The following is a 57,671-nucleotide window of genomic DNA, read 5'->3' on the forward strand; positions in this document are numbered from 1 at the left end:
CCGAAACAATGTCTTCGACCTACGCCGATATGGGATCCTGCTGAACCTGGAGGTCATCCAGCGTCGTGAGGGCGAGCTGGCCAAGGCCGCGTAACTTCAGGTGGAATTGAACCGTTTGTTGCTCTAGTGGAAGTCTCCTACGATGATGCGAAGATGCTTAGGGCACTCAAGGAAGCGGAGACAATGAACTTCGTCTTTCTCCGCCTCAAGAACCACGACGGCGTAAGCAAACAATGCGTCGTGACAATACGCGGCACGAACGTGACACCAAAACCGTACATGTTCTTTGTGGCAAACCAGGGTCGTATCACGGACGGTACGTTCCGCGCGACCACCGTGGATGTTGCCACGGATGGGACGCCAACGGTCTCCGAGCCTGAGACGTTTGTGGTCGTTGGCCAGCTCCGAGAATCTTACGCCACAAAGCTACTGCAAGAGACCGGGCATCATCTCTCTCGTGTGGGGGTTGAGTTCGTGAGGCTTCGATAAGCAGCAGGGACCGGGGTCCAGCAGCGCTTTCAACGTCAGCGCCAGCGCCTCACCCAGCTTCACCGGCACGGCATTGCCTACCTGGAGCGACTGCGACTCGATACCTCCGCAAAAAATCCAATCCGGAGGAAACGTTTGAAGCAACGCTGCTTCGCGGACGGTGAGCCCACGGTGCTGCTTTGGATGAATGAAACGTCCTTTGGAGGGGTTGGTGCAGCCTCCAGTGATGGTAGGTGCGATGCTATCGCCCTTGATACGCCCGTAGACATCGTAGTGTCCATTGTGATCTTTATGGCACTTCAGGACTCGGGCTGCATCGCGCCAGGCGCCGCCTTCTGGGATTGTGGCGAGGTATTCGACGGTCTTCGGTCGATGACTCCGGGCACGGTGCATTGGGTCGCTTTCGCCAACCTCGCCCGCCTTTAGTGGGCAGAGATGACCAATGGTCTCCATCACCGTACGCGGCGTTTCGGTCCCGATGGGAAAGGCCAACGGCCCCAGTGACTGCTTTGTGCCTACGACAAATAGGCGGTTTCGTCGTTGGGGAACGCCGAATCGCTCTGCACGAAGAATATCGTGACAGATGTAATAGCCAAGCTTTTGGGCCTCGTTGACCACGAACTTCCAGTATTTTCCTCTCATCGCAGTCAGCATTCCCGGAACATTTTCAAACAAGAATGCCTGAGGATCGAGCAGCCTTAAGATGCGAAAATACTCAAGAACCAAATTGGCGCGATGCCCTTCTCGTTTGGTGCGCTCCGTCGCTGGCGAGAAGTCCTGACACGGCGGTCCTCCGATGACGACATCGATTGTGGCGCCTTTCGCGCGCAGTGCCAGCGCCTTGGTCACCTGAGGACTACTGACGTCATGGTTGAGCAGCTTGGTCTCGGGTGAGTAGGTGTCAACGAACGATTTTTGGTACGAGGCTGCGGCGTCAGCATTCCTCTCAACGGCCGCCGCGATATGGAAACCGGCACGGTGAAAAGCGTAAGAGAGCCCCCCGGCACCGCAGAACAGATCAACCGCAACCAGTTTAGACACCGCTGGCGGCTTTCTGGACGGGGCCGAGAGCAAGGCGGGGGGCTGCCTGAGGGGTGCACGATCCATGACTGGGCTCGGCCCGGTAGGGTGCCACATTTCGTCGCGGCAGCGAAAAGTTTAGACGGTCGGCGCGCATCTGCCGGGATCAGGCGCTGGGCGAGTTGTCGCTGGAGCCTGGGTCGATCGAGGCCGCTCGTTCCAGGGCAAACTCGCCCCCCGGAGGCCGCGCTCGCTCCAGATCCCGAACTCGCGATACCCCGCCCGGCTCTGCCCAGGAGATGGGGCCGAGAACCTTCATGCTAACCAGGCAGTCTGGAACCCGGGCGCGGCCTCCCCTTTCACGCCCTGCGACGCGTGGGCCCCCCGCGCAGCACCGCGCACACGCCCTTCAGCCTCCCATGGAGGCCACTCTTCGACACACACGCCGAGCCCCTCCGCGAGCGTCTCGCCGCCGAGCATGTGCCGCACCAGCAGCTCGCGCTCGTGGCTGGCTGGTGCAGACGGCCCGGAGGCTCGCGGCGAACCGTCGGTATCGCCATCGGCCGACCCCCTTCGCGTGGTGGCGCGTGCTCCAGCCGCCCCCGAGGACCGGCTTGCGCGGGTTCACGTGCACTGCGCGCTCCGCCGCATCACGGGTGAGGAGCGCGGTGAAGCACGTCCTGGCGGAGATTCTCGACCTCGGGACCGCTCACGCCGAACCGTCGGAGTGCGGCTTCCACGAGGGCGATCGAAACCTACCGCGCCCGCAGCGCGGCGTCGGTCAGGTTCAGCGCTGTGTAGTGGAACTCCTGGAACACGCTCCCGGCCTCCTCGTCGCTCAGCGCGTACCCACGGAACACCTTGCGCCCCTCCGCGTTGATCGCACCCTCCTCGACGTACACGCGCCCATCGCTCCCGAGCGCGAGCGTCTGGAGACACCCCCACCGGAGCAAGCCACGCGTCCCGTACTGCGCCCGTTCCTCAGCAGTCAACGCGTACCCAACGAACACGCGCCGCCCCGGAGGCGGCTCGCCCTCGATGTAGACGTAGATCGTGCCATCACTCGCGAACACGAACTCGGTCGGCAGAGTCGCCATGGTGCTCGACCTCCCCTTGCAGTCACAACGAAATCCGAAGCAGCACCCGCTCAGGTCGCGGAGCCACTTCCAGGCTCGTCGACAGCAGCAAAATGATGATGCCGCTTCGTTGCAGCCGAAGCAGCGCCGGCAGGAGCGCTCCTGAATACGAAAGCTCGGGGAGCCGATCCCGCAGGCGTGCGACAGAGACGAACCCATCCGCATCCACGCGCATCCTCGACAGCGCGAAGTGTACGAGCCCCTCGACCCGCGCATCCTCCCCGAGCCTCCGGAGCTCCGCCGCGTAGTGCGCCACGTAGATCGCCGCCTCCTGGTAGGCAGCATCCGCGCGCATGAGCTCAAGCAGAAGCAGCTCCCCGCGCTCATCATGACCGACTGCGCCGGCCGAGATGCGGGTCACTCGCGCGGATCGCGGAGGCGGAAGCGGTGGGAGACGATCCGACAGCCGAGCCTTGCGGAATCGCTCACGCACGCGGAGGAACACGGCGCCCACGAACGCTCGGGCCCGGCTCCAAGGGGAAGGTGGATCCACGATTGTATCGCGCGGCAGCTCGGAATGCGCCGCGCTCATCCGCGTCCCGCTCTGCGGCGGAACCGCCGAGCGGTCCATCACGGTCGTTGCTGCGTCGTCATCGACGTCGCGGAGTGCATGCATGGTTCCTCCATGGGCGTCGCCTGAGATCGGCGACAAACGACCCCCAGGAGAGGGCGATGGAACGCTGTGCCCAGAAAAACCATCCCATCGCCCCCTTCTGCGGGTCGCTTGTCGGCTACGTGCGTTGCCTTCAGGCGCGCGCACATAGATAAAATTGGGTTGGTCGCCCCGGAGGGACACCAAAAAGTGATCAGGGAGCGCGGTGCGGTCGCTCGGCCCTCACGAGCTCGCCGAGGACGAACGCTCTCACCTTGGGCAGCGGGTTCGACGGGAACCGCCGATCGTACCGCTCAAACGCCGCCCGTGCGTCCGCAAGGTCGCCTTGCTCAAGCGCCCCCACCGCCCGATTCAGCAAGGCCCGCGCTTCGGCCGCCGGATCCGCAGGACGCGGCATCGAGCTCGGCGGCGGCGCAGGCGGCGGCGGCGCAGGTGGCGGCACCGCTGTCACAGGAAATGCGGCAACAGCCGGGGGAATGCGCTCGTCGAGATGGCTCCTCGTGGCCTCGGGCATGACCGCCACGGGACGCGTGAGGAGATAAACGACGACCGCTCCGACAATCCCGCCCGTGATGTTTCCTCCGAGAAACGAGGCCGCGTCCGACCCGGCCTGCCCGGTGCCTGGAGCATCGCCGTCGGGCGCGGTCGCGGGCGCTTCCGGTTGCGCCGCTCCGGGTCCCTGCTCGACGATGGCGCGCAGCCGCTCGCGCAGCTCCTCCGGAACGTCCTCCGTGCGGGCGCGAAGGAACGCGAACAGCCCGTCCGCCGCGAAGGGCAGGACGACCATGCCGTTGTCGCGCATCTTCCTCTTGATCCGCCGCGTGAAATCCTCCCTCGCGCGTTCGAGTCGGTCCTTGACGGTGCGCTTCGAGACGCCGACCAACTGCGCCGTCTCCTCGTGGCTCAGCTCCCCGAGCTCGACGGCCGTCAGCACTTCGCGAAGGTCCGCGTCCATCTCGCCGATGGTCTCGTGCACGAGTCGCACGTACTGCGCTGTCGCCATGGCCTCCTCGGGGTTCCGCGCGCCGCTCGGCGCCGCAATCACATCTTCATAAACGGAAAATCCTCCGCGATACTGCTCGCGCACCTGCCAATCGCGCGCCTTGCGCTGCGTGATCGCATACAGCCAGACGGCCATCGACCCCTTCGCCGGATCGTACCGCGGCAAACCCGCGACGGCTACCGTCAGGACCTCCTGCCCGAGGTCCTCCACCTCGGTGAGCGGAACGGGCCCCCAGGGCGGAGGAAGCCGGGCCAGCCATCCCGGCACGCGGAGCGCAAGCTGCGCGAGTTGCTCGTGAGGACCATCTGGTGTGTCGAATCGTCGGGTCACGTTCTATGGATTGGGTTGAGCGCCCGAGAGGGACACCCAAATCGTCACTTGGCCTTCGGACGGCAGCAGATCGTCGAGGGACGGAGCGCCTCCACCTGTCCGATGGGTTCACCGCCTGTCGGCTGACACGTGCCCGCGTGGTACTGAACGTTCGAGATCGACTTGCTTCCAAGAGCCGAGCCCGGGACGGTCACATCGAAGCATGCTTCCTTGAGGGACGAAATCGAGTACCCGAGGAACAGAGGATCGACGCACGCGTCGTCCTTGTAGATCGAGGCCGTCGCCGTGCACATGCTGCCCTCGACCTCGGGCATGCACTCGCACGTGGTGCATCCGCGTTTGTCCTCGAACCCGCTGTAAATAACGAGCCGGTCGGTGTAGTCCTCGCCCTCGCAGGGGAGGTCCCCCGCCTGATACACGCAGACCAGAAACTCGGGCGGCGGCGTGGGCGCGGGGGCGCACTTCTCGCCGAATCCGCACCCGCCCTCGCCGCCTTCCGGGTATCCCTCGCAAACAACGACCGTGAGCCCCCACGTTGGCTCGTCCGAAGTCCCAGTCAGGATCGGCTTGTAGTCGACCTCGCAGACTTCGTCCACGGCCTGCATGGGCCCGATGGTGAGCGACTCGACGCACGGCTTGCCGCCGCACTGTTTTCCCGCGGCAATGCCGTTGGCGTTCGAGCAGCTCCCGTCCCAGTCGGCCGGGGGGTCGAAGGACGTGGGGTCCGCGCCAGCAATGTTGCAGGCCGCGTTGCTTGCGGTCGTGGTTGTCGGCAGCGTGCACGAGCCCGTCGAAGGCTTGCAGGCGCAGCCGCAAGCGAGCGGTCCCGCCGTGAGATGGGCGTACTTGGTGAAGTGGTGGTGGGGGGCATCGGGCGGACACTCGATGATGAGGGGTCCTGGTGACTTCGCCACGAGGACCGGCTCGCTCCATCCTCCGAGGGGCCGGAAAGGGACGCACTGGCCTGTGCAGGCTTTGGCCTCGATGCCGCCGTCGCCGGCATCGGTATCGGCGTCTGCCCCGGCATCCTCGGCGTCCAGTCCTGCGTCGAGCTTGGGGACGATGACAAACTCGCTATTCCCACATGCCGCGGCCATGCCGGCGACGGCGATCAGCAGGACTCTGCCCATAGTGATTACGGATTCCATATCACACCAATTCCTATAGACGGCAATGCACCGGGCGGCGTCCAGAGCACGCGCTCCGATCCCGGCGGCATGAATTTCAAAGTGGTTCCGTGCAGCTTGTAAAGGACCTCGGCATATCCTCGCAGCCTGACATTCTTGGAGAGCGGTACGTCGTACGAGCCTCGCAGCCCCACGCCACCGAAGGGCTGGTCTGCGTGGGTTTGCGGTTCCACCGTGTCCCCCATGACGAATTGATAGTACCCGCCCGCCAGCGGGGTGCAGACACGGGCCCGCTCACCGATCCGCAGGCATGGCAGCACACCCCCCGTCGCGAGCCATGTCCGCACGGGCACATCGTCCACGTCCCCCCGGTGATCTACGACGCCGCGCAACTCGACGCCGAGCGAGAACCACGGCCATCGCAAGGCGACCTGAAGACCTCCGCCCAAGGCGAGGCCAGGCGTGTCGAGAGGAGCCACGACGAACGCCGCAGACAGCTCGGTCCGAAACGGCGGAGCGTCAGGCGTCGAGGGCGGTGGGGGCAGTCGTAGGGGCTCCTCGGGAGCCCGCCGATGCGGTAGAGGCGCCACGGTTGGCGGCGGGGGTGTTGGCGGAGCCGACGGCGAGACCAGGAGCGTCCACGCCTCCGGTGTCTCGCCCTTGATCGTCATGAACCGCGCGTAGATCATGAGCGCCACGTCCTCGACGAGCTCGTCGCACCTCCACCGCGGGGTCGCCGTTTCCTCCCACTGGACCGCCCCCTGTTCGTCTCGCGCGACGAGCAGCGCGTCCAGGCGTCCACCGGCACGCCGCACCGTCACGGACAGCGATGCGCGCGCTGTGTCCGGGAAGGCATCGTAGCGGTACTTCGCGCTCGTCAGCTCCGCCAGGGCGGACTTTGCAGGGCAGTTCGCCCCAGGGGGAGCGAGGTAGTCGAGCCGAAAGGCGACGCGTTTCGCCGTCGGCGCGTCGTCCGCCATCGCGGGCGGCGCGAGCATCACCAGGGCAATCGTCAGCAGGTCAGCGTGGGCGCGGCGCATCGATCCTCGGACGAACCCCAGGCTACCAGGAAGTGCGGAAAATGTGCAAGACATTCCTTCCTGGTGCAGCGCGACGACAAACCGTTGCCCTTTCCAGCAAAGGAGCCCAACTGTCGGCCCGTCCTGCTCATGCTATCTAAAGTCTGTAGATTCGCCGCTCTCGTCGGGTAGGCTACTTTTCCCGACGTCGTGGACGAGACCCTCCTACAGCGCAAATTAGGCCACATCATCCGAGATCGACGGCTGGCGCTTGGGCTGAGCCAGGAAGAACTCGCGGATCGGTGCGCGCTGCATCGGACGTACGTGGGGTCCGTCGAACGGGGCGAACGCAACATCTCGATCCAGAACATCGTGCGGATCGCGAACGCGCTCGACACCCGCCTTTGGGAGCTGATCCGGGCTGCCGAGGAGGGGGCTGGCGTCCCCTGATCACGTTGCGGCATTGGACGACTTTGCGTAGCATCATGATCAAATGTCCGTCAATCAGGAACCCGTGTGCAGGGCGTAGCCGCGCACGTCTGCGACGTAGACACCAGGATCTCGCCTACCTGGAGTCGCCGAAATCCCGCACTGCCCTCGTTCACACAGCGGGGTACTGCTCGATGCGTCGTGATGAGGAGCATCGCGACCGGAGGAACGTCGATGCAGTCCCCCACGATTCTCATGCTCGCGATGTCCCTTGGCCTCACGGCGTGCAGCGGCCCCACGCCGAATACGGTCATCCATGCGGCTACCGGCGACGCGGCGCTCATGCCCGTGACGTGGGGGACAAACGCTTCCCCGTCCACCCCGCCGGCATCTTCCGCGCCGTCCGTAACCCAGACGCAAACCGTGAACGTCGTGGTTGGGCCGACCAGCAGGGTCGAACCGGCAGTCCCTCACAAGGCCGAAGGCGTCGACGAGACGAAGATTGCCATTGTGACGAATGGCTCGGGAATCGAGCTTGGAAGCGGCAAAAGGATTCTGTACTCTGGGCCAGCGACGTTCTTCCTGCTCGACGCGGAAAAGGGGGTGCGAGGCATGCTCCTCGTCGACGTGCGCGAGCCTGGCAGCGGCTACATTTCCGACGTCTGGATGTTCGACGGCGCGGATTGGCGCCACGGCACGATGGTGGAGAGCGTTCCACTCAGCGAGCGCATCAGCATGCCGATATCATCGCCTCCGCCTCCCCGCACATTCGGTAGATTCGACGTGGGGCTCACGTGGCTCGTTTCGAATGGCGCTGTGGTGCCTGGTCCGAGCTTTCGCCAAGCGCTGCTCGCCCTTGGAAGGCCGAGCGACCTCGCTGGTGAACCCCGCGCGAGTGCAGGACGCCGCAACATGCTCCGATTCGCCCTCGCACTGGAGCATTTCCGGCGCGAGGAGATGAAGCCGTGTGAGCACATCAAGCCCCTGTCTGAGACGCTGCTCTCGGGATTCGCGCGGATGAACCATCCGAGCATCGCAGAGTGACGACGCGGCGCGGCTACCTCCGCGACATGGTCGCCCCAAGGACGGCAAGCGCGAGAATGCCGAACATCGTCCGACCGAGCCCCGGGCTCTCCCCGCTCCCGAGTTCGTGAAACTCGATGTCCTCCCCGTAGAAGAAGCGCAGGATCGTCCTGTGGTCGTACCCCTGCGCAGCCAGCCAGTTCGCGCAGTGTTGCCCCAGACAGCCACGGTTTCCAGGGTGTGACCGCAGCGAAAGGCCCGTGGGTACGACGTCGAGACCGCGCCGCCCGACATTATACGTGACCCATCGCTCGGTATTCGTCGAGTCGGGACCAGGCGACCCGTCACGCCTCCACTGGGCCCCGGCAACGTGGTTCGCGAGGATCATCCGCCCCTGGTAGCGCAGAACGATCCCGCGCGTCATGGACGCGGCGATCGCGCATTCTTCAGTCGCCCCGCGTGCGAACACCTGGAAGCTTTCTCCGTTCGGGATCGGCGTGGTTCGTCCGAGCGTTGGCCGATCCCTCATTGCACGCAGCACGTACGTCCGCGCCGCGATGGCAAGCGTGGCCTTTGCCTCGGGATGCGCGTGGAAATGCTCGCCTGCCACGACACGTGGCACGTATTCGCGTTCGAGCGAGAGCCACCCCGCGGTCGTGAGAACGCGCTCCGGTGCCTCGTTGGGCTCCTCGCCGAGCACCATCCTCACCCCTTCTTCAACCCGTGCTCAACCACGAAGATTCCGCACTCCGTCACGGGCGACGTCCCCGGATGCAGCCAAACCCGCGCTGTCGCCCGCCCCGCGTCGCTCTCGAACCGGAACGACCATCGCTCGACCCGAGCGGGATATTTGGCCATCGCGACCACCTGCCGCTTGTGAATCAACGGCCCCACGACGACCGTAGGCAAATCAGCTTGCACTGGGTTCTTGCCGAGAACATTGTCGCGAAGCGTGAGCGTGGCGGAGACCCGCCACTGCGGCGGTGGCTGGTCCGCGACCAATGGCGGCTGCTCCATGATCACGATGCAATGTGTCGACGCGCCGAACAGCGGATCCGTCTCGACGATGTTCTGCCTCGCTTCGCTGTCGATCTCCGCCACGCTCATGGTATCCCCCTATCAGACCGTCACGTTCGAGCCCTTGTGGTGCTCGAATGCGATCCCGTTGAGCGAGAGTTGCACGTACAGCCCCACCTCGATCGGCCGGATCGGCGCGCCGCCCCCGAGATCGATGGGCTTGATCGGGAAGACGATGTCCTCCGGGATGTGGATGATCGCCGAGAAGGCGCCATGCTCGCTCCGCTCAGGGTTGTCGGTGAACACGTAGCCATCCGGTACCGGCAAGACGGCCGCGCCTCCGGAGGTCCGGGAGAGCGTCCGCACCTTCGTATCCGGCACGTTTCGCAAGTGATCGATCAGCACCTTGCGCGACGTGGCATTGCCGCCCGTCCGGGCCTTGTCCCAGTTGAAGTAAACGACGGCGGAGCGGCGAAGCGTCCGGTACAGGAGGTTCTCCCCGCTGAAATCGTGGAAGATTTCCTTCGGCAAGAACGTGCCCGCATCGTCCCACAACCACGCCTGCCCCGTGAGGACGCCTTTCGCTTCGCCGAGGCCCGCGATCTTGTCGATCTCAGCGCCATCGTACCGGACGCGGAGCCCGGCCTCCTGCATCGTGATCGACTGGATCAGGAACTCCTGGTCGCTGTACGTGTTCTTCGAGGGGCGCTGGAGGTTCGTCCAGTTCGTCGTCACCGTCGCGTTGTTGCCGAGGAACGTCATCGACTCGCCGACGGCCACGTTGAAGAGCATGTATTCGCCCTTCGCGATGTGCAGCCATGCGAGCTTCTCGGTCCCCTGGCACTTGCACGGGATCTCGACGACGGAGTAGTAATGCCCGTCCTGGCGCATGACGAATTTGGCATCACGCGCCGTCCACTTGTTGAAAATCTCGCGCGCGCCGCTGTTCGGCGGGACGAAATTGGGCGGCAACTTCGGACGCGTCTTCGGCTTCTGCGCCTGCACCTTCTTCGCTCCGACGCGCTGGCCACGCGCGCGGGAGCGCCTCTGGATCTGGCGCAATTCGTCGAGGGAGATCTGCTTCTTCCCGCGCTTGCGCAGCGCGCGAATGTCGCCCGTGTCTTCCTCCTCGGCCTCGAGCTCGAGCGCGGCCGTGTCGTTGTCGTCCTCTTCGCCGGGACCGGCGGTGTCGGACTCGTCCTGCTCGTCGAAGGGCGAAGCGGTCTCGCCCTCCTGGTCGGATTCTCGCAAGATGTCGAGCGCCGTTCTGGGGTCGTTCATGGGTCAGTCCTTTCTGTCTCACATTGCGGCTTGCGCCCGGTTGATGGGCATGCGCCGCGAGATGTTCGGCAATCGAATGAAGCGACCATCGGACGTCTGGAGCCAGAAGCCCGTTTGCGGCCCGGGCGGCAGCATGCCGCCGGGGGCCGCGGTGTCGCCTCCTCTGAAAACGGCCTGTTGACCGGCGGGAGCCTGTGCAGCCGTGGCCTTTTGCTGTGCCAAATACGCGAGCGCAAACATGGCCCCGCCCACCGCGATGACCGCCCCCGCATGCGCATGCTTTCGCTTGCGTAGCATGTAACCAATCGCGACCAACGCCACCGGCATCAGCCACCAATGGTCTTTCACCTCTTTGCTGTTCCGGATATCATCCAGATTTGCCAGAAGAGCGACCACTCCACCCGCGAGCGCCGTGTAGAGGAATCCTTTCCCCACGTCGCGCGCCATGTGTCCATTTCCCCGGCGCCGGAACCGGGCACGCGGAACCGCCACGAGGGAACGGTCGACGCGGACTCGTTGTTCTTCTGCCATGCCTTTACGATCTCCTTTCGTTCTGCTGCCTGAGAAGGAAGAAAGCTGCGAATGCGATCAGTGCAACGGGAAGGAAGTTCGTTGTCGCCTTGACGAGCTCCGTCGCGCCCTGGAATGGTGAAGGGAGCGGCCTTTGGCGAAGCGTCGCGAGGCGTCGCTGGATGTCTTCCAGGGCGAGGAGCATCGACTTCTCGGTCTCATCGAAGGGCAGTTCGCGCCCCGCGATCCGCTCGCGCTCCACGTGGAGCGAGAGGATCTCCATCGCGCGGGCCTGCGCGGCGAGGAGTCGCTTGGTCACCTCGTCGTCGAAGTTCACGGCGTGAATGGCCTGCGCGACCATGCTGCCGAGGTACGCCGCGGCGATGGCCACGGCGGTCACGAGCAAAATGGTCACGACGTGAATGACGCCCGTCTCGATCGTGCCCCGCGGCGGCTCGGCCTCCTCTGTCGTGATGTCGGAGCCGGGGCGGATGTTCTCGGGCGCGAGCAGGACGAGCGTTCGTGCAATGGCGGAACCCGCGGCATTTCGTTCCGGCGTGCTGTAGAGGTGCGGTCCGAGCTGCCCGAGCGGAACGGGTCGCCAGGACAGCGGCGCGATGCGCAGGGACATCACGACGAATGCGCGGAACTGCCGCGTGCGCGTCTTCTTGTCGAGCGCGAGCCATGCCCCGCGCTTGGCCGTATCGAGCGCGTCCGCGCCCACGCGACTCAGGTCCCGATCCTGGTGAAACCAGCGAAAGAGGCCAGAGGATTTGGGGTTGGGGGCCGGCGCCGGGACGGGAGATGGAGCGGGGGTCCCTTTCTCCCGCTGCCACCAGTTCCACCACCAGAAAGGCAAATGCGTAGGCATGACGCCGCCCCCTATTCGATCACGAGAACGCGAGACCGACGCCGATGACGGCGATCACCGGCATCAGGCTGCTGTTGCTGCTGGACGTGGTTGCAGGTGCGTCCACAGGGCCGTACTGCCAGCCACCAGAGCCGCCGGAGCCACTCCAGTCTTCCGGGCCCAGCTCACCCTGCGCAGCGAGCTCCCGTAGAGCGTCTGCGCGCGCCCGCAAGGCTTTCGCCGCGAGGGGATGTCCTTGGGATTCGTAGGTGCTCGCCAACTGTTCGAGCAGATTTGCGTCGTAGACGCTTTCGAGGACGAGGATGATTTCGTTCTTCTCGGACGCAGACAGATCGTTGTCGAGCAGGGGTGCAGTTCCACCGGAGCCGGTTGGCTGACCCGGTGAGGTCTGCTGTGCAGTTCCACCCGACCCCGAAGGTTGCTGGCTCGTCGTCGTAGAGGTGGGCGTCGTCGCGGACGTGCCAAGATTTGGCAATGGGAACGTTCCGACGCCCGGGATCGTGATGACGGGCGTTCCCTGGTTCGTCTGCTGCTGCGGTCCAGGCTGCTGTTGTTGGGTCTGCGTCGGCGTCTGGCTCGTCGTCGTGGAGGTCGAGGGCGTGCCGAGGTTCGGCAATGCGAACGTGCCGACGCCCGGGATCGTGATGACGGGCGTCCCATGGTCGGTTTGTTGCTGCTGCGGCGCAGGCTGCTGTTGGGTCGGCGTCGTCGTCGTGGAAGTAGTCGAGGGCGTGCCGAGGTTCGGCAATGGGAACGTGCCGACGCCCGGGATCGTGATGACGGGCGTCCCATGGTCGGTCTGCTGCGGCGCAGGCTGCTGTTGGGTCTGCGTAGGCGTCTGGCTTGTCGTCGTGGAGGTCGAGGGCGTGCCGAGATTCGGCAATGGGAACGTACCGATGCCCGGGATCGTGATGGCGGGCGTCCCATTCTCGGTTTGTTGTTGCTGCGGCGCAGGCAGTTGCTGGCTCTGCGTCGATGTCTGCTGAGGACCAGTTTGCTGCGGCGAGGTGAACTGTGCATTGTTCTCCTCGATCAGCGCATTGTACGTCGTCTGATCGAGCTCCCCCGTCGTCGACAGTGGTCTTGTCGGCTGCCTCTTGTTCCACCAGGTCTGGAATGACGCGAGCGCTTGCGTTGTTCGCGGCGTGAAACCGCTGACGAGGTCCATTGGATTCCGGCCGAAGTCCGAGGGATTGCAGTCGTTTGAATTGCGCAGCGCCCAGTTCGCGAGGAGAGCTTGCGTGTGCGGAACAACGGCAGGATCGAGCGTAGTCGTCTTGCCCGGAGTGGGCACGCCCGGGGTGGACGGCTGCGCCGGGTTGCCATTGACCGTGACCGCGAGCGCGTGTTCCGGCCATTCGTTCGGGATTCCAATCTCCTCACCCGGGTAGAGATATTTCCAGTTCCCGTTCTCCGTGGCCTTGTGCGGGTTTGCGGCCCGGAGCTCGGACCACCATTTCGCGCGAGTCGGGAAGGCGCCCAGCTTCGTGGCGATCTTCTGCGGCCAGTCATCCTTGATGACGACGTACTTGCGCGCCGTGTTGAGGACCGCTCCAGTATCGCCCGAGTAATGTAGCCATCCGGGCGGGATATTCCACGCAGGTTCCGATGCAGGTTTGCCCGGATTCGCCGCCAGGAGCTCCTGCGTGCGCTCGGTCTGCCCCGTGAGCTTTTTCGTGATGCCGTGGGGCGTCTCGCCGGGCACCGCGTGGTATGTGCCGGTGGTCGGATCGACGCCCGAGACGTCGCGCGCGCCGCCGCCACCCGTGAGCGTGCGCAAGAGCCGCGGATCGTGCATCCGCAGCAGGGGCACGGCGCGGATCATCGCTTCGAGCTGCGCCGCGCTCATCGGGGAGGCCGACACGTGCTGCAACGGGCGCGGTCTCGCGTCGGGCGACGCGGTATCGTTGTACGTCACCTCAGGCTCGTCCAGTTGGGGCGAGGCCATCAATGCCCCGAAGTTGAGGCGGGGACGCTGCGGCTGCGGCGGCTCCGGCAATGCTTCCGTCTCCGGATCGGTTGCCATGATCTGCGACAAGAGTTGCCCCGCGTCGCGCTTGCGCTTGTACTCCGCCGGCCGATACACGCGGAGACGCGCCTCATGCACGTACATGGGATCTCCGGTACGCTTCGTCATTTGCTCGCCGTCCGCGAGGATCTTCCTCTCGCGCTTCGTGAGCTGGCGCTGCGGCTTGCCGGGGCGCGATTTCTTTGGAGGCTTCTTTTTCCCCACCTGCGTGCGGACGAGGCTCTCCACCGCGCCGCCAGCCATCTTCCCGATATTCGCGCCGATCGACGCACCGGCCCCGCCCGCGAGCGTTCCGAGCCCCGCGCCGGCGATCGCGCCGATACTTTCGCCGATGCCCCCGCCGCCCCCGCCGGGCTTGGCGCCGCCGCCACCCCCCAGGATCGACGAAAGCAACTGCCCCCCGCCGCTGACGAGGCTGTCGAAGAAGCCCCCCGTATCGTCGTCGAACGGCGTCGCGGTTTCTTCTTCGGGCGCGCCGCTCGTCTCCTCGTCGGTCTCGTAAGACAAAGTGATAGCGTTAGGCATACCGAAATGCCTCCTCTCCCTGCTTCGGTTGTGGTTCGTGCGATGGCTCTACGAGGCCATCGGACGCTCGATCGTGCGCGGGCAAAGGCTCCAGCGGCACTTGGTTACTTCAATGTTTTTCGGCCGGACGATGGCCGTAGCGTCCACGTCGTATTCGTTCCCCATGGGGCCGGCGAACTGGCCCGCCTTGTTGAAATGCGAGACGACGAGCACCGTCGGGTGCATCGTCGCGACGGTTTCGAGGAGCGTGGTCTGCTCGGCGTAGCTGCGCGCCCAGCGTTGGAGTGAGTCCACGACGATCACGGCGGCATCGGGCGGCACGGCCTGGAGAGCGTCGCGCCAGCCAACCTTGCTGCCGCTCTCGCTCCGCCTGCTCACGAGCCGAATGTGTCGCGAGGACGAACCCGTGCGCGGGAAAAGCTCCTGCACGAGGTTCCGGTTCTGCTCTGCATCGAGCCAATACCCGAGGCCGTCCAGCTTCGCGACGATCTGCGCGGCGAGCTCGGCGCAGAGGGTCGACTTCCCGGCCCCGGGAACGCCGCCCACGAGCACCTTCAAGCCGAGCACGACGCCCCCGAGCGCGCGGGAAAGAAGCGCGGGGAAATGCGTGGGACGCAAGGGCGTGCTACGCTCCTCAAGCGATTCCACGACGATGCCCGGCGGGACCTCGTGCGGGATGAGTTCCCACACGGTCGCGCCGCATTCGCAGTATCCACCGCAAAGCAAGGGCCGTCGCCGCAGACAGACGGCGCATCGAAGGGGCGGTTTGTGGCTCATGGCATCACCAATAGTTCGTTTTCGCGAGCCAGGCGGGCGGGATACGCCCGATCGTCGAGTTCAGGATGGTTGGGTCCGCGGGTTGCCATCGCCCATTCACGAAGACCTCCGCGAGGATGTGCGGAAAGTCCTGCTCGGGGCGGACGGGCTTCTCGCGGGCCGGAATGCCGCATGCGCGGCAGAGCGCGACGAAGACTCGCGTTTTCGCGTCGCAGTCGCCGAAGCCGCGGCAGAGCGTCACGGCGGAGTCTTCGAGGACTTCGCGCTTGGGATCGCGCACGTAGTCGATCGCGTACTGGCAGAACTTCAGGATGGCAGCAGCCCGCTCCCCGATCGGCAATCGCCGGAATACCGCGGCCCAGCGCTGCACCTCGGGAAGCAGAAGGTCGCGCTTGCTGCCCTCGGCCATGAACCGCGCTTTCGCGAGGTTCGAAGGGAAGTGGACGATACGCGGCCGGATCATTTGGCACCGCCCTTTTCCGCCACGGCGAGTACCTCGCCGAAGACTCCGGGCGAGAGGGTCGCGGCGAACTCCTGAAGCTTTGCGTAGATATCTGGATTGGTGCCGAGGAGCTGGAGACCCTGCGTCAAGGCACCGCCGAGCGGGTTGGCAGGAAGCGATTCCGGCGGAGCGGGAACGAAGCCCGCGGCCGTGAGGTGCGGCGCGAGATTGGGCGATTTGTGCGTTCGAGATTCGGGTCGCGCATTCGCTGGCGGCGGCGGCGGCGGAGGAGCGGGCGGCGGGAGCGGCGCGCTCACGAAAGGAGGCTCCGGCGGCGGCGGGGGCGGCGGCGGGGGTCGCGGCGCGGGGGCGACATTCTGCGGGCCGTCCGTGCACTGCACGGGCGCCGCGGGCTGCACGCGCACGGGTGCCACGAGCTCAAGCTGCGGGAGCTCGACGGACGCGGAAGCTGGCGCGGGTTGCGTGGGCGCCACGGGCTCGGACTGTGCGGGTTGTGCGGGCGCGGGTGCAGGCTGCGCGGGCGCAGCGGCCTGCCGCAAGATCATCCCCATTGGGGTCTGGATCATCTCCCAGCCATCCCAAGACACAGGCGCCGTAGGCCACGGATTCGCCTGCGGAGGTGGCGGAGGCGGGGGAGGGGGTGGCGGCGGAGGGGTCGCAGACTTCACGAGTGTGAGCAGTTTGGCGATCTCGCCGAATTCGTCGCCACCGCCGTTTCCGCCCCCGAGTGCCTTCGCCAGTTCAATCCCGCGCTCCATCCCTCGCTCATAGCCGACCCCGCCGCTCGGCTTCCCGGCGTCGTTTCCGCGGAGCAGCGGCACGATCTCGCGCACGACTTCGAGCGTCGAGTTGGATTGCGGCGGTTGCTGGAGGAGCGGAACGATCTCACGTACGACTTCGAGAGCCTGGTTTCCCTGTGGCTGCCTGTTGACCTCGAGCATCGAGCGCATCGTTTCGAGAACGACCTTGAGCAGGCTCACGAACTCCACCCCCATCGTGGGCACGGCCGCGGGTGCAGGCGCGGGCGCGGGCGCAGGTGGGGCATAATAGGGAGGCACCGCAGCCGGGTTGATGGCAGGCGCCGCCGGTGCGGGTCGGGGTGCCTGCGGCTCCTGGACGAAGGGCTTTCGTGCAGGACCGGCGAAGTAGAGCATCTCGGACTTGGCCGAATATCGATGCGTCTTTCCGCACATCGCATTGAGCTGATAACAGCACTCACCACCGTACAGGTCGATGATCTGCTGCCAGCTTCGCAGCTCGGACCCCTTCCACGCCGTCGGGCAGACCTCCCGCGTCTTGTCCGGAAGGATGCGGACGATTTGAATGAGGTCGAATCTTCGCGGATCCGGGCCTACCTCGGTCTCCGGCCGAGGAAACAGCGGATGACCGCCGAGATCGGCGGGCTCGTCCGAGGGCGCGCTGGGTTCGGCCTGGATCATGGCTTGGACCTCCTTTTCCCAAAGGGCTCTCGCGCCGGACCGAGATCCGGCTCGACGGCAGACGACTGCCCATCGAGCCCAGTGGGCTCTGGGTGGTGCATGGTGCTGGGTCGATAATGGGACGAGTCCCTCAGGCATTGCAACACAAAAGTTGTTGCTTGGGCCACGCGTTTTTGGGGAAGCGCCTGAATAATCGTTTGAGAACAAAATAACGATCGCGAGCAAGTGTGCGCCTTCCGAGAAAGTGCCGAGGATTTTGCATGATGAGGGGCGGCTGATGGGGGTGTCTCCCAGGGGGCGATTGGGGGCTGCTCCGTGATCCTCGAGAGGCCACTCGCATGCAAGCGGCGTGAAAACGGGACGTGCCGCGAAACGCTGCCCCCCCTTTACGGGAGCATCGAACGCAAGTGACCGTCCGGACGAGGTCGATCCGTACGGGAAGCGTAGCGGTCGAGGTTTGCCTATCGCCCGAGTCGTTGTTTGCGTAGACGTACCGGCGCGATGCGGCAGCGTGAAACAAGGCAAGCCACGCATGCAACCAGGCAGAACACCCGCGAAGAGTTCTTTGTGGCACCACGTGCGCGCCTCGTGCGCGCTGCTTTCGGCAGTGAACAGCGCTGTTCAGTGTTCGGCCATTGAAACAGCGAAGGCTTGCCATGGCTGAACTGCATGCGGCGAGACGAACCCCTGCCTGAGTCGCATCCGGCATCCCGTGTACCGAAGATTGGGGCGATCGCCGTAGAGGGAACGTTTGGAGTGGAATTGGCACGATGGTGCGTACATGCGGAACGGAAGGGGACGCTGCTCGATGATCGAGTGCCTGCCGGGCGAAAGCCGCGATTTTCCGAGCGTTCACCGAGATTGAGCCCGGCCGCGCCGTGGCGTTTCCCTGGGAAGGGTCGGGAATCTGCGCGTCGGGACCCGATCACGACGACGAGCTCGCGCCCGACGTTGTGGGATACGCGCTGTTGGATGGGGTCGTCAGGTGCGAACTCGTACAATGGCAGGCGGTCGAGTGCGCTCCGGTGCCCCGGCGCGCATGCGAAAGGCGGTTCGATTTCTCGGCGGTCCTCGGATCGCCATGCGGTGAAACAAGAGGGGGCCTTCAGGATCCCCGATCAAAGCTCGGGATTTTGATCTGTTTCGGCAAGTTGCTGATTTTGCTAACGAAATGGCTTGAAGGTCGGCGACGAATTGCCGTACATTCCGGGGACCGACACGTGGGAGGGGTCGCTCGCCGAGAGCTCGAGCCCCCTCGCCCGGTCGTCGATTGACGTGGCGCCGCGGAGAGCCCTCGCGCGCGCCAGGGGGAGGTGGACATGGGCGGCAAGGAAGGGAGGTCCCGGCATGTCGGCAAAGCAGGTAGAAGCCCATCAAGCGGTCGGGAGCTGGGTGCCCATCGACCGCGCAGCGGCGCACCTCGGCATGAATGTGGGTGCGCTGCGAAAGACGCTGGAGCGCCGTGCCGTCCGTGCGGCGGACGGAGTGACGGAGGCGAGCGTCGACGGCGTGCGGGCGCGCAAGTTCGGCCGGATCTGGCGGGTTCGATTCTCCGAAGCTTGGGGGGTCCCGTGAGGACGGACCACGTGCTACAGTCCCAGCCTCGCAAAGGTGGCTGGGATGGTCGGAAAGGAATCTGACCATGGCAGTCCGCAAGGTAGAGCGATACGGGGAAACCCGGCTGTTGATTGACATTCAATACAAGAAGCGGGACGGCACGCGGGCCCGCTTCCGCAAGGACGCCGAGGTCCAAACGTGGACCGCGGCCCGTGCGGAGGAGAAGCGGTACCTGCTCAACATCGCCAATCATGGCGAGCCGTACGAGCCGGGGACTGCGCCAACGGCGGCCGATTCGGTCGATTCGTCCGGAGCGAATGCGGCGCCGAAGCCGAGGAAGACCTTTGCCGAGGTGGTCACCGAGTTCCGGGAGACCTTCATGGTCGCGGAGCTCAAGGTTACCAGTCGAAAAGGGTACGAATCGGTCCTTCGGGCCTCGTTGCTTCCGAAGTTCGGCAAGCTGACCGTGGACAAGGTCGACGGGAAGGCCGCGGCGGATCTCGATCTCGCGCTCACGAAGCGCAAGTTGAGCCGCTCGACGCGGAACAATACGCAGGTCGTGCTTCGATCGGTTCTGCGGTTTGCCAAGAGCCGCGGATACATCGAGGACCGGCCGGCGAATCTGCCGCGGTTGAAGCAGGTCGGGCAGCGCATCCTGGAGATTCCGAGCGACGATCAAGTCGAGCAGATCCTCGGGGTCGCCTACGATACGCACCGCCTGGGCTTCACCCTCATGTCGGACGCCGGGCTTCGTCCCAACGAAGTGCGCGCGCTCCGAGGCAAGGACGTGCAGCTCCGGTGGGAGAACGGCGAGGCGGTCGGCGGGTTCCTCACTGTGCGCGAGGGCCGGTCACACGGCGAGACCCACACGCCGAAGACCGGGCAGCGCGAGATCCCCATCTCGCGGGAGCTCGCGCGGGTCCTCGTTCCGGTTGTCAAGAGCGCAACGCGCGAGGCGTACGTGGCGCTCAACGACGCCGGGGAGCCGTGGGGCCAGTCTGGGCTCAAACAGGCGTTCGCGCGCACGAGCAAGCGGGCCGGCGTCGAAGGGTGGTCGGTGTACTGCTTGCGCCACTACGCGATTACGGCGTGGCTTCGCGCGGGCATCCCGGTCCATGTCGTGCAGCGGATGGCAGGTCACACGAACCTGTCGACCACGCAGCGTTACGTGCACTTCCTCAAGGAAGACCTGGAGGAGGCTGCTCGTCGGTTGCCTGTCCGCCGCCGTGGCGACGGGGAGAAGAACTGACGCCCGGTGACGGGGCTCTCGGTGCAACGCCGGGGGCAAGGGTCGACCAGAGTCAAGGTGGGCGAGACCACCGCACCGCCGCCCGCATCCCAGGAAACGTCTCCAGACAGTCGAGCAGGGCCCGGAGAGGACACGTCCTCCGCTGGGCTCGACCGGCGTTCTCGGTTGAGGCCACAGTGAGGCCACAGCTTTGGGCGACGGGGAGGGAGCGAGGGGATCTGCCTCGCAACCCCGCGAAATCATTGGCACCCCCGGCAGGAATCGGACCTGCGACCTTCGGTTTAGGAAACCGCTGCTCTATCCACTGAGCTACGGGGGCACGGCTGTCCTTCTCGGGACGAAGGACCGCGGGATCGTACGTGGCGGGTGGAGCGAGTCAAGGGGCAAGTGTGGTTCTCGAGGGCAGAGCCTACGATCCCCGTTTGGTACAGCCTTGCCATCGACCTGGCGCTGTGGGCTTGCGGGGTGGGCGGGTTCGTTTGCGGGGGGTTGTGGTAGCCTCGTGGGCGGCATGCCGTATCGTTCCGAGCGCAAGCGTGGGGGGGCGGAGAGGCCTGAGGCGGGGCCGGTGGCCGAGATGGTTCGGCAGTTTGCCGATCCGTATGCGTTCGTCCGGGAGTTCGTGCAGAACAGCATCGATGCGGGGGCGACTGCGATCGTCGTGCGTGTCGAGCGGTCGGGGGCGAGCGTCACGACCTCCGTGCAGGATGACGGCGCGGGCATGGATCGGGCCGTCATCGAGGGGCCTTTGCTCACCCTGTTCAATTCCTCCAAGGAGGGGGATTCGTCCAAGATCGGCAAGTATGGGGTCGGGTTCGTCAGCGTGTTTGCCGTCGATCCCGAGGTCGTCGAGATTGATACCTGGCGGGATGGGACGTGCCATCGCGTGCGGTTGTTTCGGGACCATCGGTATGAGCTCGAACGGCTCGCGCCGCGAGATGGGCACGGGACGATCGTTTCGCTGCATCAGACCATGGAGGCGGCTCGGTTCGAGGAGCATCAGGCTCGGATCGAGGGGGCTCTCTTGCGGTGGTGCAGGTACGCGACCGTGCCCATGGAATTGCACGTGTCCGATCCGGATCGACCCGAGGGGAGTGGGGCGCGGCGGATCGATGGGGCACTCGGGGTGCCGGCGCCGATTTTCGTGGAGACGCATCGGGGCGGCGAGCATTTCGTCGTCGGGCCTTCGGCAGGGTCGGAGCGGTTTTGCGCGACGCCGCCTGCGCCCGAGGACCCTGCGTGGGGCAAGCCTACGTTTGCCGGGTTTTACAATCGCGGGCTCACGCTGTTCGAGACCACCGAGCCGCTCCTTCCGGGGCTCGAGCACGTGCGGTTTCGCGTCGATAGTCCTCATTTGCGGCATACGTTGAGCCGCGACAACGTCCTCAGGGACCGGGCGTTTCATCGCGTCGTTTCGCAGGTGCGCGACCTCGTGACGGGATCGCTCCGGCGGGAGCTCGGCTCACGGCTCGCGCGGGCCGCGCGTGATCTCGCGAAGGCGAGGCCACCTTATGACGAGGAGGTCGTCCTCTCGTATGTCGCATTGCTGGAGGCGGCTTGTGCGCCGCCGCTCGTTTTGCCAAAGGACGAGGTCGTGCTCCCGCTCGTCGCGGCCTGGGAGGGGAAACACGTCGCTCCCGAGGGCAAGCTTTTCAAGCGCAAGGAGATGTTCGTCGCCCCGCTCGCGAATGAGCTCGGCCGCGCGCTCGCGCAGGTCGGCGAGCCGGTCGTGCTCGTGCCGCATCCGGCCATTGTCTCTTCGCTCGCGGCGCGGGGGCCTTTGCCGGGGCCGCTCGCGGTCGAGAAGCATTGGGTGCTTTTGCACGAGCTTCCGGATGCCGAGGTCACGAAGGCCGACGGAGAGCTTTGCCTCGGCGTGCAGAAGGCCCTGCGCGGGGCGGGGATTCGTGTCGATCGGGTGGCGCTCGCGCGGCCGAGCACGGGGATTGCCGCTCCTTGTGTCCTCGTCCAGGGGGACGTGCGGTGTGTCGGGGTCGGGGTTTGGCTTTGCCGAATGGGTTTTGTCGAGCGGGGGTGGGCCGAGGAGCGGGCCCGGGGTGGGCTCCTCCTCGACGCGGCGAACGAGGTCGTCGTGGCCGCGCGGGAGCGGGCGCGTGAGGATTCGTTTGTCGCGGCGCACCTGCTCGCGCGGATCCTCTTGCTTTCGCGCGAGGATCCATCCGGCAAGGTATCCGATTCGCTGTTCGAGGCTTCGGCGAAGGTGATTGCATGACGGGAATGGCGGAGGAAGGGCGCGAGATCCTCGCCCGGGGGCGCATTCGTGTCGACGCGCGGCGCGCGCTCGCCAAGCTGCGCGAGCATCTGCTCGTCGATCTGCACCTGTATGCTGCGGAGATCGCGCGGGCCGCGGTCGCTTCGGGGGCCACGTTCCTCGACGTGCAGTACGACGCCGACGACGTCGTGCTCGTGTTCGATGGGGAGCCGGTGGCCGAGACGGAATTGCCGCGGCTGCTCGATCATGTGCTCGGGGATTCCGGGGGCTCGGGGCGCGTTTTGCGGGGACTCGCGCTCGGCGTCAATGCGGCGCTCGGGCTCGGGCCTTCGTTTGTCGACATTCATGTGCGTGCGGCGGGGGATACGAACACCGCGCGGGTGCGGTTCGTTCCGTCGGTCCTCGCGGGCGAGGACGCGCCGCTCCCGGAGGTCGTTCGGGTCGCGTTGCCCAAGGGAATGCCGGAGCGGGGCACGCGTGTGCACGTGCGCCGGCGTATGGGTTTCGAGACCTTGAAGCGCGCGGCGCGGCGGGAGTTGCCGCGCGAGATTGGGCTCCTCGCCGAGGCGATGCACGATGCGCCGCTCGCGCTCCGGAGGGCCGGGGAAAAACTTCCCCTCGCGCTGCGTCCGGCGGCTCTTTTGCGTGTTCGGTTTCGCGAGAAGGACACCCGGCGCGGCGTCGTCGAGATCCTCGCGGTGCCCGCGGGGCCGCCGGTCGTCGCGTATCTGGAGCTCGGGGTCCTTCTCTTGCGGCGACCCTTCGCGGCAGAGCCCATGTTTCCGAGCGCGGCGCATGCGCAGGTCGAGCTCCCCGTTCGCGTGCTGGTCGACGCGGACGAGCTGCCCACGAATGCCTCGCGCTCCGCGTTGCGCGAGGATGCGGGCATGATGTTGCGCGCGGAGCAGGCGGCGCGCAGCGGGTTCATCGATGCGCTTCGTACGCTCGTGGCGATCGTCACGGGCGAAGGAAAACCTTTGCCCGACGTGGAGGTTCTCGACCACGACAAGGCGCGCCTCGAAGATGCGCTCGGCGCATTCGTTTGTGTCGCGGCAGGGGCGCTTCGACGTGGGATGGATCTTCCCGATCAAGCGCGGGCGCTGCTCGAATTGCCCCTGCTTCGGAATGCGGTCGGAGGGTCGCTCACGCCCATGGCATTGCTTTCGCGTGAGGAGGGGCCCGTGTACGTCTTCGAGGGAAAGGAGCCTGCGCCCGCAGAGCTCGAACCATGGCTCGACGACGTGGTATGGGCGCGTGGGCGCCTCGCGGAGCGGATCCTCGTCGATTTCGAGATCCAGGGCGCGGAGAAACGCATCACGGCGGCGCAGGCCGCGTACGAGCGCAGGCGGCGCCTGCATGCGCGGCCGCGCAGCGAGCCCGCCGTGCCGTCGGAGCCAGATCACGTCGTCAAGGAGACGTTTCACGTCAAAGACGGGCCTTTCCGGGGGCTGCGCGGGCAACTCGCGCTCGGCGCGGAGGGAATCGGCTCGGGGCAGCGGCCCACGACCGTGCGGGTGTACGTCGAGGGGCGGCACATCGATACGATCACCGTCGACCGAGACAAACTTCCCCTGGCGATCGACGCGGCCGTTGCGTGGGACGGGCAGATCGTGCCTCGTTTTTCGTACGAGGGCGTGCATGACAGCGACGCGTTGCGCCTCGCCATGTTCCAGCTCACGCGTCTTTCGCTCCTCGCGCTCGGCTCGCACGTCGAGCGGCTCGCGCAGGAAAAACGAGCCGCAGATCTCGAACGGCTGCGGCCGCTCGTGCGCGCGGCGGTCGGGGCGTTCGTGCTCGCGGCCGAGGCGCTCGGCATCGAGAATCCCCCGCCCGAACCGGCGCTCTCCGCATACACGCCCCTCTGGACACGGAGCTTCTGGCCTTCGCCCGATCCGGATCGGCTCCCGCTGAGCCTCGCCGAGCTGCGCTCGTACGTCGATCGCACGAATGCCATTTGCCATGTGCCGCCGGGCTCCATCGGGGTTGCTCCGGACAAGCGGCCCGTCGTCGCCGTCACGGACCTCGAGCTCGGTTGGCTCGAAAAGGTGTTTCGGGGCGTGACGCTCGTTCCTTATGCGCGGGCGTTGCGGTCGCCCCGGGAGCCCGCGACGCCGCGGCTCGCGATGTTCCACGAGCTTTGCGCGTCCCGGCGCGCGGGGGGCGAGGTATTGCCCTCGATGCCTTTCGAGGCGCAGCAGGGGCGGGGCGTCATCGCGCCGGCCCGCAAGGACGAGATCCTCTGGCTGCACGCGGGGGTCTTGCTCCAGGTGGTCGCGACCGACAAGTACATCGAGCCCACGACGATCGTCGTCGACTACGACGGGCTCGTGCCCGCGCCCTCGTGGGATCGAATCGCATGGACCCGAGACATGGCGTTTCTCGTGCCCGTGCGCGACGAGCTTTTGCGGCGGATCGTCGCGGCGCTCGAAGGGAACGCCGAGGCGCGCGCATCGCTCAGGGACGCGCCGACGGGCGCGCCCGGGCCGCTCCTCCGGGCGTATGTGATCGAGGCGATCACACGCCACAGGGGTCACGAGCTCACGGCGCGGATCGAGGCGCTCCCGCTCGTGCCCGTCCTCGACGAGGACGGGCGGCCGCAGCTCGTCTCGCTCGAATCGGTGCGAAAAACATATCCAGAGCCGGAGATGATTCCGTTCCTCCGGGCAGCGCCGGATTTTCCGACGCTCTCCTGGCGCCCGGTCCTATGCCTCGACGACCGCGAGGCATACGCATTCGAGCGGTGGGCGGGCGGTCGGGCCAAGAATGCGCAGGGCGAGCTCGATGCGCGGCGACACGGCGCGCGCACCGCGTATGACCGGAAGGTGTTTCGCGCCAAACCCGTGCTCGACCCCTTCGTGTGCGGGCCGCTCGCCGAGCCCGAGGGGCTCACCGCGCTCTGGTACGAGGAGGAGCAAACCGAGACGTCGATGTCCGTCGCGGCAGCCTTGCCGCGGCGCGGGCTCGAGCTTTCCGCGGCCGAGGTCGAAATCCTCCTCGACAAGCGGCTGCTCTGCACGCGGAAGCTCACGGGAATGCCCGTCCCCGTCGTGGCGCGGATTCTCCTCGCCTCCGAGGCGTTCGTCGTCCCCTTTTCGGACGTGACGCCTTCGGGCGTGTCGGTCGCAGAGGCGCGCGTCTATTCGGCGGCCTGCTCGCTCGCCGCCGGGCTCGTCGAGCGCGCGAAGGGGCGCGAGCCCGCCGCGTTTTTCGGGGACCTCCGGGTGCTGCGCCTCGTCGCCGCGCTGTACAAGGTTTCGGCACAGGATCGCTCACGCTCCGACATCCTCCAGGCGGACTTCGCGCTTCGTTCGGCGGATTTCCGATGGCCCACGGTGCAAGGGGACGAGCGGGCGTTCGCCGAGCTCGTCCCGGGCAGCGCCAAGCTCTTTTATGGGCGGGCGCGGTACACGCAATGGCAAACCCCGGCGCGCGCCGGGAGCGAACTCGACGCGCCCATCGTACACGCGCCGGCCTCGCCGGAGGGTGATCTCCTGCGGGCGATCCTCGTCGGCATGGGATACGAGCTCGTCGACGTGAGCGAGGCCGTCGCCGCCCTGCAAGCGCGGCGCACGGGCGAGGCGGCGCAAGGCCGGCCGCGTCTCCCGGGCTCGCCGGCGCATCCCCTGCTCCGGGTCGATCTCGCTTCGCTGCATTCGCATTACGAGGGGGAGATCGAGCTCACGGAGGGCGACAGCTCGGACGTGCAAGTCGAGACCTTGCGCGGGGAGGTCGTGGCGCTCGACGTCGAGGCGATGTTCCCCTTCCGCGCGAAGGTGCGGGTCGAGGACGTCGAGCTCGACGACAAGGACAAACGCGACATCGCCGTGGATCTCACGAAATCGGCGAAGAAGCACATCGAAACGCTCGCCGACAAGCTCGACGAGCTGCCAGCGTTCGTGCGGACCTCGCTCCGCCGGGTCGTCAGCGCCCATTCCCGCAAGGATCAGACGCTCACCAAGCGCCGGCTCGCGATGCGCGTGTTCCCGGACATCCTCGGTGGATACCATTCGATCGCGGACATCGCGGGGGATGGTTCGTCCGCGTATCCGTACGTGAACTTCCCGCCGCCCTATCCCACCGCGCCGCGCCCGCGTCCGCCGCTCGCGCTCACGTCCGAGGAGTTCGAGGCGATCTGTTCGCGCGCCGTCTTCGAGGACGTCTCCCAGATCCTCAAGCGTGAGCTCGCCGCCGAGCAACGCCGGCTCTCCCGGCCGGCCGATTTCATCGGCCTCGACGCGACGCAGCGGGCGAAATGCCTGGAGGTCCTTCCGTTTCGCGGCGACGGTGTCCTCGGTGAGATCGGGATCCTCATGCCCGAGCACGCCGCCGCGCGTGGCATTCACGTGCACACGACGGGCAGGCCTCTCTGTCGCATCCTCGACGGTGACGGTTGGCCCGTCCTCGCCGTCGTGAACGACGACGCGCTCCCGACGAATCGCGGATTCGACGGGATCAAGGGGCACGTGGCGCGCGAGGGCCTGCGGGCGCGGGTGGTCGGGCAGGCGAACGAGCAGCTCGCGAAATGGCTCGCGCCGCCGCCCGGGGTGCTCGCCGAGCTCTCCGTGCACGGCCCGCTCCCTGGTGTTCCGTTCTTCGTGAAGGGAATGTTATGGCTGCCGCCCTCCTGGGCCGGCGCGGGGCGCATCGAGGTGCGGGACGCGACGAAAAAAGAGACGGTCGCGCGCCATTACGAGGTCACCGGCCTGAAGCGTTTTGACGGGATGGTGCCGGTGTGCGGGCGGCTGCTCGTCGCGCCGACCAAGGTCGGGAACCTCGAAAAGACGGACATGCGCGCGGCGCTCACCCGGCTCCTCATGGAGCGGACGATCGAAATGGTCGAGGCCGCCGAGGAGAAGGGCGCGCCCGCGGAGCTCGTCGAAGGGTATCGATGGATCCTGAAGCTTCTCGGCGGCGACGTGGGGGAGCTCGAGGTCGTGGCGGCCGATGGCACGCGCGTACCGGCGTCCGAGGTCGTGGCGCAGGTCGAGGCCAAAGGCGAGGTATGGGTCACGCGCCACGAGGGCACGGCGGAAGGGGGTTTTCCGGGGGAGGCGCCGCCATTTGTCCTGCGCGACGGCGGCGTGCTCGCCTCGGTGTTGCGGGCGAGGACGCGGATCGTCCGGGAGCTCGGCGGGGTCGTCCCGGAGAGGCGCGCGGCGTCCGCCCCCGAGGCCATGCAGCCCGAAGTACTCGCAGCCGTGCATGCGTTCACCTATGGGTCTGGCGTGCCAAACGATGCCACACGGCCGAGGGGGGAGGTCACGCCGTTCGTCGCGCCCGACGTCGTCGAGCCAAAGGCGCCGGAGGCCGAAAGCGGCGTCGAGGAGGAGCCTGCTTCGTCGTGGTTCGGCGGGCTCGTGTCGCGCGTGGTGTTGCTCTTCGATCCGCCCGAGCCCATGGAGCCGGCCACGCGCGCGCTCGGGCCTTCGCTCGTGCAGACGATCGACAAACTCGGCCTCGCGCCGACGCAGGTCGTCACCGGCGTGCGGTATGCGCGGAGCGGTCGGCCGCTGCGGTTCGACGCGGCGTCGGGCAAGCTCGTGCTCAATCGCTCGCATCCCGCTGTGCGCGCGCTCGCGGCGAAAGCGGCGGAGGATCCGCGCGCGCGCACCCTGCTCGTCGCGGCCGCCGTGCGTGAGATCAACCGCGTCCTCGAGGTCGTCACCGACGCGACCGAGAAGCGCGTCCTCTTGTCGCTCCTCCGCGGCGAGCCGCTCTGACGTGCGCGGGGCGGGCCGCGTGCTACAAGTGCCTGATCCCATGGTTGATTTCGTCGCTCTTACGACCCCGCTCCCTGTCGCCCCGGGCCGATTCTCGCTCGACGTCCCGGATGGCTGGCAGCAGGGGCGCGGCGCATTCGGAGGGTTTTCCCTCGCCGTGCTCGTGCGGGCCCTCGAATCGACCGAGGACGTCGCGGAGAGGCCGCTGCGCTCGCTAACGGCCGAGCTCTGCGGCCCGCTGCTCCCCGGCCCCGCGGAGGTCTCGGTGGAGGTCCTGCGCCGCGGCTCGGGCCAGACGACCGTGGCGGCACGCGTGGTGCAAGAAGGCGCCGTCATCTCGCATGCCGTCGGCATTCTCGCGCGCGCGCGAGCCGATACCACGACGCACCTCGAAATCCCGCCGCCGCGTCTCACGCCTTGGAAAGACGTCGCGCCGATGCCGTCGCAAGAATGGCCCACGTTCGCGAAATTTTTCGAGTATCGCGTGACGGGCCCCTTTCCTTTTTCGGGGCATTCGTCGCCGGTCACGGAGACCTGGGTGCGCCTTCGTCCTCCGTGCCCGAAGCTCGACGCGGCGTATCTCACGGCGCTCGCGGACGCGACCTGGCCCGCGTCATTTTCGGTCTGGACCGAGCCGCGCCCCGTCGGCACCGTCTCCTTCACGCTCCAGCTCTTTCCGCCGTTCGACGGCGTGGCCGAAGGCGCGCCGCTGCTTCACCGCGGCCAGGTGCTCGTCGCGGCGGATGGATACAGCGTCGAACAACGACAGCTCTGGACCGAAGACGGCCGTCTCCTCGCGCTGAACCACCAGACCATCGCAACCATTCGTTGACGTCGGGCGCGGCGGCGCCGGGGCCTCGGCGGCGGATGGTCCCTCACCACGCCTCGGGCGAACGGGGCAGGGGGTGGTGGGCGCTCGACTCCCCGTGGTAGCCTCGCGTCCGATGGCGCTGTCCGAAAACATCCAGTTCTACGCCGCGACGGACGTAGGCCGCGTACGTGATCACAACGAGGACAACTTCCTCGTGGACAAGAAGCTCGCGCTCTCCATCGTCGCGGATGGCATGGGCGGGCATGCGGCCGGCGAGGTGGCGAGCGCGCTCGCGGTGCGGATCATTCACGAGGAGGTCAAGAAGCACAAGGACGTCGTCGAGAAGTACGCGCGCGAGGGCGTGAGCGGTCGGGCAGGCGCCAAGGAGATCCTCGCGATGCTGGAGCTCGCCGTGCAGCGAGCTTGCGCGAAGATCCACGACGAGGCGAAGCAGGACGCGAACAAACGCGGCATGGGCACGACGCTGTCGGCCCTCCTGATCGTGGCCTCGCACGGCTTCATCGCGCACGTCGGCGACAGCCGCATCTACCTCCTGCGCGGCGGGAAGGTGCAGCAAATCACCGAAGATCACACGGTCTACAACGAGCTCATCAAGCGCGGAAAGCTCACGCGGGACCAGATCGAAAAGGTCGCGCAGAAGAACGCGATCACGCGCGCCGTCGGCGTCTACGAGCGGGTCGAGGTCGACACGCTGACGATCGAGGTGCTGCCCGGCGACCAGTTCCTGCTCGCCTCCGACGGCCTGCATGGATACATCGCGCACACCGCGGAGCTCGAGCCGTACTTCGAGGAGGCCGACGGCGAGACGGCGACGCGTGAGCTCATCGATCTCGCGAACCGGAAGGGCGGCAAGGACAACATCACCGCGATCCTGGTTCGCCTCGGCGCCGGCGACAAACAGGACGACAACCGCGCGCGGCGGCTGCACCTCAAGCGCGAGGTGCTCGCGAAGATGCCGCTCTTCTCGCGCCTGTCCGAGCGCGAGATGCTCCGGATCATGCAGGTCGCGGACGTGGTCTCGTACGACGTCGATCAGATCGTCGTGCAGGAGGGCGACCGCGGCGACGAGCTCTTCATCGTGCTCTCGGGGCAAGTGCGCATCAGCCGCGGCGAGACGGTGCTGAACGAGTTCGGCCCCGGCGAACACTTCGGCGAGATGGCGCTGATCCGCGCGGCGCCGCGATCGGCGACGGTGACCGCGATCGAGCCGAGTGAGCTCATCGTGCTGCACCGGAACGACTTCTTCGAGATCCTGCGCAAGGAGCACGAGCTCGCGGTGAAGCTGCTCTGGCAGTTCCTCGGCGTGCTCGCCGACCGGCTCGATCAAACCTCGCGTGATCTCAGCTCGGCGCGCGAAGAGCTCAACGCCGAGGACATCACGGACGCGATCTTCCCGGACGAGGTGGAGCCGGGGGAGGACGACGCGCCCGTGACCGAGCCGCGGCCCCGCGACAGCTACCTCCCCGAGCCCCCTTCGGATCAATCGCCCCCCGTCGGGGCCTGAGAAAAGCCGCGCCGCCTGGGGCATACGGGTTTCCTGGTAGTTCCAATTGACACGTTCGCCCCAGCGCCGGTAGCGTCCGTCCAACGGAAAGGTCTGCCATGGAAGGCGCAATGTTCTGCGATCGCAAGGGCAATGGCTTTCGCCTCGGGAGGCGGGGCTTGGGATCGCCTGTCTCGCTCGCCCTCGTGGCGGGGCTTCTTTCGTCGCTCGTGACGACCGGCGCGCTCGCGGACGAACCGCACAGCGCGACCGAGCCGCGCGTGATGCAGGAGCCCGGCGAGGTGGTGAACGTGATCGACGCCTTCGACGACGGCGATCCGTTCGACATCGCGATCAGCCTGGGCTTCCAGTACTCGACGAAGAGCGCAAAGATCCAGCGCGAGACGAACATCTTCGGGCCGGGCCTCACGTCGGGCGGGTTCACCTCGAACCTGCTCAACGTGGCGAGCTACAGCGAGCAGACCTCGCGCCTCATCCCGCGTGTCGACATCGGCCTCTACAAGGATCTCGCGCTCTACTTCCGCACGCCGATCATCCTGAACAACTCGCGCGAGCTCACGGACCTCGACGGCAGCTCCAACGTGCAGAACGTGGTGCTCGCGGGCGCGCCGGGCGAGCAGCTCTTCGGGCTGCCGTTCACCTCGCCCGAGCGCAGCGGCCTCGAGTACCTCGCGGTCGGCATCGACACGAGCGCGTTCATGAACCAGGCGCGTGATCGTACGAAGCCCACGCTGCTCTTCGGCGTCGAGGGTCGCTTCGCGCTCGGCACGCCCATGCACGCGTGCAACCCCAACGCGCCTTCGGGGCAGGTGCAGTGCGCGCACCCGTCGGACATCAACCGCAACGGGCAGTCGGACCTCGCGAACGAGGGCATCGGCATCGGCGAGCGAGACGCGGGCGTTACGCGCGGCACGATCGGGCTCGAGGTGCACACCCTCGTCTCGAAGCGGATCAAGTACCTGGAGCCCTACGGCGGCTTCTCCGCGCTCTTCGAGTTCCAGCAGCAGGACTCGGACTACGGCCTCACGGACCTCGAGGGCTCGCTCGTGAACCGGCCGCCGATCCGGGGCACGATGACGCTCGGTCTCATGATCATCCCGTGGGAGAACCGCGAGAAGTTCGGCCGGCTCACCTTCGATCTGCGCGTGCAGGGCACGTACACGTCGGAGGGCCGCGACTACTCGGAGATCTTCGACGCGCTCGGATCGAGCAGCGCGAACTCGATGCGCCAGCCGCAGTGGGCGAAATACCGGCGCAACCCGGCCTATGATGAGAACGCGCCGGCGGGCATGCGGCAGCCGATCTCGATCATCGACGAGGGTTCGCAGAAGACGTACGTCACGGGTCTGACCGACGTGCAGCAGTACGCGTCGATCCGCGGGCAGGCGTCGGTGACGTGGCAAGCGAGCGAGTACGTGAAGTTCAACCTGGGCTTCGGGTTCACGCACGATCAGAAGCACGGGATCACCGGCGATCAGCCGTGCAACCCGACGTTCAAGGACGACATCGGCCAGTCGGGCCCGTGCAAGAGCGGCAACGAGCTCAACGTCGGCGAGTTCGTCTCCGCCACGGGTATTCCGAACCCGAACTATCGTCCCACGATCAACGCGGTCGGGAGGCGGTTCTGGGTGAGCGACAGCAACACCTTCGACGTCTTCGCGAGCGGCGTGGTGATGTTCTGAAACGCAGCCGCGTGGCTCGGCTCCTGGTGGTCCTCGCGGCGCTCGGTGCTGCGCGCACTGCCTCGGCCGAGGCCCCGCGGACGAACGGTACGGCGAGCGCGAGTGCGGAGGCCTGGCGCAACTCCGCCGTCTTGTTTCCCACGAAGATCTCGCGTCGACCGGCGAACGCGGACGAGGCGAGCGAAGGCGCGGAGCTCGTGCCGATCGCGGGCCAGCTCGACGCGTTGCTCGCGGACGCGGCGCAGGATCTCGGGCTCGTGCTGGATCTCGATCAGCGCGGCGCAGCGCCCGACGAGGCCGAGCTCGTGGCGCAGGCGAGCGCGCTCGGCGGTACGCTGATCGTGCCGAGCGTGCGCGCGCGGAACGGCGAGATCGAGCTCAGGATCGTGCTCGCGGAGGCGTCGTCGCCCGAGCTTCGTGTGCGGATCGAGCGTGCGAGCCCAGCGGATCTTTCCGTGCGCGCAGTCGTGATGTTGCGGGATCTCGTGACGGGGCTCCGCTCGGTGCCGGCGCGTCGACCCGAGCCGCGGCGCGCGCTCGAGGGGACGCTGACGTACCCGGCGAGGAGCGCGGGCCGCACGGCGCTCGCGGTGAACGCGACGCTCTTCGGGGGGCTGCTCGGGTATTCGATCCAGCGGGCGAGCGGGTCGGAGGATCCGCGGCTTTTGTATCCGCTGCTCGCGGTGGGCGCCGGAGGCGGGCTGGTCACGTCGATCCTCGTCGCGGAGGAGTGGGACGTGGGCGTGGGACCTGCGTGGTTCCTCGCGTCGGGCGTGTGGTGGCCGTCGATCGCGGGGCACATGATCTACGCGGGTCGGTTCGGCGCGTCGGGGGGCGAGGGCGAGCAATGGACCGCGGGGCTCGTGGCGGGCATGACGGGGCTCACGTTGTCGACGCTGGGGCTCGCGTTGCGCGGGATGTCGGAGGGCGGGGCGCTCCTCGCGCACACGGGCGGCGGGCTCGGGCTCGTGCTCGGGGGCGTGACGGAGGCGCTCGTGCGGGGCAACGTGGACAGCTTTCCGATCACGGGGATGGGCTACGGCGCGGGGCTCGGGTGGCTCGGGGCGGCGGCGCTGGCGGTGCACTGGCGGCCCGCGGCGAACCGGGTGGTGGGGATGGATCTCGGGGCGCTGCTCGGCGGGCTCGGCGGCGCGGCGCTCGGCAGCCCGCTCCTGCTCGATGGGCCGACGGAGACGCAGCAGCGGGCCTGGGTGGGGATGATCGGCGGCATGGCGCTCGCAGGGGGCGCGATCGGGTGGTTCATGACGAAGCCGAAGGCGGAGGCTTCGAATCACGGCAAGCAGGCGCACGGCGAGGGCCCGGGGACGCTGCCGGTGTTCGGGGTGATCGGGCAGAGCCAGGTGGGAGATCGGCGCGCGCCCGTCGTGGGGCTATCGTGGAGCGGGACGTTGCGGTAGAGCAGCGATCGTTCGTCGCGGGCGACGGACATCACGGAAGACCATGAAGATCACGGTGAACGAGGCGCAGGCAGGGGTTCGTTTGGACAAGCTCCTGCTCGAGGTGATGCCGACGCTCGGGCGAGCGGGGGCGAAGCGGCTGTTCGAGGCTGGCAAGGTCCGCCTGCACGAGGGTGGAGGCGAGCGCGGGCGCAGGGTGGCGAAGGGGGACGCGGCGCGCGCGGGGGACGTGGTCTCGGTCGAGCTCGATCCGACGTCGGTCTCGGGCGGGGCGCTGCCGGACGCGGAGGCGGCGCTCACCGTGGTGTTCGAGACGAGCCAGGTGGTCATTCTCGACAAACCGGCCGGGCAACCGACGGCGCCGCTCGAGCCGGGGGAGCGGGGCACGCTGGCGAATGCGCTCGTGGCGCGGTACCCGGAGTGCGCGGGGATTGGTTTTTCGACGCGGGAGCCGGGGCTTTGCCATCGGCTGGACACGGAGACGAGCGGGCTCGTGCTGGCGGCGCGGACGCGGGAGGCGTTCGAGGTGCTGACGGGGGCGATCAAGGAGGAGCGCCTCGACAAACGATATTTGCTCGTCTGCGCGGCGAAGGACCTGCCGGAGACGGGGACGATCGAGATCCCGCTGGCGCCGCACCCGAAAGATCGCCGCCGGGTATATCCGTGTGTGCATCCGCGTGACGTGGAGCGATATTCGCCGCGGCCGGCGCACACGACGTACAAGAAGCTGTCCGAGCGGGGCGAATGGGCGCTCGTGGAGGCGCGCGCGGGGAAGGCGTCGCGGCACCAGATCCGGGCGCATTTCGCGGCGATCGGGCATCCGCTGGCGGGAGACACGCTCTACGGCGGAGAGAGCGTGCCGGGGCTCGCGCGGCACGCGCTGCACGCGTCGCGGATCACGTGGAGCGGGGACGCGAAGGTGCCGGCGTTCACGGCGAGCTCGCCGCTGCCGGGGGACATTGCGGCGATTGTGGGGGAAGAGGGCGGCTGAGGCGGCCCGTTCAAAGGCCCTTCGGCCGCGGGACCTCTTTCTCCCGCTTCCGGATCCGCGCCGCCACCTGCTCCGCGGCCGCCGTCATCTCCTGCGCTGGAATGCCCGCATCGCGCGGCTTCGGCATTCCGTAACCGACCTCGTACGACTCCGTCTGGATCGGCGGCGGCGGTTTGCCCGTTCCTTTCGGGCCGATTCCCACCGAGAAGAAGATCTCGCCTTTTTGCAGCTCCACCCAGACGACGGATTCGTTCGTCGGGTAGAAGTTCACCACCTTCCACCCATTCACCTCATTCCCCACGGTCAGCCCGTCGAGCAATGCGACGAGCGCCGGATCGGGCGGCGCGGGAGCGGGGCCAAAAGGCTCGGTAGGCGCGGGCGCGTTGGCCGCAGCTCCGGCAGCGGGGGGCGCCGGCGTGCTCGGGTCGTTCTGCGCGGCCGCCACCAGGAACCCGAGGATCCCGAGGAGCAATGCAGCAGCGGCGATCCGGGCGAACAGGCGGGGGGTTTTTTCGGAAGGGGCGTTCACGGGCGCCCTCGAAGCAAGCGGGAAAACCTGCCCGGCGTCAAGCCGCTCGGCCCTCGTCGGAGGCTGCGATGACCTGGGACGACCGCCGAATGCCCGAGCGCTCCTCCGCCTTGCGACCATCGCGCAAGAGGCCCACGAGGCGCGTGACGAGGTCCGCCGTCATCCACGCCGTCGGCAAGCGCGGGACCAGGGTGATCGCGCGCTCCGTCGCGCGTTTTCCGCGCTGCGATCGGCCTTGCTGCGCGACCGCCTCGATCGCCTCCTCGCACGGCGTCCCCGACGTCACGCGGAGCAGCACCTCCGGCGAGCGCAACGTCGAGCCCGCGGCCGGCGTGAGCACCACGCCGACCTCGAGCCCCGCGAAACCCGGGAGCGGCGCGCGCGGGACCACGGCGAGCCGCAGCTCGTCGGCCTTCGCGCTGCCCTCGGGCACCCGGATGCGCGGGACGATGCGGACCTCTTCGCCGGCCTTTTTCGTCGCTTTGCGGACGCGCTTCGCGACGTCGCGCAGGAGCGGCGCGGCCGAGGCGACCGGATCGGGCGGCAACTCCGCGAGCCGGCCCGTGCAGAAGAGCGCGAGCAGGGCCACCGCGTCGTAGGCGAAGAGCTCGGCGTGGTACATCGAGGTGCGCGAGACGAACCACACGGCCCCGCCGAGGAGCAGCAGGCCGAGCGCGAAGAGGGCCTTTCCGGCGCGGGTGGAGACGTCGAGCAGGCCGGCTTGCGCGGAGGGGCGCGCGGCGCGGGCGAAGGCCTCTTCTTCGGAGACGGGGAGCCACGTGCCCGGGCCGCGCAGCGAGGACGCGCGGATCCAGCGCGGGGCCCGGAACGCGGCGAACGCCGAGGCGAGCGCGACGAGGAGCGCGCCCGCCGTGCCCGTGGACAAGGTGAGCTGCAGGGCGAGGCCACCGACGAGCGCGAGGCCCGCGCCCGTCGCGCGCACGAAGAGCGGCGCCGGGATCAAGGGGCGCGGCTCGGCGCCGGCCGCGCGCGCGGCGCGCTCGACCTCGCGGGTCTTCCAGGCGACGAGCAGGGCGTAAAGGACAAACGCGAGGCCCCCGCCGAGGAGCACGAACGTGCGGCGATCCGGGGCGAGCGCCGCGGGGCCCGGGGACGCGACCGTGGTCGGCTCGGCACGCGGCGCGGTGACTTCGAGGGCGCGCGCATCGAAGCGCACGAGCCACGTGACGGGCTCGCCTTTGGGCGCGTACGGCCGCAAGAGTTCGAGCTCGTCGCGGCCCGTGGCGCGGCGAACGGTGGACAGGACCGAGGGCGGCGCGGCGGATTCGTTCGAGGGATCGGCGGCGACGCCGGCCTCGTCGGGGCGCGGCTCGGTCGGGCCCGCGGGCAGGACGAACGTGGCGCGCGCCGAGTCGAAGCCGTCTTCCCACGTGAGCCCGGTCCAGCGGAGGCGGGCCATGGAGCCGTCGCGCTGGACGAGGCCGCGGCGGAAGAGCTCGGTGCGGTACCGGACGAACACCACGAAGACGCCCCGCGACAAACCCTTGTCCGCGTCGAAGCGGATGCGCATGGCCGAGGGGTTTGGTTGGCCGTCGTCGCGCGGGCGGCTCGGCGGCGGCAGCATCTCCGTGGTGACGGGCGCGGCCGAGGCGAGCGAGTTCGTGGCGGCGTCGCGGCCCGGGACGACGTAGCCGTCGGGCTCGGGCACGGCGTCGGCGTCGATGCCTTTCAGGTCGATCGACTTGAGCGGCCCGCCGGAGACGCGCAGGGTGAGCTTGTGCTCGACGCGGGCCGAGCCGTCCTTGTTCACGTCGACGCGGACGTCGTCGCCCGCGACGTGCACGTCGACCCACGCCAGAGCGGGCGCTGACCGCGTGACGAGGCCGAGGACGAGGCCGGAGGCCACGAGCCAGGGCCGGGCGACACGAATGGACATGGCCGAGACCTCCCACGGGGCGAGGTCCCGGGCCAAGTTCTCCGTTGGGTCAGCTCAGCTCCCCCGGGCCCGCGGGCGTGTGGGGGGTCGTGATCGGGCGGCTCGGGATGAACGCGAAGGCCGCGACGGCGATGCCGAGCACGATGTCGTTCGCCACGGCCCTGCCGCCGAAGTATCCGAGGACGAACGGCGCGATGATCAGCCACGCGCCGAGCACGACGTTCACGAACCGGGCCTTCGGCGCCCAGAGCGCGACGATCGCCGAGGACGCGATCAGGATCCCGAGCAGGCGGTCATTGTTCGCGGCGTAGGTGTCGACGTATCCGAGCGCCGACGGAGCGATGAGCAGCCAGATACCCAGGACGATATTGATCCATCGGGGCCATCTCATGGTAGGTTCCTCCTCCTCGGGCGATGGGTGTCACGCGGCGTGCCGCTTCTCGGCCTCCTGCTCGTGCCGCATTCCCTGCTCGTGATACCGCCGAGCCTCGATCGTGTGCCGGAGGGCCTCGGCCTCGTTTCCGCGCTCGTGCTGCTCCGCGGCCATCCGATGGTGCACGGCAGCGTTCTCGAAATGTTCAGCGGCCTTTCGATGGTGATCGGCCACGCTTTCGGTGCGGACCATTCCTAGCTCCGTGGGCGATTCGTGCCGCGAGGCGGCGTCCCCGACGTTCCGATGCAAACGAAGGCCCAGCCGCGGCGGACGAACCCGGCTGCGGCTGGGAGCGTCGCACCCGCGTATTACGAAGCACCATTGAGGCCCGATTTACGGACCTCGATCTGGCCGTCGCGCACGCGCGTCTCGTAATGGGGCTCCGAGTCGGTCGCGGGGCCGACCATCACCCGGCCGTCGCGCAGCCGGAACTGCGAGCCGTGGCAGGCGCAGACGACGCGCTCGCCGTCGAGGCGGCCCGCGCTGAGCGAGCAGCCGAGGTGCGTGCAGGTATCGCCGATCGCGTGGACGCGGCCGTTCGCGCGGGCGAGCAGGATCGGCGCGCCCTCGGCCACGACGCGGCGGAGCTGCCCTTCGACGAGCTCGTCATTGCGGAGCACCGGCACGAAGCCGCTCGGCCCGCCCTGCTCGAAGGCCCGGTGGCTCACGCCGATCCCGTAATGGTACGACATGACCCCGCCGAGCCACGCGCTGCCGAGCACGATGCCGAAGCCCGCCGTCGACGCGGCGATGCCCGTCCCGCGCCGGCCGTTCTTGCGCAGGAGCAACGAGACGCCGAAGAGGCTGGCCGCGACCGTGTTCAGCGCCGCGTGCACGAAGCCCACGCGCCGCGGTTTTCCGTCGAGGTAACTCCAGTCCGCGAGCCCCGCGAGCGCCGCCGCGCCCGCGGCTGCCAGCCCGAAGGCGTGCGCCGTGAAGGCCGCGTCGTGCAGCCCCTTTTTGCGTCGCCCGAGCCCGGCGATGTCCAGGACGAGCCCCGTCGCCCATGCGCCGATCGGGAAATCGGTGAGCGCCGCGTGAAGCGGGTGCCCGAGCCATGTCCCGTCGAGCGTGGTCCGGAGCTCCGGGCGCTTTTGCAGGACTGCTTGGACCGGCCGATGCACGGCCTCCGCGAGCGTATCGACGCTCGATCGGTTCTCGACTGTCGTCAGGAGCGACGTCGCCATCCCGTTCTCCTTTCGTGTCTCGTTGCGTGTCTCGGGGGCCTCTCCCCCGAACACGCCTCGCTGTGCAATCGCCGCGCCGGCCATGACGTTCGTGCCCTGCCTTCCGGGCCGCCGGACCCGAGCCAGATCGCGATTTCGCGACGGGCATGTCCGTTGCTATCGTCGGCGGGCCATGCCATTCCCTCGTTTTTTGCTTCCTTTCCTCGCGCTCGCGACCGGATGTGCCCAGGGCTCGTCCGGCGCGCTCGGCCAGACCGACACGACCGCGGCTTGCCCTCCGAGCGAGCTCGTCTGCGCCGTCGCAGGCATCGATGCCCCCATCGCCAAGGGCGCCGCTTTGCCCATCCAGGTCTCCGTCACCTCCGAGGGCGCCTCCACGCCGCCGCTCTCGTTCGCCTCGGCAAACCCGGACGTCTTCACGATCGACGACGCTCGCATCCACGCGCAGGCGCCTGGGATCGCGTCGATGCTCATCACGATGGAGGGCGATTTGGTCGTGGACTTTCTTCACGTGTGGGTCGCGGAGGCGGACGCGCTCCGGCTCCATCGCGTCACCAACGGCGGCCTTCAGACGTCGCCTTTGCCTGCCGCGATGGAGATGCTCGTGGGCGACGAGCTCACCCTCGTCGCGGCGCCGCATCGAGGCCCGCAGCGGCTCTTCGGCGAGCTCGACGCGGCGTTCGAAGCCGATCCGCAGGTGGTCCTGATGCTCGACGAGGGCGTGGCCGGCAGCCGGCGCATCGTCGCCACGGCCGCGGGCGAGACGACCGTCACCGTCAAGGCGCTCGGGATCGAGGCCGCCGTCGCGCTGACCGTGCTGGAGGTGTCGCCGTGAGCCCCCGCGCGTCCCTCTTCCTTCTGGCCGCCGCCGCGCTCGCCGCGGGCTGCGAACCCAGCATCACCGCGCTCACCATCGCGCCGCCCACGGCCGTCGCCGACGTCGACAACGTCGAGAAGGACGTCCGCCTCTCGCAGGGCATCGCGCTCGCGATCGAGTGCACCTACCAGAACAGCCCTTGCGAGGACGCGACCGCGACCTCGAGTGATCCGGAGATCGTGCGTGTCCTGCCCGGCTTCGTGGATCTGCTCGCGCCGGGCGACGCGTATCAGCGCTACGCCACCGACGTGCCGCGCGCCGTCTTCATCTTCGTCGGGGGCAAGCCCGGCGACGCCGTCGTGACGCTCACGTCGAGCGATGGCAACACGAGCATCGACGTCAACGTGCTCCCGCTTCCCTGAAGCCGGCCCGACCGAGGGGACCGCGGCCCGGCCGCTCTCCCCCGCTTTCCGCCGAATTTCCGCCCTCTGTAGACATGCTTTCCCGAGGATTCGAGGAAAGCACGGTTTCACGCGCCGCCGGCATCAGGAGGAACTTGATGCTCATGGGCATCTTCCCGTATGTAGGAGGGACGCATCGGAGACCATCGGGATGACGGACGCGACCGACGAGTCGGTAGTGGTGGAGGGGAAGCGGATCGAGCGCGTCCTGGAGGCGCTTTCGCTCGCTTCCGTCGGGGCCTTCGACGAGGCCATCGGGCTCTCCGGCGCGCTGACCGAGGATCGGTTCGGTGCGCTCGAAGAGAGCCTGCTCGTGCTGCTTCGGGAGCTCAAGCAGACCCGCGAAGAGCACGACAAGGCGATGAGTGATCTCGAAGCGTCGCGGCGCGACCTCGAGGAGAAGGTCGCCACGGTGGAGCGGCAAAGCATCGCGATCCGCGAGCTCAGCGTGCCCATCATCGACGTGTGGGACGACGTGCTCACGCTGCCGCTCGTCGGCGCGATCGACAGCGCGCGCGCCTCCGAGATGACCGAGAAGCTCCTGCAGCGCATCGCCGATCGCGGCGCGGAGTACGTGATCATCGACCTGACGGGCGTCGACGTGGTCGACACGATGACGGCCGCGCACCTCGTGCGTTTGACGCACGCGGCCAAGCTGCTCGGCGCGAAATGCGTGCTGACGGGCGTGCGCCCCGACGTGGCGCGTACGCTCGTGGAGATCGGCGTCCACCTCGGTGGGCTCATGACGCTGCGCACGCTGAAGGACGGCCTGCGCGCCTGCCTCAACATGCGCGAGGCCGACCGCATCAGCCTGCGCAAGAAGCCCGGCGAAGGCGACAAGGACAAGAAGGCGCAGGCCTCGAAGGACGAAGGGCAAGACCGCACGGTGAGCCGAGGCGAGCGCCGCCAGCGGCCGCCGCGGCCCGAGGCTTCGGGCTCCCCGTCGTCGATGCCGGCGTCGATGCAGGCGTCCGAGGACATCGGGCTTTAGCCCGAACGCGCTCCTTCGCGCCGTTCGATTCCCTTACCTCCAACCCCTCTCCCTCGCGGGAGAGGGGCGGCGGTGATCCTCAAGCGCCCGTTGCCAGCTCGCCGGCGGCTTCGTCCACCGCGTCGACGACGATCTGCCCACGATCGGCCGAGAGCAGCGCGACCGATCCCGCGGGCAGCTCGCCGCGCAGGATCATCTCGGCGATCGGCGCCTCGACGTGGCGCATGATCGCGCGCTTCATCGGGCGCGCGCCGAGCCCCTCGTCGAACCCGCCTTCCGCGAGGAGCACGTCGAGCACGGCCGGCTCCACGTCGAGGCGGATGTCCTTTTCTTCGAGCCCACGCCCGAGCGCCGCGAGCAGCCTGCGCGCGACCTCCTTCACCTCGACCTTGCCGAGCGGGCCGAAGACCAGCACCTCGTCGATGCGGTTGTAGAGCTCCGGCGGCAGGGCCCCGCGCGCGGCGGCGAGCATCGTCGATTCGAGCTTGTCCGGCGAAACCTGCGCCGCGCTGCTGCGGGAAAACCCGACCGAACGTTCGCTCTTGAGGGCCCCGGCCTCGGCCGCGCCGAGGTTCGAGGTCAACACGATCACCGTGTTCGTGAAATCGACCCGCCGGCCGCGACCGTCCGTCATGCGCCCCTCGTCGAAGACCTGGAGGAACGCTTCGAGCACGTCGCGGTGCGCCTTCTCGATCTCGTCGAGCAGGATCACCTGGTAGGCGCGGCGGCGCACGGCCTCCGTGAGCTGGCCGCCGGCCTCGTGCCCGACGTAGCCGGGCGGCGCGCCGATGAGCCGCGCCGTCGCGTGCGCCTCGCTGTACTCGGAGAGGTCGAGCCGCGTCATCGCGTCGGCCGAATGGAAGAGCGCCTCGGCGATGGCTTTGGCCGTCTCCGTTTTGCCGACGCCCGTCGGCCCGAGCAAAAGGAATGTGCCGAGCGGCCGGTCCGCGCGAATGCCGGCGGCATTGCGCCGGAGGACCCTCGCAATGCGGGCGAGCGGCGCCGTGTGGCCGACGACCCGATCGGCGAGCAGCTTTTCCAGGTTGAGCATGCGCTCGCGATCGGTCTCGAGCAGCCGCTCCTCGGGGATGTCCGCGAGGCTCGCGAGGACCTCGGCGACCTCGGAGGGCCCGACGGGCGCGAGCTTTCCGGCCCCGGCGCGCCGTCGAGCGCGCGCGCCGGCGAGGTCGAGGATCCCGATGGCCTTGTCGGGCAAGGCGCGGCCCGGCAGATAGCGGACCGACCACGAGACCGCGGACGCGATGGATTCGTCCGTGTACCCGAGCCCGTGGTGGGCGCCGAGGCCCTGACAAACCTGTTTGCAGAGGAGGAAGGCCGATTCCTCGTCCGGCTCCTCGATTTCGACGACCGAGAATCGCCGCGCGAGCGCGGGATCGGGCTCGAACGCGCGCCGGTGCTCCTCGGGCGTCGTGGCGCCGACGAGGCGGAGATCGCCGCGGGCGAGGGCGAGCTTGATCTCGGCCGTGGCCTCGTCGAGGCCGCCGGAGAAGAGCTCGTGGATCTCGTCGACGAAGAGGATGACGGCGCGCCCCTCCTCGCGAATCTCGCGCAGAATGGCGTTCATGCGCTCGGCGAGCGCGCCGCGCGTCGCGGTGCCGGCGACGAGCTCGGAGACCGCGACCTCGACGAAGAGCCGCGCCGCAGACGGATCTCGATCGGCCTCGCGGGCGAGGCGCTCGGCGATGCCCCGCGCGACCGAGGTCTTTCCCACGCCGGCCGGCCCCACGAGCAGGCAGCTATTTTGGTTTTTCTTGGCCAGGATGTCGAGCGTCGCGTCGACCTCGGCGTCCCGACCGATCACGGGATCGATTTCGCCGAGGCACGCCGCGAGCGTGAGGTTTTTCCCGAGCGCCGCGAGCGTCGGCGTCTTCGCCCGATCGAGCGCGAGCGGATGGCCCTCCGGGATCGTAGGCCCGGGCGCGAGCAGCTCCCGCGCCTTGATTTTGCGGTCCTTCTCGGCCGGCTTCGCGGGCGCGGGCGTGGGCAGCGGGATCGGCGTCGCGGTCGCCGTGGCCTGCGGCGGAGGGGGCGAGGGCGCGGCGGTCGGCGTGACCGTGGGCGCCTTCGTGGGCGGACGTTGCTCCTGCCCGAGCCGACCCGGCGGCGGAAAAAGCGGGACCGTCACGCCCGTGCCCGTCGGCCGCTTCGCGGGCGTGGGCGTGGGTTTGTCGAGGTCGATGCGCGTGGCAGCGCGCGGGGCCGGCCGGGGCTCGGCCTCCGTGGTCTTGCCGCCCGCGGCCTGCGGCACGCGCCGGGCCGCGACGACCCCGAGCGAGAGCTGCATGGCCGCCGTGCGCAGCCTTCCTGTGTCCACGCCGGCCTGGACGAGGGCGCGGTGCGCGGCGCAGGTGCGATCCGCGAGCAGGGCGAGGAGCAGGTGCAGGGGGTTCGGCTCGCCGAGCGGCGCGCGCTTGCCGAGCTCGCGGGCCGCGACGGTGGCGCGGGCGAGCGGATCGGGCGTGTCCTCGTCGAACGAACGACTGGCCTTGAGGAGCGTGTCCGCGTCGAGGCGCCGCTCGCGCAGGAGCTCGCCGGCCTGACCGTCGCGCGAGGCGATGGCGGCGAGGAGGTGGACGCTCGTCGGGCGCTCCTTACGCGCAGCGGCCAGGTCCTGGGCGAGCTTGCGCAGCGTGACGAGCTCGGCCTGCGAGCGGGGGATCGTCATGATGGGGAGGGGGGTCTCACGTACGCGGTGCGTGGGACAAGTTTTCGGCCGGGGACGGGGCAGGGCGTTCGTGTAGGATGGGCGGAGGAGAGCACCCATCCGTGACGACACGACGCACTGCCCTGCTTTTTCTGGCTTCGCTCGGGCTCCTCGTCTCCCGGGAGGCGCGGGCTGACCTCATCCCCGACGGGGAGAAGCGCGTCGACTACACGTTCGAGCTGGAGAATTCCTCGCAGTTCCCCGACTACGTGTTCCTGGCGCATCCGTACACGACGTCGTTCGGCGCGCCCATGCCCGAGCTCTGCGTGCTCGGCGGGATGCCGCGGATCGTGGGGAAGTACGTCCAGCCCGTCGTGTATGCGATGAAGAAGTCCGATTACGAGGCGTCCTCGCTGCGCAAGCTCGAGGGGGCGGCCCTCGAAGCGTTCTTCGCAGAGGGAAAGGGGCTCATCTCGTCGGGGCTCACGATCCGGCCGGAGCATTTCGTGCCCGACCGCTGGCCCGTGAAGGGCATGCACGACGTCGTCCGCGTCGAGAAGCTCGAAGGCGGCGTGTTCGTCGCGCGGCTCGTGAAGGTCGTCTATTTCTTCGACGACGGGAAGCGCGTGCCGGTCGATTACCCGGCCGATGGAAAGCGGCCCTTTCCGCCCGGCTTCGCGCCGACGCCGCCCCGGGACGAGGCCGCGGAGACACCTTCTCCGAGCACGACCGCCGATCCGGCCGAGAACACGCCGGCCGCGCCTGCGCACGCGCCGAGCGGCTGCGGCGGGTGCGCGGTGAAAGGCGAGGAGGGCGCGGCGGGATTCATGTTCCTCCTCGGCGCGCTCGCGGCGCTTCGAGGGCGCAGGCGCGCGGGGAACAGCGGATCAATGGCGCCGTGATTCGACGAGCGCGCGGTCGACGATATCGAGCATCTCGGCGGTGCTCGGCCGGTCGGCCATGCTCTCGCCGATCTGCCGGAAGAAGATTCGTCCATCCGGCAGGATGACGAAGGTCGAGGGGACCGCGATGTCCTGGCCCTGCATGGCGACGCCATAGGCGAGCGCGGTCTTCAACCCGTCGTCCCGGAGCAGCGGGTAACGCGCGCCGAGCGTCTCGGCGAACTCGCGCGAATCTTCCTCGGAATCGACGCTGATCGCCGCGAGGCCCACGCCGAGCCTCCGGAACCGATCGTTCATTCTTGCCAACTGCCCGAGCTGGCTACGACAATACGGTCACCAGTAGCCGCGGTAAAACACCACGACCGCGGGGCCTTTTTGCGTGAGGCTCGCCAGGGTGACCGTCTCGCCCGTGTGCGACGGGAGCGAGAATGCGGGGGCCTGCGCCGAGGCCGCGAGCGCGGGGCCGCGTGTCTTCAAATTGCAGCCGGCGGCAAAGGCGAGGAGCGCGGCGCCGAGGAGAAAGAGGCGGCGTGGGGCGCGGATCGGCGCGGACATGGGCCGGAGCATACAGGGATAGGCCCGAGACGGCAAGCTCTGGAGACCCGTCAAAAGCCGCCGCCCGTGGCCGTCCCCGTGGGCACCGGTCGTTTCGGCGTGGGGGAGGGCGAGGGCGTGGCGGGCGCGGTGGCCTCGCGCTTGACGATGAACTCGACCAGCGCGTCGCACCGGCCGGAGCTGATCCCGCCCGTCTCGTCGAGGCAGGACACGACGAGCGCGCGGCCCGGGGTGACCTCGGTGACGAGCAACGTCGAGACCCAGGTTTGTCCGTCGATGAGCGTGGTGTAGCAGGGCTTGTCGGCGATCGTCGGCTTGCCGCGGGTGCGGCGCATCTTCGGCGATTGCTGCTCGAATCCGGTCAGGATCGCGTCGGCGAATTTCTCGTCCACGGCGCGCACGGGCATGTCCGTGACCTTGAGCGTTTGCTTGTCGCAGACGATCGAGACCGTGCGAATGCCGTCTTTCTCCTCGGCGGACTTCTTGCAATTGCTCATTGCATCGCCGCCGGCCGGGGCGAACATGATCGGATAAACGACCTTGACGACGCCGCCCTCGGGCGCGGGGAACGTCAGCGTCTCGACGGCCGCGAGGACACACTTCACGACGTCGGGATCGGGCAGCGTCGCAGGCGTCTCCTCGCCGACGGAGGCGGGCTTGCCATCCTTGCCGATGACGAACTTGATCGCGATGCGGCCACCGAGGTTCGGGTTTTTCTTCAGGCCCTCCTCGTAACAGGCCTGCAATGTTTTGAAGTTGCCGCGGATGATTTTCTGGATCTCGGCCGGGTCGAGCCTCCCCGCCGGGGCATCGAGCGCGCCGATCACGTCCGTTCCCTTGTTCGAGGGCTCGGCCTTCGCCTCGGGCGCGGGGGGCGCCTCGGCCGGCGTGGCTTTCGCCTCCGCGGGCGGCGGCGCGTCGGCGGGCGGCGTGGCGCCGGCGCAGCCGATGAGCAGGAGGGCGAGGGACGAGGGCCAAAAGACGCGCGACATCGGCGCCGATGCTAGGAGGCGCGCCGGGGTGCGTCAAGGCGACCCCGGGAATGCGCAATGCAAACCCTTCCCGTCGGTCGCGATTTTCCACGGCCCCGAGCCGCCGGGCACCGCCGAGCACGTTGTCGCCGCGCCGGAGCACGTTGTCGTCGCGGTCCTTCGCGCAGCTTCAATAGACGCGGCATTTCACGCTCTCATCGGAACGAATGGGCGCACGCGTAACGTTGCGGCACCAAACGATGCCGCTTTCGAAACCGTTCCGGGTGGACGTTGAAAACTTGATTGACCACCCTTTCCGCGCAAGAGAACGTAGACACGTGCCGGTCGGCGTGGTTCGTCGCGGCACGTTCGACTTGGAGGCTTACGTGAAGCGTCGCGATTTTCTCAAGGGCGCAGGGCTCGTCGCCGCGACGGCGGCCAGCGGCCTCGGCGTATCGCTCTGGGGCATGCGGCAAGCACGCGCGTTCGGAGAGGTGCCCAAGGAAGCCGAGGGGGCCATGCTGCCGCTCGAGCTGCAGGCCGAAAACATCCTCGAGATCTTTCTTTACGGCGGCGTGAGCCAGTACGAGTCGTTTTACTGCGTTCCCTCGCTCGGAGAGGCGAGCGGGACGCAGTGGCACGCGTACCTGAAGTCGGGGCACGTGCAGGCGGCCGTGGACCAGTGTGCGTTTCAAGGCCCGCTGACCGAGCCCTTCGCGGCCGACTCGATGGGCCAAGCCGTGCACCTCGGGCCCTTCGTGATGCCCCTGCGGGAGCGGCCCGATGTGATGGAACGTACGCGCGTCTCCGTCTCGGCGCACGACCTCGAGCCACACGAGGGCGCGATCCCCATGATGCTCGGCGGCCGCGGGCTCGGGCATCCGGCGTTCTCGGGGCTCGGCGCGCACGTGCAGCGTTACTTCCTCGAACGGTTCAACACGCCGGGGCGCGCGCCTTACTCGTACGCGCTGATGTCGAACGGCGCGAACGGGCTGCCCACGGACAACGTCCGCAGCGTCGTGTCGATCGGAATGCACCCCGGCGCGGCGCGTCCGCTCGCCATCAAGGTCGACGCGGCCGGTGATCTCACGAGCCTGCTCGCGCGCGGGACCGTCGGGCAAAACCGCGCGCAGTACGACGCGCTGATGCAGGGCTACATCGATCGGTACCACGAGCGGCTGCGCTGGCGAGGGGAAGGTGGTCCGCTGCGCGCGCCGCGGCTCGGCGAGCTCGAAGCCGCGTCGAGCTCCATCGCCAACGCGCAGGCCATCTCGGGCGTGCTCGAGCCGCAGTTCTTCACGAAGATCGGCGGCTCGAACTGCGGGGACAACGCGGGCACCGACGCGATGACGATGAACCTGAAGCTCGCGGCGCACCTCTTGCGGCACCCGACGGTGCCTGCGAAGTACGTGTGCATCGTCGACACGGGGCTGCTCTCGGCCGACGGCGGCGGCGGGTACGACACGCACGGCGAGAACTCGTTCACGCAGGCGCGGAACCTGTCGCACACGCTGCGGCAGCTCCTCTCGGTGGTGAACGCGCCGGGCGAGAACAACCCGGCGAAGCTCGATCTCGACAAGACGCTGATCGTGCTGACGACCGAGTTCGGGCGCACGCCGTTCAAGCAAGGCAGCGAGGGGCGAAACCACTGGCCGTATGGCTTCCCGGTCGTGTTCATCGGCGGGCCGGTGCGGCCCTCGGGCAAGGGTGTGTTCGGCGCGTGCGGAGAGGACGGGCGCGCGACGATCGCCTCGACGCCGCAGGAGAACCGGATGGCGGCGCTGCTCTCGCTTGGAATCTGGCCCTTTGCGCAGGAGAGCTTCAACGTCTCCGACGTGCCGGGCGCGACGACGGAGATCGATGCTGCGCTCCTCGTGCAGAAGCGGCAGTTGGGGGTGGTGGCATGAAGACCAGGCGTTTCTCCGGGCTCTCGACGCTCACCCTGGTGATCACGTGCGCGGCCGCGATGGCCGCCGTGCCCGCATGCGGCGGCGGCGATACGGACCCGCCCGCGCCGACGGGCCCCGGCGTCGGCGGCAGCGGCGGCAGCGGTGGCAGCGGCGGTGAAGGCGGCGCGGGCGGCGCGGGCGGCGAGGGTGGTGATTCGACGCCGCACACGCCCGAGCACGTGTGGACCGAGTGCCAGGCGAGTGATCAAGCGTGGGTGCGCCGCGCGATCGTCGCGGTGAGCGGCCGCAAGCCGTGGGGCCAGGCCGAGGTGAACGCGTACACCGACGCGATCACGGCGATCCGCAAGGCGGACCTCGAGGCCGCCGGCAAGTTCGGCGAGCTCGGCGGCGCGCTGCCGCCCTACGGCGACGACCTCGTGAACGCGCGCAAAATCGTGGCCCGCGCGCTCATGCGCGAGGACGCGTTCCGGCAGCGGTGGAGCGACTTCTTCATGGACACGCTGCGCGTGAACCGCATCGAGACGAAGTCGCTGCAGCAGTGCTACGGCGCGCCGCCGGCCGCGGCGTACGACAACGGCAACCTCGCGGCGTGGGTGCGCGACAACGACGCGACCACGAAGAACCCGCCGAGCCCCGGGTTCACCATGAACCAGCTCCTCTCGTCGTCGCTCGAGCTCGACGACCTCTCGCCCGTGTACCGCGCGAACCTCTTCGCGATGATGTCGCAGCCGTACTCGGGCGCGAACGTCGGCGAGCTGGAGATGGAGCGCGCGCGGCGGCAGAACTTCGGCGCGATCTTCGAGCGTGCCTACCTCCACCGCGATCGCGTGTGCTTGACCTGCCACAACAGCGAGTTCTCCGTGACGTACAGCGACGACCCGGCGCTGAACCGGGCGTGGCCCGTGCCCGGACTCTTCGAGGTCGCGCTCTACGGAAACTCGGCCGGCGTGCACCCCGAGGAGGAGCAGGAGACGAAGGGCACGGACGAGATGCGCGCGCTCTCGATGCTGCGCTACTGGGGCGTCGCCGACGGCGGCGGCAGCGCGCCCTACGGCTGGAACGGCAACGCGTGCGGCAGCTTCCGCGCGCCCACCGAGGACGATCCGCTCGGCGTCGACACGTACTTCGGCTCGATCCGCTCGACCCCGGAGGCCCCGAACAAGGGCCGCCGCGCGAGCGTGTGGGACCTCGAGCGCGCGCTCAAGCGCGGCGTGGACCGGCTCGCGGCGCACGGCCTCGTGCGCCTGCCCGGCGGCGAGCTCGCCGATCCGGACGAGGCGTTCGCGTACATGGTCGCGCAGAACATCGTCGACGTCGTGTGGGCCGAGGTGATGGGCACGCGGCTGACGATCGCGAACTACTTCCCGCGCACCGAGGTGCAACGCGACGTCTTGATGGGCCTCACGGAGAAGTTCGTCGCGTCGCACTTCTCGCTCCGCGAGCTGCTCACGGACATCCTCGCGCACCCGGCCTTCAACCTGAAGGCGCCGGAAGAAGGCTGCGGCAACGGGGCCTACGAGGTGCCGCGGGTCTTCGACCCGTGGACGATCGCGGACAAGGACATCGGCCGGCGCGGCAACAGCCCTGCCGACGGCGTCTTCGCGATCTCGTCGCGCCCGCTGCGCCGCAGCCTGCACCGCGCCATGGAGTGGCCGAGCTACAGCGAGTATCCGCAGGACAACGCGGAAGAGAGCCTCCAGCTCGCCATCGGGTTCGCGCTGAAGGACGCCGAGCCGGGCTTCCGCGGGCTCGACTTCCAGGGGCGGCTCTCGTGGGAGGCGACGTACGGCGCGTGCAAGCCGCTCGGCGGGAACGACTTCATCGCGAAGATCGTGTCGAGGGCGCAGGCGACGACGGGCGCGACGGTCGGCGACGCGGTGATCGCGCTCAAGGATCGCCTCCTCGGCGAGCCGTGGGTCGAGCCGGTGGCGGAGAAGCCGCAGATCGAGGCGCTCGTCAAGACGACCTTGGCGGACACGAACCTCGCGGGCCTCGACGCGAAGCTGCGCTCGTTCTGCGGCGTCCTCGTCGCGGCGCCGCAGTTCATGCTCGGCGGCGTCGTGCCCCCGGACGCGACCGACGTGCCGAAGCTGACGCCGCCGGAGATCTCGTACGAGGGTACGTGCGGGTACGTGACGCTCATCGCGGGGCAGATCGGCGCGCCGTACACGATCACCTGCGGTCCGAATACGATCACCGCCAAGAAGCAGTGAAGGAAGGGGTTTGGGGCGTAGCTCGGCTCGTCCGAGCGCAGCCCCAAACGTTGAAGAGGTTTGGGGCGTAGCTCGGCTCGTCCGAGCGCAGCCCCAAACGTTGAAGAGGTTTGGGGCGTAGCTCGGCTTGTCCGAGCGAAGCCCCAAGCTTTGAAAGGACGAGCAGGATGGGTTTGTCGCGGGCGACCAGGGCGATCGGGGCACTCTCGATCGCCTTGGGGATGGTGGTCGGGTGCGGGGCCGACGAGGACGTCGAGCTCACCGGCGGCGCGGGCGGAGACGGCGGCGCCGGCGGGAGCGGCGGCGCCGGCGGGAACGGCGGCGGCGCGGGCGGCAGTGATGATCCGGCGGAGGCGATCTACCCGAACATCGCGTCGTTGCACGCGCTCGGCGTCGCGCAGACGTGCTCGCTCAACCAGGGCGTGTGCCATGCGTCGCGGCAGTACCCCGAGCTCGGCGGCGTGAAGGATATGCTCGCGCTCGTGAACGCGCCTTGCCAGATCACGGCGGCCGAGCCGAGCCTCGTGCCCGACGAGTGCGAGCGCCCCGGCGACAAACTCGTTCTCGGCGGGCAAGAGCGGGAGATCCTCCAGGTCGTCCTCGACAAGAACGCGCCGTTCCCGCCGGCGAGCGTGGAGCTTCGGCTCGCGTCGGCGCCGCCTTCGCTCGACGCGAACGGCGCGCGCATCCGCAGGCTCGACGACGCAGGCGCCGAGGTGCTCAGCGTGCCCCTCGACGGCGCGTCGTTCCTGCCAGGCAGCTCGCCGGCGAGCGTGATCGTGAACCTCACCGCGTCGCCTCCGTCGCTGAAGGGCTTCCTCGACGTGCGCGTGACCGACCTCGATCGGGTGCACGTCGGCGACGCGAACGGCAACGGCAGCGCGCATCCGTCGGCGACGCCGTGGTCGCTCGTCGCGCCGGGTGATCCGGGGCGGAGCTACCTCTACAAGCGGCTGCTCTCGGACAAACACGGCCCGCGCATGCCGCTCCTCCAGCGCACGTGGACCGCGCTCTCGACGCGCGCGGTGTGGTGCTGGATCCGGGGCATGAAGCCGGACACGTCGCAGGGCGATCTGTCGGCCCTCGACCCGATCGACTACGGAAATTGTCCCCCCGACCCCGACGCGCCCGATCCGAACACGGCCGGCACGTGGGGGAGCGTGCGCACGCTGATGGGCTCGCGCTGCGCGACCTCGAAGTGCCACGACAGCACGGACAAGGCGGGGGATCTGGATCTGACACCCGACCCGGCGACATTCCTCGCGAACGTGATCAACGTGCCCAGCGTGCAGACGGGCGCGCAACGCGTGGTGCCGGGACAACCGGCGGCGAGTTACCTGCTTTGCAAGGTGGATCCGGCGTGTGAAGGGCGCGCGGACATGACGAGCCTCATGCCGCTCTCGGGCGAGCCGATGACGGACGCCGAGATCAAGTCGATCGCTGCTTGGATCCAGGCCGGGTCGAAGCTCGAGTAGGGTTCGTCAAGAAGGCGAGTTCTTTCCGGCTGGGTATGCGAGGCGGGTGAGCCTCGCGATGAGGTCTTCGAGGTAGGCACGAATCTCCCTGGCGGGGACGTTGCCGGGTAGCACGGCGTCTTCGCCGATCTCGATCTGCTCGAGGACCCACGCGATCTCGGCGGGGGTGGCGCTTCCGTCCTTTCGCGCGGCGAGCGGCAACGCGTCCTCCACACGGTATCCCTTGCGCTCGAGGGCGTGCACGTCGACGAGATCGCGAGGCTCCGAGCGGGAGAGGAGCGTGCAGAGCTTGTTCGCGAGGATCTCTTCCGGGGGATCGACGAGGACATCGCCGATCGTCATCTTGTGCGGGTACCCTTGGGTGGCCTCGTCGACGACGAGGTCGACCTTCAGGCGATCACTCCCGCGTTTGACGAGCCTCTGGCGATGCGTTGGGTTGGTCCTCGTGTTCTCGACGGTCGCGCCGATCTCGGCGGCGGCATTGCGGAGGGCCTCGTCGGCCTCGTCAAGGGTGTTTGCATCGGGGCCGGCTGACTTCGGCGTCGTGAAGAGATCGAGATCCGCGGTCCTGCGATGCCCGAGGTGAAAGCCGGCCAGGGCGGCGCCGCCGGTGAGGAAGAAGCGCCGCTCACGTCGGAAGAATGCGTTGAGTAGCTCCTCTTGTAGGGGGCTAAGCTGGTTTCTCGGCAAGCAGTCCCTCCACGTGCCAGCGGTTCAGCAGGAACTCCCAGAACGGTCGACGGCGACCGAGGTGACGTTTCAGCGCGCTCCAGCGATGCGCGACGTCGTCCGGTGTTGTGAATTTCCACACGTCAGTGTCGCGAGCTTCCCGGAGGATTTTTCCGAGGAGGCGATCTTGCTCGCGTTGGGGTGCGGTGGCGAGGCGGTGACGGAGCTCACGGACAGGGATCGGGTCATCCCAGAGGAAATAAGGGATGGCATCGTCCCGGTCGAGATCGGTGGTGAGGGGGATGGCGAGATCGGGGTTGGTAGGGCCGATGGGGATGGTGGGAGGGGCAGGAGGAGGCGGAGGCTCGGGCTGCAGGACTTCGTTCCCGCATACGTCCAGGAGATCGATGATCTGCGGCAGGCCATTCGCCATGAACCCTAGCCATCGCCATTCGCGCTCCATGAACGGGCGAGCTGGATCTGCTGAATCCATGAGCCCCAAGCTCGGTTCGCGGTGCAACCAACCGCCCCATACGACCTTCGTATCCGTCCGGGAAAGAGCCTCTTCCAACGAGTCCCTACGCACCAGCAGCGCCTCGCTGCGTTCTCCTGATGGCTCGCGCTGGTCAATGTAAACAGCCAACGTTCTTCGCTGACGATCCTTGAATCGCCATTCTGCACCATCTACCGTTGGAATCGCGTCCACGAGCTCCAGAGCGCGGCGCAGCCAGAAAGCGGGCATGTAAAGTTCGAACTCCCCGTTCAGTTTGCCGAAGGGATCCGACGCAGATGTACGGAGGTAGGTCCCATGGGCGGTCGTGGCACGGAGATCGACCTTCGCGGCGTGTTCTGTCTGCTCCGAGATCGTGCCTTCCCTTCCATCAGCCCACGGAGCCCATATGGCCTCCATGGGGTGGATATACGTCCGGCACGCAACACTCTCGACGAACTCGCACAGGTCGTGGCGATGCAAGCGTAGACCTAGCGCCTTGTCAGTCCGCAAAGCTGTCGTGGTAGCCGATGAAGTGATCGCCGAACCTATCCGGAGCGTAGATTCCGTACGGCTATCGGGTTCGATTGCGGTCACGCAGCAGAACAACGTAACCCATTCCGAGTCTCGCGCCCAATCGGGCGTCCTGTGACGAGGCAGCAGAATCCATGGCTGGACGTTCGGCTTCGTCGCCCGGCGGATCCAGTCGTTCGCCCTTTCTCGATGACTCTCCAAGGACGATGGGATCGGTGTCGCGAGGTCCCCCTCGGAAAACTGACTCCAGGACCCGGCTGGAAGCGCTCCAACGATATCGATGATGGGATTCGGCTCCAGATCGGAAACATACGTGGGATCTGGATGCGTCTTGTACGGGCGGTGACCTCGTCGTCCAGGGACGTGAGCTGCAAGCAAGGCTTGCAGCGCATAGCAACCGGTCCAGACGTATTTTTCGAGGGTCGTGCTCACTGCGCTGCGGGCACCATGGGTCGCGCTTCGATATCGTTGCAGGATCGCCCTGTCGATGTCCGACACCCCGGCAGACCGACGCTCGTCATCGTTCCTTTGCGTTTCGATTCCTTGCGCTTGCAGGTAGGCCGCGAGGACACCGAATGCGAATCGCTGCGGACTCAGGTTCGGCAGCCCCGCGCGTGTCGCATGCGCCGCGAGGAGGTGCGTAGCATTGGGCACCATCTCGCTAGCGTCGTGTCCGCCTGGCCCCACGTGGCGATTGCGAAAGAAAGCATCGATTGCGCGAGGTACGGTGTACCAGGCAAGGTCGCCAATGATGGGCGAGATGCCATCATGATCGTCTGCGAGTCGGGCGGCCTGTTCGTCCATACGAATTTCACAGGGTATATTTCCGTAAATATGCTGGGCGCGCACGAGCGACGTGGATGCTATGGATTGGCCCATGATGCGTGCCCGCTCGACGATCCCACGGGCGGCGTGCAGGACAATGAGGTCCACCTGCTGGGGGACATCGGTACGGGCAAGCCAGTGCACGTCGACCCAATTTACAACCTGTTCGATGTTCGGGTCGGTTTTGGCGAGTATTGTTGCGCCGTAGGCAATCATCGCAACGTCTTCGATCATCTGAGGATCGTTGCTGGCATTGACCAGATCGAGCCATCGGACCAACGCGCAGATGTCCCGGCTGCCCCAATTCGCTAGCTTGGCACGCGCGCGACGTCGGAACCGGTTGTCCAGGGACGTGAGGCTCCACCCGAGCAGCAGGGGAGGACCATCGGCTGGGTCATCTGGTCGTAGATCCAGATCTTCGAGCGCTTCGTCACCGAAGCCTTCCCAGGGCTGTTCCGTATCGCCGGGCAGCGCGGAAGGCCCGGACCAGAAAAGATCACGCCTTGCGGGCAAAAATGGCAAAAGCGCTTCGTGGATGAACCGCGGTCCGAAAGGGTGCTCCGGATCCCGTGCCACAGGAATGGTCAGTTCTTTCAGGACACGCCGACACGACGGCATGCTCGCCGTCAGTCGTTCGAGCACCCACGGTCGATACCGCTGCGCGCTCACCTCGTTTATCGCGGCGATCGCTCGTAATTCGAGCCGTTCGACCTCCTCCGTGGAGAACACGTCCTGAAACACGCCCGATTCGATCAGGCTAACCCCCTCGTCGGCGAGCAGAATGGCCGCCTGGGTGGCTGCATCGGGCCGCCTTCGGAGCAAGGCCGATATTCCGCGTGGAACGGCCCGATGGGGATTCGTGAGCGAAGATTCGAGCCCTGCGCACACAGCCCTTGCGACGAAGTGATCCGTCAAGGGGTCGTAGGCGGGTTCGACATACGTACAGGTTGGCGCCAGTGGATCGTGCCGAAAATCCTCGATGAGGAGCAAGCCATGGCTGGCAGCTTGGTCCAGGACGCTCGACCACATCTTGGAGTCCATCGACGGCAGCGCCGCGCTAGCCAGCTGTACGGCTTCTTCGTAAGGAATGCGCCCACGTGCGAGCGTGGCCTTTGTGATCACCTGAAGCGCAGCGCGGAGCGGTGCTTGATGAGGACCGAATCCACACGTGTCGCGGATCGCATCCTCCGCGAGGTCAAGCTTCTCCGCAAGGAGCCGAGGCAAGGAGAGGCTTCGTCGATCTGCACCCCACGCGGGATCCTCCCTCTTCAGATCGCAATAGAGGCGAACGCTCAGGGGCTCGCGCAGCGCCCAACGGAGTCGCCGATCGGGGAGGGGCAAATGGTAGAAATGACAATACGTTTCGAGGAGCTGGCCGACCTCTTGTTCGTGCGCCCGCAGGTCGACGCGGGCATACCGATCACGACGGACTTGTCCAAGAATGGCCTCCGCGCTCGTGCTGCGGAGCGTGACCGCCACCCGGAGCCGTGGGTGCTCGGGGAGGTCGGTGGCAAGGTCACGCAGCACCTCGGCCCAGCGGCGATGGTGGCCCGTTTCTTCGATACCGTCGATTGCCAGCAAGAAGCAGGTCGGCTCCCGTTCGAGCTCGCCCTCGGAGGAGCTTGCCGTCGCTGCGTGTGCCCGACGAACATCCGCTCGAATCGCGGTTGCCTGCATCGCCGCTAGAATTTCACGCAAGGATGCGTTCGGTCGATCCAGCGCGTCGCGAAGGATTTCGGCCAAGCCTTTTTCGATCGTGCAATCTCGTCCACGAAGGAGGAGCGCCGGGCGTCCCGCCTTCATATGATGCTCGACCGCATGCGTAAGCCCGTGCGTCTTGCCGGTTCCGGGCGGTCCCACATACGCGACGAAGCGGCGCGCCTGCTGCCACTCGTTCCAGAACTCCCGCAACCGGTCCGCGGTGCTACGTTCGAGGCTTCGAGACAACTGTTTCAGGATGTATTGCGTGGGGGAATATCGCTTCTGGTCCAGGTCCTGAAGTGCTCGCTGGAGCGTTTGCAGCGCGCGATACGTCCTCTCGAGATCAACCGGCCAGTCGCTTAGGATCGGCTGGCCTTGGCGGACCGCGAGTGCCAGTGTCCTCCCAGCGTTCTCCAGGCCGTCGAGAGCGGCCAGCGACGCGCGCAGCTCTTCCAGCGCATCCCCTCGCTGCCGCCACCCTGGGTAACGCGGCAAGTGCGCAACGAGAAGTTGCGTCTGTCGCAGATCGTCGAGTGCCCCGCCCAGGTTCACCAGAAGGACCTGCCGAGCTACGGCAGACCCCATCCGAAGATCGAGGTCCCGCTCCAGTTCCATCCGCGTGTGCAGGTGAGGTAGATATCGTAAGCGGAGCCAGCCGTCCTTCGCGCGCCGGAAGTGCTGGTCGAGGTCCGCCCACGTGAACACGCTCCCCCTGAACCAGTACGCGTGGATGCCCTCGTTCTCCGGTTCAGCGAGCTCCCGTTCAAGGCGCCCGCCATCCCAGAGCTCGACCCGCGTGCCTGACGCCCTGCGTTTCGCCTCGGCGACCCATGCATCCCAGCGGTCACGCTCGCTACGCCGCGTACCTCTCCGCTTGTCCCCGAGCTTCCGCGGGAGCGCCACGAGGTAGCGAACGAGACGCGGATGGTTCTGCCTCGCCGCCTGGAACGACTTGTCGATCTGCTTGACTTGTGTATCGGTCAGCGAATTCGGGAACCACTTCGCCTGCACGCCGACCACGTCCGGCTCCGACGCGCCTGCCTTGCGCACGAGCGCGTACGCTTCGACGCCCCCGTCGCCCCCGTCCCCGTTGACGAGCCGTACCTGGAGCAGGTCACGCCCGTACTCGCGCCGGCAGAGCTGTTCGAAGAGCTGGCACACGAACGCTTCGAACGTCTCGCGTTTGTCCTCGCCGTGCGTGTCGAACCGCTCCCAGTCCATGGCTGCTCACCAAGAACATGCCGCGTCACCGCTCTGAGGTGCAAGGGCGACCCTGTTTCCCGCTCGTGCCCGCTTTTCTACGGGGCCCGTCGGGCGAGCCGATGACGGACGCCGAGATCAAGTCGATCGCTGCTTGGATCCAGGCCGGGTCGAAGCTCGAGTAGGCACACGCTCGGCGACGGCGGTCAGCCCGAACTCGACGAGCACCCGCCGCACCTCGCTTGCGTCCTTCGCGACGCGCGCCCGCTCGCCGAGCGCGCGCTTCGGATCTCCGCGGAACCACACCGCGCGCATCCCCGCGCCGAGCGCGCCTTCCACGTCGGCGGCGAGCGAGTCGCCGACGTGCACGACCTGCGTGAGCGGCCGGCCGAGCCGCTCGGCGGTCCAGGTGAAGATCGCGCGGTCGGGTTTGTCCATCCCGAGCCGGCCGCTGTCAGCGATCACGAGGAACCGATCGTCCCATCCGAGCTCTGCGACGAGCTCGGCGAGCCGGCCCTCGGAGTTCGAGATGATGCCCACGGGCACGCCTGCGTCGGAGAGATCCTCCGCGAGCTCCAGCATGCCGGGGATCGGGCGCCGCCAGAGGTTCTTCCGGGGCTGCTCGGACCAGAGGAAATCCACGGCGCCCGTGAGCGCCTCCTCGTCGAGCGGAGAAGAGGCGGCGCGCTGGAGCAGCGCGCGCATGAAGACCTTCCAGGGATGACCGCCGAGGCCGCGATGGATGGCGTCATCGTAGACGCGCCATGCGTCGGGGAGGGCGGCTTCGATTCGTTGGGGGTCGAACGTTAGGCTCTGCTCGGCGAGGCGCGCGACCGTGAGGTCCGCGTCGAGGGCGGCGAGGGTCTGTCCGAAGTCGAAGGTGACGGCATGCATGGCGCAGGCTCCGTTAGCACGGAGCGGAGGCACTTGGGGGATTCGTTGCTGCGTCAGGCGTCTTG

The 57,671-nt window shown here is 67.7% G+C and carries 45 protein-coding genes, 1 tRNA gene and 1 pseudogene (1 of these 47 running past the window's edge); 18 read left to right on the top strand and 29 right to left on the bottom strand.

The features are described from left to right. Window positions 1–426: 426 nt before the first annotated feature. From E8A74_RS36170 to E8A74_RS54235, 6 genes are all read right to left on the bottom strand, one after another. On the bottom strand, window positions 427–1,530 hold the full coding sequence (locus E8A74_RS36170; RefSeq protein WP_170229633.1) for a DNA cytosine methyltransferase: 1,104 nt from the start codon (window positions 1,528–1,530) through the stop codon (window positions 427–429). A gap of 734 nt (window positions 1,531–2,264) precedes the next feature. After that, window positions 2,265–2,606, bottom strand: coding sequence for a hypothetical protein (locus E8A74_RS36175; RefSeq protein ID WP_136933650.1), 342 nt, complete (start codon window positions 2,604–2,606; stop codon window positions 2,265–2,267). Window positions 2,607–2,628: 22 nt separating this feature from the next. Further along, the gene (locus E8A74_RS36180; RefSeq protein WP_136933651.1) at window positions 2,629–2,940 is read right to left on the bottom strand and encodes a hypothetical protein; all 312 of its coding nucleotides are present in this window, start codon (window positions 2,938–2,940) and stop codon (window positions 2,629–2,631) included. 511 nt (window positions 2,941–3,451) lie between these two features. Then, entirely contained in the window at window positions 3,452–4,591 is a 1,140-nt protein-coding gene (locus tag E8A74_RS36185) for an RNA polymerase sigma factor (protein ID WP_136933652.1), read from the bottom strand. Window positions 4,592–4,635: 44 nt separating this feature from the next. Next, complete coding sequence (locus E8A74_RS36190; RefSeq protein WP_136933653.1) at window positions 4,636–5,721, bottom strand: hypothetical protein; 1,086 nt, start codon at window positions 5,719–5,721, stop codon at window positions 4,636–4,638. A gap of 5 nt (window positions 5,722–5,726) precedes the next feature. Next, complete coding sequence (locus E8A74_RS54235; RefSeq protein ID WP_211365526.1) at window positions 5,727–6,758, bottom strand: hypothetical protein; 1,032 nt, start codon at window positions 6,756–6,758, stop codon at window positions 5,727–5,729. Between the two features lie 189 nt (window positions 6,759–6,947). On the opposite strand from E8A74_RS54235, the gene E8A74_RS36200 reads away from it, so the two are divergent. After that, window positions 6,948–7,187: a helix-turn-helix domain-containing protein gene (locus E8A74_RS36200; RefSeq protein WP_136933654.1), complete on the top strand. Its 240-nt coding sequence runs from the start codon at window positions 6,948–6,950 to the stop codon at window positions 7,185–7,187. Window positions 7,188–7,253: 66 nt separating this feature from the next. Further along, entirely contained in the window at window positions 7,254–8,210 is a 957-nt protein-coding gene (locus E8A74_RS36205; protein WP_136933655.1) for a hypothetical protein, read from the top strand. 13 nt (window positions 8,211–8,223) lie between these two features. Here the strand turns inward: E8A74_RS36205 and E8A74_RS36210 are convergent, their stop codons facing one another. From E8A74_RS36210 to E8A74_RS36250, 9 genes are all read right to left on the bottom strand, one after another. Beyond that, window positions 8,224–8,892 (bottom strand): SpoIID/LytB domain-containing protein, encoded by a 669-nt coding sequence (locus E8A74_RS36210; protein ID WP_136933656.1) that lies wholly within the window; start codon window positions 8,890–8,892, stop codon window positions 8,224–8,226. A gap of 2 nt (window positions 8,893–8,894) precedes the next feature. Continuing rightward, window positions 8,895–9,296, bottom strand: a complete 402-nt coding sequence (locus E8A74_RS36215) for a hypothetical protein (protein ID WP_136933657.1) — start codon at window positions 9,294–9,296, stop codon at window positions 8,895–8,897. A 12-nt stretch (window positions 9,297–9,308) separates the two neighbouring features. Then, window positions 9,309–10,487: a hypothetical protein gene (locus tag E8A74_RS36220; protein ID WP_136933658.1), complete on the bottom strand. Its 1,179-nt coding sequence runs from the start codon at window positions 10,485–10,487 to the stop codon at window positions 9,309–9,311. Window positions 10,488–10,505: 18 nt separating this feature from the next. Continuing rightward, window positions 10,506–11,018, bottom strand: a complete 513-nt coding sequence (locus tag E8A74_RS36225; RefSeq protein ID WP_136933659.1) for a hypothetical protein — start codon at window positions 11,016–11,018, stop codon at window positions 10,506–10,508. Between the two features lie 4 nt (window positions 11,019–11,022). Further along, window positions 11,023–11,721 (bottom strand): hypothetical protein, encoded by a 699-nt coding sequence (locus E8A74_RS36230; protein ID WP_136933660.1) that lies wholly within the window; start codon window positions 11,719–11,721, stop codon window positions 11,023–11,025. Between the two features lie 166 nt (window positions 11,722–11,887). After that, window positions 11,888–14,422 carry a hypothetical protein gene (locus tag E8A74_RS36235; protein ID WP_136933661.1) on the bottom strand — a complete coding sequence of 845 codons (2,535 nt, stop codon included), beginning with the start codon at window positions 14,420–14,422 and terminating at the stop codon, window positions 11,888–11,890. 48 nt (window positions 14,423–14,470) lie between these two features. Further along, window positions 14,471–15,199: a P-loop NTPase family protein gene (locus E8A74_RS36240; RefSeq protein WP_136933662.1), complete on the bottom strand. Its 729-nt coding sequence runs from the start codon at window positions 15,197–15,199 to the stop codon at window positions 14,471–14,473. A gap of 4 nt (window positions 15,200–15,203) precedes the next feature. Further along, the gene (locus tag E8A74_RS36245; protein ID WP_136933663.1) at window positions 15,204–15,662 is read right to left on the bottom strand and encodes a transglutaminase-like domain-containing protein; all 459 of its coding nucleotides are present in this window, start codon (window positions 15,660–15,662) and stop codon (window positions 15,204–15,206) included. Further along, window positions 15,659–17,101, bottom strand: a complete 1,443-nt coding sequence (locus tag E8A74_RS36250; protein ID WP_136933664.1) for a hypothetical protein — start codon at window positions 17,099–17,101, stop codon at window positions 15,659–15,661. Before E8A74_RS36250 ends, E8A74_RS36245 begins: the two co-directional genes overlap by 4 nt. Before the next feature lie 1,347 nt (window positions 17,102–18,448). Here E8A74_RS36250 and E8A74_RS36255 point away from each other — a divergent pair. Both E8A74_RS36255 and E8A74_RS36260 read left to right on the top strand, forming a co-directional pair. Next, window positions 18,449–18,676, top strand: a complete 228-nt coding sequence (locus E8A74_RS36255; protein WP_136933665.1) for a hypothetical protein — start codon at window positions 18,449–18,451, stop codon at window positions 18,674–18,676. Between the two features lie 67 nt (window positions 18,677–18,743). Continuing rightward, window positions 18,744–19,907 (top strand): tyrosine-type recombinase/integrase, encoded by a 1,164-nt coding sequence (locus E8A74_RS36260; RefSeq protein WP_136933666.1) that lies wholly within the window; start codon window positions 18,744–18,746, stop codon window positions 19,905–19,907. Between the two features lie 243 nt (window positions 19,908–20,150). Here the strand turns inward: E8A74_RS36260 and E8A74_RS36265 are convergent. Then, window positions 20,151–20,226 (bottom strand) — tRNA-Arg (locus E8A74_RS36265). A gap of 258 nt (window positions 20,227–20,484) precedes the next feature. On the opposite strand from E8A74_RS36265, the gene E8A74_RS36270 reads away from it, so the two are divergent. The 7 genes from E8A74_RS36270 to E8A74_RS36295 all read left to right on the top strand — a co-directional run bounded on the left by E8A74_RS36270 (window position 20,485) and on the right by E8A74_RS36295 (window position 34,287). Beyond that, window positions 20,485–22,140 carry an ATP-binding protein gene (locus E8A74_RS36270; RefSeq protein ID WP_232379913.1) on the top strand — a complete coding sequence of 552 codons (1,656 nt, stop codon included), beginning with the start codon at window positions 20,485–20,487 and terminating at the stop codon, window positions 22,138–22,140. Then, a complete protein-coding gene (locus tag E8A74_RS36275; RefSeq protein WP_136933668.1) occupies window positions 22,137–27,860 on the top strand; it encodes a hypothetical protein in 5,724 nt (1,907 codons plus the stop codon). Before E8A74_RS36270 ends, E8A74_RS36275 begins: the two co-directional genes overlap by 4 nt. A 40-nt stretch (window positions 27,861–27,900) precedes the next feature. Continuing rightward, window positions 27,901–28,692 carry an acyl-CoA thioesterase gene (locus E8A74_RS53140; RefSeq protein ID WP_170229635.1) on the top strand — a complete coding sequence of 264 codons (792 nt, stop codon included), beginning with the start codon at window positions 27,901–27,903 and terminating at the stop codon, window positions 28,690–28,692. 112 nt (window positions 28,693–28,804) lie between these two features. Continuing rightward, entirely contained in the window at window positions 28,805–30,196 is a 1,392-nt protein-coding gene (locus E8A74_RS36280) for a Stp1/IreP family PP2C-type Ser/Thr phosphatase (RefSeq protein WP_136933669.1), read from the top strand. Between the two features lie 98 nt (window positions 30,197–30,294). Then, entirely contained in the window at window positions 30,295–31,878 is a 1,584-nt protein-coding gene (locus E8A74_RS36285; protein ID WP_136933670.1) for a hypothetical protein, read from the top strand. Window positions 31,879–31,889: 11 nt separating this feature from the next. Continuing rightward, complete coding sequence (locus tag E8A74_RS36290; RefSeq protein ID WP_136933671.1) at window positions 31,890–33,296, top strand: hypothetical protein; 1,407 nt, start codon at window positions 31,890–31,892, stop codon at window positions 33,294–33,296. Between the two features lie 43 nt (window positions 33,297–33,339). Then, window positions 33,340–34,287, top strand: a complete 948-nt coding sequence (locus tag E8A74_RS36295) for an RluA family pseudouridine synthase (protein WP_136933672.1) — start codon at window positions 33,340–33,342, stop codon at window positions 34,285–34,287. Between the two features lie 10 nt (window positions 34,288–34,297). On the opposite strand, the gene E8A74_RS36300 is transcribed toward E8A74_RS36295, so the two are convergent. The 5 genes from E8A74_RS36300 to E8A74_RS36320 form a co-directional block, all read right to left on the bottom strand. Further along, a complete protein-coding gene (locus tag E8A74_RS36300) occupies window positions 34,298–34,816 on the bottom strand; it encodes a hypothetical protein (protein ID WP_136933673.1) in 519 nt (172 codons plus the stop codon). A 37-nt stretch (window positions 34,817–34,853) separates the two neighbouring features. Beyond that, on the bottom strand, window positions 34,854–36,713 hold the full coding sequence (locus E8A74_RS36305) for a hypothetical protein (protein WP_136933674.1): 1,860 nt from the start codon (window positions 36,711–36,713) through the stop codon (window positions 34,854–34,856). A gap of 49 nt (window positions 36,714–36,762) precedes the next feature. Further along, entirely contained in the window at window positions 36,763–37,104 is a 342-nt protein-coding gene (locus tag E8A74_RS36310) for an SPW repeat domain-containing protein (protein ID WP_136933675.1), read from the bottom strand. Between the two features lie 30 nt (window positions 37,105–37,134). After that, window positions 37,135–37,338: a hypothetical protein gene (locus E8A74_RS36315; protein ID WP_136933676.1), complete on the bottom strand. Its 204-nt coding sequence runs from the start codon at window positions 37,336–37,338 to the stop codon at window positions 37,135–37,137. A 116-nt stretch (window positions 37,339–37,454) separates the two neighbouring features. Beyond that, on the bottom strand, window positions 37,455–38,333 hold the full coding sequence (locus E8A74_RS36320; protein WP_170229636.1) for a Rieske (2Fe-2S) protein: 879 nt from the start codon (window positions 38,331–38,333) through the stop codon (window positions 37,455–37,457). A gap of 172 nt (window positions 38,334–38,505) precedes the next feature. Here E8A74_RS36320 and E8A74_RS36325 point away from each other — a divergent pair, with 172 nt between their 5' ends. The 3 genes from E8A74_RS36325 (at window position 38,506) to E8A74_RS36335 (ending at window position 40,602) form a co-directional block, all read left to right on the top strand. Then, window positions 38,506–39,168 (top strand): hypothetical protein, encoded by a 663-nt coding sequence (locus tag E8A74_RS36325; RefSeq protein ID WP_136933678.1) that lies wholly within the window; start codon window positions 38,506–38,508, stop codon window positions 39,166–39,168. After that, window positions 39,165–39,572, top strand: a complete 408-nt coding sequence (locus E8A74_RS36330) for a hypothetical protein (RefSeq protein ID WP_136933679.1) — start codon at window positions 39,165–39,167, stop codon at window positions 39,570–39,572. Before E8A74_RS36325 ends, E8A74_RS36330 begins: the two co-directional genes overlap by 4 nt. A 190-nt stretch (window positions 39,573–39,762) precedes the next feature. After that, a complete protein-coding gene (locus E8A74_RS36335) occupies window positions 39,763–40,602 on the top strand; it encodes an STAS domain-containing protein (RefSeq protein WP_136933680.1) in 840 nt (279 codons plus the stop codon). A 79-nt stretch (window positions 40,603–40,681) separates the two neighbouring features. Here the strand turns inward: E8A74_RS36335 and E8A74_RS36340 are convergent, their stop codons facing one another. Then, window positions 40,682–43,288, bottom strand: a complete 2,607-nt coding sequence (locus tag E8A74_RS36340) for an AAA family ATPase (RefSeq protein WP_136933681.1) — start codon at window positions 43,286–43,288, stop codon at window positions 40,682–40,684. 101 nt (window positions 43,289–43,389) lie between these two features. Here E8A74_RS36340 and E8A74_RS36345 point away from each other — a divergent pair, with 101 nt between their 5' ends. Continuing rightward, entirely contained in the window at window positions 43,390–44,169 is a 780-nt protein-coding gene (locus E8A74_RS36345) for an MYXO-CTERM sorting domain-containing protein (RefSeq protein ID WP_136933682.1), read from the top strand. On the opposite strand, the pseudogene E8A74_RS36350 reads toward E8A74_RS36345, so the two are convergent. The 3 genes and pseudogenes from E8A74_RS36350 to E8A74_RS36360 form a co-directional block, all read right to left on the bottom strand. Beyond that, window positions 44,155–44,490: pseudogene (locus tag E8A74_RS36350) on the bottom strand (peroxiredoxin family protein); the annotation flags it as partial. The gene E8A74_RS36345 and the pseudogene E8A74_RS36350 overlap by 15 nt on opposite strands. 12 nt (window positions 44,491–44,502) lie before the next feature. Further along, on the bottom strand, window positions 44,503–44,724 hold the full coding sequence (locus E8A74_RS36355) for a thioredoxin domain-containing protein (RefSeq protein WP_136933684.1): 222 nt from the start codon (window positions 44,722–44,724) through the stop codon (window positions 44,503–44,505). 50 nt (window positions 44,725–44,774) lie between these two features. Beyond that, window positions 44,775–45,716 (bottom strand): AgmX/PglI C-terminal domain-containing protein, encoded by a 942-nt coding sequence (locus tag E8A74_RS36360; RefSeq protein WP_136933685.1) that lies wholly within the window; start codon window positions 45,714–45,716, stop codon window positions 44,775–44,777. 365 nt (window positions 45,717–46,081) lie between these two features. Here E8A74_RS36360 and E8A74_RS36365 point away from each other — a divergent pair, with 365 nt between their 5' ends. The 3 genes from E8A74_RS36365 (at window position 46,082) to E8A74_RS54240 (ending at window position 51,293) form a co-directional block, all read left to right on the top strand. After that, entirely contained in the window at window positions 46,082–47,602 is a 1,521-nt protein-coding gene (locus tag E8A74_RS36365; RefSeq protein WP_170229637.1) for a DUF1501 domain-containing protein, read from the top strand. After that, complete coding sequence (locus tag E8A74_RS36370) at window positions 47,599–49,818, top strand: hypothetical protein (protein ID WP_136933687.1); 2,220 nt, start codon at window positions 47,599–47,601, stop codon at window positions 49,816–49,818. Before E8A74_RS36365 ends, E8A74_RS36370 begins: the two co-directional genes overlap by 4 nt. A gap of 167 nt (window positions 49,819–49,985) precedes the next feature. Continuing rightward, entirely contained in the window at window positions 49,986–51,293 is a 1,308-nt protein-coding gene (locus tag E8A74_RS54240) for a hypothetical protein (protein ID WP_211365527.1), read from the top strand. 6 nt (window positions 51,294–51,299) lie between these two features. Here E8A74_RS54240 and E8A74_RS36380 read toward each other — a convergent pair whose 3' ends face one another. From E8A74_RS36380 to E8A74_RS36395, 4 genes are all read right to left on the bottom strand, one after another. After that, complete coding sequence (locus E8A74_RS36380; protein WP_136933688.1) at window positions 51,300–51,983, bottom strand: nucleotidyl transferase AbiEii/AbiGii toxin family protein; 684 nt, start codon at window positions 51,981–51,983, stop codon at window positions 51,300–51,302. Then, window positions 51,964–56,733, bottom strand: a complete 4,770-nt coding sequence (locus tag E8A74_RS36385; protein ID WP_136933689.1) for a hypothetical protein — start codon at window positions 56,731–56,733, stop codon at window positions 51,964–51,966. Before E8A74_RS36385 ends, E8A74_RS36380 begins: the two co-directional genes overlap by 20 nt. A 117-nt stretch (window positions 56,734–56,850) precedes the next feature. Continuing rightward, a complete protein-coding gene (locus tag E8A74_RS36390) occupies window positions 56,851–57,606 on the bottom strand; it encodes an HAD family hydrolase (RefSeq protein ID WP_136933690.1) in 756 nt (251 codons plus the stop codon). Window positions 57,607–57,659: 53 nt separating this feature from the next. Beyond that, window positions 57,660–57,671 carry the final stretch of an AMP-dependent synthetase/ligase gene (locus E8A74_RS36395; RefSeq protein ID WP_232379908.1) on the bottom strand. It continues 1,785 nt past the right edge of the window, so the window shows 12 of its 1,797 coding nt (coding positions 1,786–1,797); its start codon lies off the right edge, out of view; it ends in the stop codon at window positions 57,660–57,662.

It is taken from the genome of Polyangium fumosum, from assembly GCF_005144585.1.
Lineage (GTDB): Bacteria > Myxococcota_A > Polyangia > Polyangiales > Polyangiaceae > Polyangium > Polyangium fumosum.

Excerpts from the sequence above, each read along its gene's own strand:
- E8A74_RS36260 (WP_136933666.1), top strand. The coding sequence starts at position 18,744 with ATGGCAGTCCGCAAGGTAGAGCGATACGGGGAAACCCGGCTGTTGATT.
- E8A74_RS36220 (WP_136933658.1), bottom strand. The coding sequence starts at position 10,487 with ATGAACGACCCCAGAACGGCGCTCGACATCTTGCGAGAATCCGACCAG.
- E8A74_RS36225 (WP_136933659.1), bottom strand. The coding sequence starts at position 11,018 with ATGGCAGAAGAACAACGAGTCCGCGTCGACCGTTCCCTCGTGGCGGTT.
- E8A74_RS36340 (WP_136933681.1), bottom strand. The coding sequence starts at position 43,288 with ATGACGATCCCCCGCTCGCAGGCCGAGCTCGTCACGCTGCGCAAGCTC.
- E8A74_RS36355 (WP_136933684.1), bottom strand. The coding sequence starts at position 44,724 with ATGTCCGCGCCGATCCGCGCCCCACGCCGCCTCTTTCTCCTCGGCGCC.
- E8A74_RS36390 (WP_136933690.1), bottom strand. The coding sequence starts at position 57,606 with ATGCATGCCGTCACCTTCGACTTCGGACAGACCCTCGCCGCCCTCGAC.
- E8A74_RS36385 (WP_136933689.1), bottom strand. The coding sequence starts at position 56,733 with ATGGACTGGGAGCGGTTCGACACGCACGGCGAGGACAAACGCGAGACG.
- E8A74_RS36360 (WP_136933685.1), bottom strand. The coding sequence starts at position 45,716 with ATGTCGCGCGTCTTTTGGCCCTCGTCCCTCGCCCTCCTGCTCATCGGC.
- E8A74_RS36215 (WP_136933657.1), bottom strand. The coding sequence starts at position 9,296 with ATGAGCGTGGCGGAGATCGACAGCGAAGCGAGGCAGAACATCGTCGAG.
- E8A74_RS36305 (WP_136933674.1), bottom strand. The coding sequence starts at position 36,713 with ATGTCCATTCGTGTCGCCCGGCCCTGGCTCGTGGCCTCCGGCCTCGTC.
- E8A74_RS36245 (WP_136933663.1), bottom strand. The coding sequence starts at position 15,662 with ATGATCCGGCCGCGTATCGTCCACTTCCCTTCGAACCTCGCGAAAGCG.
- E8A74_RS53140 (WP_170229635.1), top strand. The coding sequence starts at position 27,901 with ATGGTTGATTTCGTCGCTCTTACGACCCCGCTCCCTGTCGCCCCGGGC.
- E8A74_RS36295 (WP_136933672.1), top strand. The coding sequence starts at position 33,340 with ATGAAGATCACGGTGAACGAGGCGCAGGCAGGGGTTCGTTTGGACAAG.
- E8A74_RS36180 (WP_136933651.1), bottom strand. The coding sequence starts at position 2,940 with ATGCGCGCGGATGCTGCCTACCAGGAGGCGGCGATCTACGTGGCGCAC.
- E8A74_RS36335 (WP_136933680.1), top strand. The coding sequence starts at position 39,763 with ATGACGGACGCGACCGACGAGTCGGTAGTGGTGGAGGGGAAGCGGATC.
- E8A74_RS36320 (WP_170229636.1), bottom strand. The coding sequence starts at position 38,333 with ATGGCGACGTCGCTCCTGACGACAGTCGAGAACCGATCGAGCGTCGAT.
- E8A74_RS36250 (WP_136933664.1), bottom strand. The coding sequence starts at position 17,101 with ATGATCCAGGCCGAACCCAGCGCGCCCTCGGACGAGCCCGCCGATCTC.
- E8A74_RS36255 (WP_136933665.1), top strand. The coding sequence starts at position 18,449 with ATGTCGGCAAAGCAGGTAGAAGCCCATCAAGCGGTCGGGAGCTGGGTG.
- E8A74_RS36235 (WP_136933661.1), bottom strand. The coding sequence starts at position 14,422 with ATGCCTAACGCTATCACTTTGTCTTACGAGACCGACGAGGAGACGAGC.
- E8A74_RS36370 (WP_136933687.1), top strand. The coding sequence starts at position 47,599 with ATGAAGACCAGGCGTTTCTCCGGGCTCTCGACGCTCACCCTGGTGATC.
- E8A74_RS36275 (WP_136933668.1), top strand. The coding sequence starts at position 22,137 with ATGACGGGAATGGCGGAGGAAGGGCGCGAGATCCTCGCCCGGGGGCGC.
- E8A74_RS36270 (WP_232379913.1), top strand. The coding sequence starts at position 20,485 with ATGGTTCGGCAGTTTGCCGATCCGTATGCGTTCGTCCGGGAGTTCGTG.
- E8A74_RS36325 (WP_136933678.1), top strand. The coding sequence starts at position 38,506 with ATGCCATTCCCTCGTTTTTTGCTTCCTTTCCTCGCGCTCGCGACCGGA.
- E8A74_RS54240 (WP_211365527.1), top strand. The coding sequence starts at position 49,986 with ATGGGTTTGTCGCGGGCGACCAGGGCGATCGGGGCACTCTCGATCGCC.
- E8A74_RS36310 (WP_136933675.1), bottom strand. The coding sequence starts at position 37,104 with ATGAGATGGCCCCGATGGATCAATATCGTCCTGGGTATCTGGCTGCTC.
- E8A74_RS36285 (WP_136933670.1), top strand. The coding sequence starts at position 30,295 with ATGGAAGGCGCAATGTTCTGCGATCGCAAGGGCAATGGCTTTCGCCTC.
- E8A74_RS36280 (WP_136933669.1), top strand. The coding sequence starts at position 28,805 with ATGGCGCTGTCCGAAAACATCCAGTTCTACGCCGCGACGGACGTAGGC.
- E8A74_RS36210 (WP_136933656.1), bottom strand. The coding sequence starts at position 8,892 with ATGGTGCTCGGCGAGGAGCCCAACGAGGCACCGGAGCGCGTTCTCACG.
- E8A74_RS36240 (WP_136933662.1), bottom strand. The coding sequence starts at position 15,199 with ATGAGCCACAAACCGCCCCTTCGATGCGCCGTCTGTCTGCGGCGACGG.
- E8A74_RS36175 (WP_136933650.1), bottom strand. The coding sequence starts at position 2,606 with ATGGCGACTCTGCCGACCGAGTTCGTGTTCGCGAGTGATGGCACGATC.
- E8A74_RS36315 (WP_136933676.1), bottom strand. The coding sequence starts at position 37,338 with ATGGTCCGCACCGAAAGCGTGGCCGATCACCATCGAAAGGCCGCTGAA.
- E8A74_RS54235 (WP_211365526.1), bottom strand. The coding sequence starts at position 6,758 with ATGCGCCGCGCCCACGCTGACCTGCTGACGATTGCCCTGGTGATGCTC.
- E8A74_RS36190 (WP_136933653.1), bottom strand. The coding sequence starts at position 5,721 with ATGGGCAGAGTCCTGCTGATCGCCGTCGCCGGCATGGCCGCGGCATGT.